Genomic DNA, 57,671 nt, shown 5'->3' on the forward strand with positions numbered 1-57,671 from the left:
AGCACGGCAACGTGTGGAGCTGACGAATACTAATCGGTCGAGGGCTTATCCATTACCCAAGAAAGTGAAGAAAAGCTTCGAAGCAGACTCTAGATACTTTCTCGGGGCCCGTAACAAACGGGAAACTAATTCACAAACTTTACGCATGCATTTCGTATCTAGTTTTCAGGGAACAATACAATTGTTCTTTAGTCTTGGAGAGATACCCAAGTGGCTATAAGGGGACCCTCTGCTAAGGGGTTAGACTGCGTAAGTGGTGCGAGGGTTCGAATCCCTCTCTCTCCGTTGTCCTATGGCGGCGTAGCTCAGCTGGCTAGAGCGTACGGTTCATACCCGTAAGGTCGGGGGTTCGATCCCCTCCGCCGCTACCATAAAAGTTCTTGATTTTTTATGACAAAGTATGATATGATTCGACTTGTGTCACATGGAGGCTTAGCTCAGCTGGGAGAGCATCTGCCTTACAAGCAGAGGGTCGGCGGTTCGATCCCGTCAGCCTCCACCATAGTAATACGCCGTTGTAGCTCAATTGGTAGAGCAACTGACTTGTAATCAGTAGGTTGGGGGTTCAAGTCCTCTCGACGGCACCATCTTTGTCTAATGCGGAGCCGTGGTGTAGAGGCCTAACATGCCTGCCTGTCACGCAGGAGACCGCGGGTTCGAATCCCGTCGGCTCCGCCATTTTTCAAAATAGAAATGCGTAAGATTGGACAAGATATTCTTATAAGGCTCGGTAGCTCAGTCGGTAGAGCAGAGGACTGAAAATCCTCGTGTCGGCGGTTCGATTCCGTCCCGAGCCACCATAGGCGTACTGCAATAGCAGGAAGCCGCATCATATGGAGGCTTAGCGAAGTGGCCAAACGCAGCAGACTGTAAATCTGTTCTCATTGAGTTCGGTGGTTCGAATCCATCAGCCTCCACCATTTCATGTGAGTCATTAGCTCAGTTGGTAGAGCACCTGACTTTTAATCAGGGTGTCGAAGGTTCGAGTCCTTCATGACTCATCTGAAGAGAGACCGTAAGGTCTCTTTTTTGTTTTATGAGCAACTAACAGCATACAACAACATGGAAAAAAGCGGAGCCGCTGGGCCTCGCTTTTTTTAGTATAGACTTCTATGCTATGGATGAAACATCCTTGATAAAGGAACATTTTGTTCATACCGCTACTATGGCCTTCTGTCGTTCTAAATGTCTGGGATCCCTGCAAAGAAAGTACCTGAACAGAATCCAAGACTCCGGTATGAACTCATTTCATCTTCTCTGCGACCGATTTTAGTTTTTGCTCCATAGATGCCTTTTTATCCCGCCGGTCATCGATTTTGATTGACGTAGATACGCGTTCAGCACCGTGGCCGAAAGGAACCTCATGAAGACGGCGGATAACGGTCATCAAATCGTCGAGCTCCCCTTCGATGATGGTGCTCATCGAGGTCATTTCGTAATGAATAGGCTCGTTGGCCTGCTCCAGAACCTTTTGAATATCCGCAACATATTGACTTAAGCTGGTCGTTGCAGTGCCTATGGGGATAATGGTTAATTCAACAATAGCCATGAAAGCTTCCTCCATTGATTGAAAATTAGGTTTGTCTCTCATTGTATCGCTTATGTCAAGAAGCATCAAATAAAAACCTCTTTCCCCCGGATGGAGGCAAGAGGCTTCTTACAGCTCCAAGCGGGCAGCTTGGTTGCGGATGTAATCTGCGGTTCGCGCCGCTAGAGCCATTACGGTATTCGTCGGGTTCCCCGCCCCGGAGGTAACGAATATGCTGGCGTCGCAGACAAACAGATTGGAAATATCATGAGTTTGGCCAAACGAATTCACAACCGATTCCTGCGGGTCATTGCCCATCCGGCAGCCTCCCATCAAATGGGCAGTATCGGAAACGGTCATTTCAGGTTGACCTCCAGCCGCTTCTAAAATATCCTTCATCTTCTGAACTGCGTGTTGGATGAGCCGTTGATCATTTTCGCCATAGCTGAAGGTGACCTTGGCTCTTGGGAGCCCGTAGGAGTCCAGCTCATCGCTTAAGGTTACACGGTTGTCCGGATGGGGAAGCACTTCGCCAACCATGGTGGCTCGACCGTAATAATTATAATCAAGCATGATTTGGCGCAGCCGTGATCCCCAAACCGGAGTGCTGGATGATTGAGTGACGCCTTGAGCGAAGCTGACCGGTCTCGCCCCGTGAGAGTGAAGCGTATAGCCTCTGACGAAGTCATGATCAGGCGATGTTTCATAAAAGTCCTGCGTACTGGCCAAGACGGGAGTTCCTTTGTACAGCCGGATATCCTCCTTGAACTTTGCATACACGTCATGGCTGCTATGGGTCATGATAGCTTTGCCCACCCAACCGCTGCTATTGGCCAGGCCATCGGGAAACCGGCTGTTTGCAGAATTCAGAAGAAGCCGCGGCGTCTCCACTACATAGGCCGAGAGGATGACCAGTTTCGCCTTTTGCTCATACGTTACCCCATTATGAATGAACGTAACGCCTGCCGCTTTTCCGTCGGGTTTCATCAGGACTTGGGTCACCATGCAATCGGCGAGCACCTCGGCGCCGGCACGGATCGCTTTGGGAATATGTACGATGAGAGTGCTGAATTTGGCGTTCGGCATACATCCTTGGTTGCAAAAGCCCCGATTGATGCAAGGCGGTCTGTCCTCAAACGGCGCTGAAAGAATAGCCAGAGGGGTAACCGTAGAACGGATGCCCAGCTTTTCGCACCCTTTTTGGAACATGAAAGCGTTGGGGCTTAATCTATCCCGTTCGGGATAAGGGTAAGGTCCGTGAAAATTCCCCCATGGAAAATGTCTGGGACCGGCCACTGCAATTTCCTTTTCGATCTTGTCGTAATAAGGCGCCAGATCTTCATAACGGATGGGCCAATCTTCCGCTACGCCGTCTCGCGTTCGGGCCAGGAAGTCTGTATCGTGGAACCTTAGGAACACACCTGTAAAATGGACGGTCCCCCCTCCGACCCCTCTGCCCGAGTTATTATGTCCCATCTGCAGCGGGTTATCGCCTGCGACGATTCGGGTATCCTGCCAGCCAAGCCGCTGCATGGACAGCTCGTCACTGGCAAAGTCATGCTGCGGATCAAGGAAAGGCCCGGCATCCAGCACGACTACACTCATTCCGGCTTCGCTGAGCTCCTTGGCCAGCACGCCTCCGGCAGCTCCGGCACCGACGATGACAACATCGACTTCTTGTCCTTCATATTTACGCTTCATTTTTGGGCTTCGCCTCCCATGGGTCCAGCTGCCCGGGATGCATACGTACATATCCCCGAGGATAAGCGGGTCCTCCATACCCAATATCCGACCAAACACGGGGGTGGGAATAATAGGCTTCCGTAGTCAAACGCAGCAGCTTCTGAAAAAAAACGCTTTGAGGAATAGTCTTCCATGTATCGTGCGGCAAGGCGTCATTTTCACTGATGGAGGTCATGATCTGAAGCTGCCGTTCGGTATCTAAATGAAAGAATCGTTCCGTATAAAGAATCTGGCAAGAGTTATCAAGCCCCTCCAGTCCCGCTCTAATGAGCGCCGCAGCGTGGGGAACGTCAGATTTACGTTCGCTTTCTATGCCTGCTGATAAGGTATGGTCGATATGCTCAATGACATACTGTATGATTTCTCCTCTTGCGTCATCCATAAGAAGGGAGCACCAGCTTCGGAGTATTTCCGCTTCAGTTACGGACAAAAACAGATAGTCCCCGCCGGTATGAAGCCTTTCATTGACAATGGTGCGGGTATGCTGATCCCATTCGTGCTGTGCGGACATGACGTCGTACGTAGGGTAACGGCTTAGGTTCGGGTTCATACAAGCTACCTCCAATACATGACTAGTAGGCCAAGAGCACACATGGCGATAAACAAAACGGGCAGAATGACGGGAGGACCGGCCAGGAAGTTGCGCATTTTATACCCTCCGACTCTGACACCGACACCGTGAAAATGAAAATAGAAGCCTACGGTACCGATGACAACACCCACCCACATCAGAAGGGTAAACAGGTAGAAAAGCCACTCCAGCCGGACAAGGGCAAGAACAATACCGGCGAGACTGAATATAGGGGCGGAGATAACAGGCAGCCACATGGATTTGTGATGGAAATTTTGCCGGTAATGGGACAGGGTTACTTGAGCGCCGATCGCTATAAAGGCAATCCCGACAAATAAAATGACCATGCGGTCCAATGTCCAGTAGGTCCAATGCTGCAATGGGGCTTCCTCCATTCGTCATACGGTTAGTTTTTTAGGGCAGTTGAGGGTAGGTTAGAGAGCCGTAAGGCATAAGAGCAATGGATTTGCCTTGTCCGGAAATCGATTCGGTAAAAGCGGCTTGTATATCGTCCACAGGCAAGAGGCCCAGCAGCTCTACAATAGGACGGGGCAGCGCCGAATAAAGGTAAACGCGCTGTTGGGTCAAAACCTCGTCCAAATGAAGGATTTTATGAGCGCCCAGCTGAAACTCCCGCTTCAGTTGATCTACCATGGTTTGGCGGTCCTTCATCGTCTCTACCCAGAATTGAAAGATGCCGTTCCCGAACATTTCCGGGCATTCCGCCGCCATAATAATCGTTCCGCCCGTTCTCGTTAGAGCCGATGCATTACGAAGCGCCTTGATGGCTTGATACAGCTGGAGATCTTTGGGATGCCCGCCTGGAGAAACCACCGTAAGGTCGTAGGTTTGCTTAACAGGGACCACGAAACGGGATGCAGCTTGGCTGATTAATGCTTGGTGTGCTGCCGTAATATGGCCTGCTGCGGCCTCCAGCACATGCTTCTCATGGTCGACAACGACATTAAGCATAAAATCGACCGTAATAAAGCGGAGTGCTTCCTCCATATCTTGATGAATCGGATTGTCAGGATGACCTGGAACTGCCTTGAATTGCTGCGATAAGCTATGGTTATGCTCAATGCATCTTCTGGAGGCGATTCCCGGTACGACGGCTTTGATTCCGCCCGATATTCCCGCCAAAGCGTGGGGCTCCATATTGCCGGTTGCGATTCGAAGATCGGCCTTGACGGCCAGCCGGTTGATTTCAATCGGCGTCCCGAAGGAGGTGGTTCCAAGCCGAATGCAGTCCTCGGCTGCGGCCGAGTGGTTGTGAACCCGGATCCGCTTGTAGACGGCCGGCCCTACGAGCTGCTCCATTTCTTCCCGCGTATGCTTCCGATGCATGCCCAGGGCAATGATAATATCAATCGATGGGTCCGGGATGCCCGCTTGGTTCAACTCCTCCAATAGCGGAGGAAGAAGCAGATGACTCGGACTAAGCCTGGTTCCGTCACTAATGATAATAACGGCGCTATGACGCCCTGCCGCAAGCTCGGAGAGCCTCGGTGACCGGATGGGCTGGGACAGTGCTTTAAGAATCCGGTTCCGGGACGAAAGTTGCTTCTCCTCGGTTTGGTCTGCCCGGTAAGTGATGATATCCACTGGCAGGCTTTCGGGTACTGAAAGAGGTATGGTCGTCTTGCCATAAGGTAAATGGAAAATTGCGGCGGCCCCCTAGTCGAGATTCGAACAGTTCAATTATTACCAAACCGATCGAAAATATCCTGCGAAGCCGTTACTATTTTCAGTCAACAGATCGGGTTGTGGCTTGCTCTGGAAGGGGGATAAGCAGGCTTCGCGGATGCCGGGGGTCGGCGAAGCATTTTTGGTTTTATGCTGTGCTTTTTTTTGCTATGATGAAGGTATATAGATAAATACACTTACGTTGGGAGTTCGGGTATGGACTGGGAACCGTTAAGGCAGCAGCTTGAACAAATATTTGATGCACCCGTAAGGTTGACGAGATGGACATGGGAGCAATGGCTCCGTGAGGCGGATACAGAGGCTCTCGGCAAAGGAGCGCCGCCCAAAAGCTTGCAGAAGGAGCAGCAGCTCATTTTTTTGCTGAATAAGGATCATGCGGATGCCATCGTGCTAAGCATTGAAGCGAACCGGGTGAATCAGGCGGAGCGCCGGCTGATCGAGCTGATGCTGGAATCCAACCGGATGCAGGAGAAGAAGCCGGTCCTTTCTATCAGCGAAGAAGAGCGCAGGGTTGGCATGGTCCGCGACTGGTTCAAGCAGCAGCAGGATTTGGGCTTAACCAATGCAGAGATGCCGGACACGCTGGTATCGCAATTATCTTTATACTCTACTAAAATTCCACTTCTGCTGTATGGAGACTATTCACAGTCCAGGAGAGTCAGCTACCAGGAGCTCAAGAAGCTGCTGGAGTCGTTCTTTGATTCGGAGATCGTGCTTATTCCGTTAATGGACAAGGAATGGCTTATTCTCGGTTCGGAAAAAATGCTGACGATGGATACCAGCGATGAACGGGATTATGGCGAGGAGGATAGTCTGGAGGATACGCTCGCCGCTATCGGTTACGGCCTCCATGAAATGCTCGAAAACGAATGGGTCGGCGACAGCCACCTGGCCATTCACTATCCGATTATGCCGTCCAAATCTCTTTACGCTACGGTGCTGCAGCTAAGAGAAACGATGATGCTCGGCCGTACTTACCACATGGGCAGTAATATGCATCTTCCATGGATGCTGCAGCTGGAGAAGTTGATTAACCTGATTCCCGAGGGGGAGAAGGCGAGCTTCCTCGAACGCGTGCTGAAGCGGCTGGATGCGGTTCTCGATGCGGAGACGATGACGACGCTGGAGCAGTTTTTTCAATTGGACTGTAATGTCAGTGAAACGGCCAAGAAGCTCTACATTCACCGGAATACGTTATTATATCGATTGGACAAGTTCAAGCAGGAGACTGGACTGGATGTCCGGACCTTTAACGACGCGGTTTTGGTCAAGATCGCATTGCTATTGTACAAAGTAACGAAAAGAAAGTGATTTTTTTGTGAAGATTGTGCATAGTCACAAAACCATTCCTACGGTAAGATAGCAATATAACTTGATACTAAAATTCGTAGGGGGAATAAACCATGGCAGGTGTACGTTTAAACCACATCGTTAAAAGATACGCAGGTGCTGAAGAAGCGACAGTGAAAGATTTCCATCTTGAAATCAAAGATAAAGAGTTCTTGGTTCTTGTAGGCGCATCCGGTTGCGGTAAGTCCACAACTCTTCGTATGATTGCAGGTTTGGAAGAGATCACTGAAGGCGAACTTTACATTGGCGACCGTTTGGTAAACGACGTTGCACCGAAAGACCGCGACATCGCGATGGTTTTCCAATCTTACGCTTTGTATCCGCACATGAACGTGTATCAAAACATGGCTTTTGGTTTGAAGCTTCGTAAGTTCAAAAAAGCCGACATCGAAGCTCGCGTACGCGAAGCTGCAAAAATTCTTGACATCGAGCATTTGCTGGATCGTAAGCCAAAAGCTCTTTCCGGTGGTCAACGTCAGCGGGTTGCCTTGGGCCGTGCGATCGTTCGTGAACCGCAAGTGTTCTTGATGGATGAGCCGTTGTCCAACCTGGATGCTAAATTGCGCGTACAGATGCGTGCTGAAATCGGCAAATTGCACAAACGTCTTGAAACAACTATTATCTACGTAACGCATGACCAGACAGAAGCTATGACCATGGGCGATCGTATCGTCGTTATGGATAAAGGGATCATTCAACAAGCGGCTACTCCGGAAGAAATTTACAACTTCCCGTTGAACATGTTCGTTGCAGGCTTCATCGGATCTCCATCCATGAACTTTGTTCCTGGTTCTTTGGCGGAGCAAGGCGGCAGCGTCTACTTCAAAGCTAACGGCGTTAGTGTCGAAATTCCAGAAGGCAAAGCAAAATTGCTTCGCGAAAAAGGCTACATCGGTAAAGAAGTGGTTATGGGTGTTCGTCCTGAGGATTTCCATGAAGAGCCGGTATTCCTGGAAGCTTCCCCTAACACTATCGTGAACGCTCACATCGAGGTTTCCGAGAATTTGGGTCACGAAATGCTATTGCACTTGAACGGCATTGGCAAAAACAGTGTCGTAGCTCGTGTTGACGGCCGTGCAAGCGTCAAAGAAGGCACAAACGTGAAGTTGGCGATCGATATGAACAAAGTTCACTTCTTCGATCCACAAACTACTTTGTCTATCCTTGTAAACAACTAATTGATATAAACTGAGGACCAGTCGTAATGGCTGGTCCTTTTTTGGTATTGCTTGTCGTTTGCCAGGACCCCCGCAAAGGATCGGCCGAAGGATGCAAAGGGCGCCCAAAAAAAAGCCCTCTTGCATAGCAAGAGGAGCTAGTTAGGGACCTTAAAGCGAAGGCTCATTCTCTAGGCTAGGTGGAGCAGATGCACCATCACAAAGCCTAATCCGGATAGCAATACGGAGCCGATAAGCCCTGCGGCGAAGGACTTCATGCCCAGTCGGCGGAATGCGGCAAGATCGACACCGAGACCGAGTCCGGCCATGGCCATTGCGATAAGCATATAAGCAGCCGTAACCAGAGCGCTTGCTGCAGCTTCCGGAACGATATTAAGCGAATGGATCCCGCTCACGACGAGGAACCCGAGAATAAACCAGGGAATCGGGATGGATTTCCATGATGCTGCAGCTGAACCCGTCCCTTCCTCGCGCTGGGAACGATTGGCCCAAATGCCGATGACAATGGCAACGGGAACAAGCAGTGCGACACGAGTGAGCTTAACGATAACCGCCATATCTACCGCATCGTTCCCTCCTGGCGCCGAGGCGGCAATAACGTGGGCAATTTCGTGAAGGGTAGCTCCTGAGAACACTCCGTAACCCAGAGGGGAAAGACCCATAACAGGGAACAGGAGCGTATAGAACAGAGTAAATATCGTTCCCAGAATAGCAACGATGGCAGCGCCTATGGCCGTTTCTTCATCTCTGGCTTTAATTTGAGGCGCTATGGCGACGACGGCGGCAGCCCCGCAAATGGCGGTTCCGCAGGCCGTCAAAATGCCCAGTCCTTTTTCTACCTTAAATAAACGGGTCAGTCCATAGACGACACTCAGCGTAAACACGATGACGATAACGGCCAGTACAAATACTTTCGGTCCGGCGTGAACAATATCCACCAGGTTGAGACGCATTCCCAGGAGGATTATGCCTAGCCTGAGCAGCTTTTTGCTGGAAAACTGGGTTCCTGCTGCAGCCCTGGCCGGCACGCCAATGGATGCCCTCCAAATGATGCCTAGTAATATGGCAATGACCAGCTGACCCATAATGCTCAGGAACGGAAAGCCGGACAAAAATTTCGCAGCCAATGCAATCAGCAAGGTTAAAGCGATGCCTATGAGGAAACCGACCCACGGTTTGCTTTGTTTTTGCGAGGAAAGCGCCTGTGCTTGACTCATGGTACTATCGACTCCTTTTTCTTTAACTTGCCTCTAACTATAAGATGAGCAGAAAGAAAAGTGAAATACCGATATGCTATGCGTAGGATTAGTTATTGTTATGCTTCAAGCGCGGATTATACGGGATTGTTCCGTTGGAATGAAAAGGATACAATGGGGATTACAGCAGGATGAGCTTTGCAGGCAGGGCAGACAGCGAAGGAGCAGGTTATGATTGTAGATACATTAAGAGTGTTCGTCATGGTAGTAGAACAGAGCCATTTCTCACGGGCCGCTGAAATGCTGAATCTTTCTCAGCCAGGGGTCAGTTTGCATATACGCAATTTGGAAAATGAATTCGGCGCCAAGCTTGTTCACCGCTCCTCCAAACAGGTAAAGGTTACGGAAGCGGGGGAGATATTGTATCAACAGGCAAAGCAAATGCTGGCCCTCTATGATTCGGCGAAGGAAGCCATACGCCTATTGCGCGATGAGGTGGCCGGAACATTGAAGATAGGGGCGAGCCTGACGATCGGGGAATATGTGCTGCCCCGGTTTTTGGCGGAATTCACAGCTCAGTACCCGCAAATCGATATTAGCGTGACGATCGGGAATACGGAGGAAATTGCCCAAGCGGTTCGTTCCCATGAACTGGATATTGGTCTGGTTGAAGGGAAAGTGGAGTATGCCGAAATTGAACTGCAGCCCCCTTTTATGGAAGATGAGTTGGTTCTTGTCGCTCCGGCGGACCACCCGTTATGTGCCGTGAAAAAAGCCGTCGATATCGGGATGCTCCAGGATCATGTATGGGTCTTGAGGGAACCCGGATCGGGAACAAGAGCGTTCAGCGATCAATTCATGGAGAAAACGGGCATCAGAATGAGGCGTTCCTACGTATTCAGCAGCAGTCAAGGGGTAAAGGAAGCCGTTGTCGCGGGTCTTGGGATTGCCATGCTGTCCAGGCTTGTCGTACGCAAGGAGCTGGAGACAGGGGAATTATGCAGCATTCCGGTGAAACAGACCCGGCTGCTCCGGGATTTCAGGCTTCTGCAGGACAAAAGATCGGCCGTAGAAACGATGGCAGCCAAAATGTTTATTCAAAAGCTTAGACAATTTCAAGGATAGCAGCGTTAAATCTTCCATAGATGAAATCCCAAAGCTTGTTGATTTATGCTTGTATTTTTTATACGATGGGATTATTGGGAAAACGAAGGAGACGGAACAAAGATGCCTAGAAAAGTAAAAGTATCTGACTTGGTTGAAGAGTTTCACCTCGAAGTGATTTGCGGTGAGGGCGGTCTTAAACGTCCCATTACTGTCGCTGACTTATATCGCCCCGGGCTGGTTATGGCGGGCTTTTACGAATTCCATCCGACAGAACGGGTGCAGATTCTCGGGAAAACGGAGCTGACCTTCTTTGACGGTTTAACTTCGGATGACCGAATGACCCGGATGAGAAAGCTGTGCGAGCCGGAGGAGACACCTTGTATTTTGATCAGCCGGGGGCTGGATGTTCCAATCGAGCTATTGGCCGCCGCCAATGATTGCAATATTCCGGTGCTTCGTACCAAAGTGTCGACCACCATCCTGGCGAGCCGCATTACGGGGTTTCTGGAAAATAAATTGGCCCCTTCTACAACGATTCACGGCGTTCTTGTAGACGTTTACGGTATCGGGATGCTGATTTCAGGCAGCAGCGGTATCGGTAAGAGCGAAACGGCTCTGGAGCTTGTTAAGCGGGGACATCGTTTGATTGCGGACGATGCGGTAGAAATTCGCCAGACGGCGGACCATGTACTTAACGGAAATGCGCCTGAGTTGATCCGCCATCTGCTTGAAATCCGCGGTGTCGGTATTATTAACGTTATGACCCTGTTCGGCGCAGGGGCGGTTCGTAACGTGAAGAAGATCTCCGTTGTTGTCAAGCTGGAGACTTGGCAGCAGGAGAAGCAATACGACCGTCTTGGTCTGGATGAGGAAACGACCCGCATTATTGACACCGACGTTCCTCTGGTTACCATTCCGGTTCGTCCGGGACGTAACCTGGCGGTCATTATTGAAGTGGCGGCGATGAACTTCCGTCTGAAACGGATGGGCTATAACGCGGCGCTTCAGTTCACGAACAAGCTGACCGAATCGTTGTCGGAAGATATCGACGATATGGAATAATTAGAATGCTGAGTCATTCTTATGAAGGAGGAGCAACATGCTGCTGGCAATTAATCCTATCGCGTTCGGCATAGGATCTCTGCAGGTACATTGGTACGGAATTATTCTGGGAACGGCGGCTCTCGTCGGACTTCTGTTGGCTATTCAGGAAGGCAAACGGTTCGGAATGAATCCGGATTTTTTCATGGATTTGGTGCTGATAGGCGTTCCTTCAGCCATTATCGGGGCCCGGATTTATTATGTAGCGTTCAAATGGGAAGATTACAGAGATAATTTATCGGAAATTATTAAAGTATGGCATGGCGGGATCGCCATATATGGTGCTCTGATAGGAGCGATCATAGCAGCTCTTATTTATGTCCGGAGAAAAGGATACTCGTTCTGGCGCATTGCCGATATTTGCGCTCCCGGGTTAATCGTCGGACAAGCGATCGGACGTTGGGGCAACTTTATGAACCAGGAAGCTCACGGCGGGCCTGTCAGCGAGACCTTCTTGAGGAACTCGCTTCATCTGCCGGATTTCATTGTGAATCAAATGTTCATCGACGGACAGTTCTACCATCCTACCTTCTTGTATGAGTCGCTGTGGAATATTGTAGGGCTGGTACTGCTCCTTATCCTGCGCAGAAGGCCTTTCCTGCGTGCAGGGGAGCTGTTTATGAGCTATTTCATCTGGTATTCCATCGGCCGTTTCTTCGTGGAAGGTCTGAGAACGGATAGTCTGGACTTCACGGGTCCGGAATGGCTGGCTTCCTTAATGAACGGTTTGTGGGCGCCGATGACATGGATGGGCTTCGAGCCCGGATACATGACGTACGGCGGCAATGTTAGAATTTCGCAGCTATTGGCCGTACTGATTGTTATTGCAGCCTTCATTCTGATGTTCGTTCGCAGAAAGACCGGGGCGGCATCGGCTCGCTATTCCGATCCGATCGAGCGAGTGAAGGGAAAGGATACACAAGAGCATCCGTCTGGCGGCCCTAAGGATACTGTGGAATCATCCGCTTCCGCTAAGCCGTCGGACCCTACTACGGATCATTAAGAGAAAGCCGTAAGGCTCTCTCTACCCGAACAGCATGATAAAGGAGCTTAATTCATGATTCATACGATGTTATTTGACCTCGATGGAACGATACTCGATACGAATGAGCTGATCATTCAATCGTTTTTGCATACGTTTGAAGGTGTAACGAAAGAGCCGGTTACCCGCGAGCATATTATTCCCAATATGGGAAGGCCGCTTGTGGAGCAAATGCAGTTCTTCTCCGGTAGAGATACGGTGGATGACCTGGTGCAGAAATACCGGAAGTTCAATGTCGAAAAGCATGACGAACTGGTAAAGGAATTCCCGCATGTTCGTGATACGCTTGCACGTCTGCATGCCGCGGGCATCAAACTGGGCGTCGTGACGAGCAAAGTAAGGCTGACTACGGAGATGGGCTTGAAGCTATGCGGCATTTACGATTATTTCGGTGCGATTGTAACAGTAGATGAAGTGCAGCGCGCGAAGCCGGATCCGGAAGGAATACGCAAGGCGCTGAAGGAGCTTGGCTCCGATACGTCGGGAGCGTTAATGGTCGGTGACAGCCACTATGATCTGGAGGCCGCCCATAATGCGGGAATCCCTGCTGTAGGCGTTGCCTGGTCCTTGAAGGGAATCCCTTATTTAAAGCAATACAATCCGACCTATATTATTGACGATATAAGAGAACTGCTTCCTATTGCAGGAATCGAGGAGAGTTCGCTTGAGACAAACAGATAGATTTTCGGTGGAAGGACCGAATTCATTATGGCAAATGTACAGGACCGTCAGCTTTTGGAAGGCGGTCCGCAATTTTATCTTTATCCAATTGACGCGGTATGCACCCTTCTTGTCCTTTAAGCGCTGGATTTACCGCCATGTGCTTGGGATGAAGGTGGGGGAGCATACCTCCTTTGCGTTAATGGTTATGGTGGATGTATTCTTCCCTGAACGAATCGAGGTCGGAAGCAATTCTATTATCGGATACAATACTACGATATTGACGCATGAATACTTGATTAAGGAATACCGGATAGGCACCGTGCGTATCGGGTCGAACGTAATGATCGGAGCGAACACGACAATACTGCCGGGGGTCACGATCGGTGACCATGCGGTGATTGGGGCGGGATCCGTCGTTCATAAGGATGTAGCGGCGTACAGCTTTGTCGCGGGAAATCCGCTGCGTGTTATCCGCGAAGATGTGAGAGAGGGACAATCTACAGAGGGGACGGGGAACAAGAATGAAGTTTAGACCATGTATTGATCTTCATCAGGGGAAAGTGAAGCAAATTGTAGGGGAAACGCTGAATGCAGGTCAGCAGGGAGTCGTTGAAAATTTCGTATCCGAGTATGATTCCGCTTACTATGCCGACATGTTCAAGCAGGATCGTCTGTTAGGCGGACATGTCATCATGCTGGGCGGCGGCAATGAAGAAGCGGCTGTGAAAGCGCTGCGCCAGTATGAAGGAGGGCTCCAGATCGGGGGCGGCATCACATCGGACAATGCGGCTTATTATTTGGAGCAGGGAGCATCGCATGTTATCGTCACCTCTTACATTTTCCGTGACGGAGAGCTGAATACCGGCAACCTGAACAGCATCGTGTCCGAGGTCGGGAAAGACCGGTTAGTGATCGATTTAAGCTGTAAGGAAAAAGACGGCAAATGGTACGTGGTCACCAACCAATGGAAGACGTTCAGCAATTTTGAAGTGAGTCCGGATAATATCCGTTATTTGGAGCAGTTTTGCGACGAGTTTCTCGTTCACGCAGTGGATGTGGAGGGCAAACAGTCCGGCATTCAGCAAAGTCTGGTCCGTCATCTAGCCGAATGTGTGTCGATCCCTACGACGTATGCGGGGGGAGCAAGGTCTATGGAGGATATGGAGCTGTTCCGGTCGCTTTGTGATGGAAAGCTGGATATTACGATAGGCAGCGCATTGGATATCTTCGGGGGGAAGCTGTCCTACAAAGATGTAGTGGCTTATTCCAATAATCAATAATTCATATCCCGCGTCCGGAGCAAGCCGGGTCCGCTGAATGACAGACAGTTGCGGTTTGGCATTGTCCCGCTTCATCATGTATAAGGTAGTTCGCCTTACGAGTAAGTGCTTCTGTAAAAGTGCGCTGACAGACGTGTTTTTCCATCAATTTTTGCCGTGTATTCATTGACGCCGCAGGTGTTCGGTGGTACACTTACGAATACATTCTTTATTTTGGTAGTATGGTAGCATATTAGCGAACTAAAGCGAATACGTTGAAAAAAGATGACTGTTACTATTAGGCGGGTGAAGATCGGTGTCGAAACCAAAAGTGTTTGAAAAACCGACCGGAGTTAAAGATTATCTTCCAGAGGCGGCAGCTAAACTCCGCTCTATTGAAACCAATGTTCTGCAATGCATGGAGCGCTGGGGTTATTCGGAAATTATTACGCCGACGCTGGAATTCTATGATACAGTAGGGGTAGCCAGCTCGACAGAGGATCGGAAGCTGTTCAAGCTGCTGGACCGTAACGGGACGACGCTGGTTATGCGTTCGGATGTAACGGCGCCGATCGCTCGGGTTGTATCCTCGTTATTGAAGGAGAAGCCTTTTCCGATCCGGCTATCCTATCATGCTAACGTATTTCGTGCTTTTGAAGCGGAAGCGGGGCGGGACGCAGAGTTTTTCCAGGCAGGCGTGGAGCTGGTAGGAGACGCTTCCTCGGAATCCGATGCGGAGGTTATTGCTCTTGCCATTGCGAGCTTACAGGCGGCGGGGGTAGAGCGCTTTAAAATCGCATTGGGTCATGTCGGCTTTTTGACCGGATTATTTAATGAAACGCTGAAAGAGAGAAGCGAAGCGCAGCAGGCATTAAAGGAATGCTTGCTCAATCGGGATTATGTAGGCTACCGGGATACGATTAAATCCCTGGGGCTTTCAGCTGACATGCAACAGGAGCTGGAAGGCATTCTGCGCTTGCGCGGGGGGCAGGAAATCTGCGCTCAAGCCAAGCAGGTGGCTCGCGATCCGATGGCGCAGCAATCCATCGAGCACTTGTGCGAGGTGTGGGATGTGCTGGAGGCTTACGGTGTTAGCGAGCATGTAGTCATCGATTTGACCATGATTGGAGACTTCTCCTATTATACGGGAATGACGTTCGAGGGCTACGCGGCAGATCTAGGATTTCCGGTTTGCAGTGGAGGCAGATACGACAACTTATTGACCCAATTCGGCCGTCCGGCTCCGGCAACGGGCTTTGCTCTTAAGACGAACCGGATTCTCGAGGCTGTGAGCAAACAGCCGATTATAACGCCTTCCAAGGTACTGATTGCATATACCGCGTCTAAACGCGGGGAAGCGTTCAAGAAAGCGCACGAAATGCGTCAGCAGGGCGGTACGATGGTAGAAACGCGGTTGATCCCGGACAGATTGAACGACTTCCAGCCGGTACGTAAAGATGATGGAACGTTCTTCGTTAACGGAGCTATCTACCAAGACGTCATCGAGTTTGGGTAAAGGAGCATGGATATGCAGGATGTATTGAAAGTGGCGATGCCCAAAGGGCGTATATATAAGCAGGCTTCCAAGCTGTTCCGAGAAGCGGGCTTTCCGATTCAGGACGATATGGACGATTCGCGCAAGCTCATCATTCCGGTGCCGGAAGCGGGGCTGGAATTTATTATGGCCAAGCCGGTCGATGTAGCGACGTACGTGGAATATGGCGTAGCGGATATCGGCGTTGTCGGTAAGGACGTTCTGATGGAAGAGAACCGCGATGTGTATGAGCTGCTGGATCTTGGCATTGCAAGGTGCCGGATGTCCGTCATCGGTCTTCCTGATTGGAAGCCGGTACTGAATCCGAGAGTCGCCACGAAATATCCAAATGTGGCTTCGCAGTATTTTCGCGAGCGCGGACAGCAGGTGGAAGTGATCAAGCTGAACGGTTCCATTGAGCTGGCCCCGCTGATCGGGCTCGCCGACCGTATCGTGGATATGGTGGAGACCGGACAGACGCTTAGAGAGAACGGACTGGTCGAGCAGGAGGAGATCTTCTCTATCACGAGCAGGCTGATTGCCAATCGTGTCAGCTACCGGATGAAGAATGAAGCGATTCAGGTTTTGTGCGATAAGCTGCAGCAAATGATGGCAGCCTCAGGAAAAGCGTAGAGAAAGAAAATAAAGAGCTTATCTATATCATAAATGGCAATTACAAGGGCAAGGGGGAAATCGTGATGAAAATCATGCCGGCCAGCGAATTTGCGCTTCAGCGTGAAGTGGAGTACGGCTCGGAAGAGCAGAACGAGCGGGTCAAAAGCATTATTGAGAGCGTGCGCAGGGAAGGCGACGCAGCGCTCAGACGGTTCGCACAGCAGTTCGATAAAATTACGGTCGATGAGCTGCGCGTGAGCGATGCGGAGATTGAGGCGGCCTACGCGAAGGTAGACGAGAGCTTCCTCACCGCGATCAGGGAAGCGGCGGATAATATTCGGCGGTTCCACGAGAAGCAGATGCGCACCTCCTGGATGGATTTGCAGCCGGATGGCAGCATCCTGGGGCAAGTGATCCGTCCGCTTCGCCGGGTAGGCCTGTATGTTCCGGGCGGAAAGGCGGCGTATCCGTCCTCCGTGCTGATGAACGCCATTCCCGCACAGGTAGCCGGAGTGCCCGAGATTGTAATGGTCACCCCACCGGCAACCGCCGGGGTCGAAGGCATCGACCCGCACATCCTGGTTGCAGCTGCGGAAGCGGGTGTCAAAGAGATTTACCGTGTCGGAGGAGCGCAGGCGGTAGCCGCTCTGGCCTACGGTACGGAGTCGATTCCGGCAGCGGATAAGATCGTTGGGCCGGGCAACATCTATGTAGCGCTGGCCAAGCGCTACGTGTTCGGTGCAGTGGACATCGACAGCATCGCCGGCCCGAGCGAGATCGTGGTGCTGGCCGATGAATCGGCCGACGCGGCCTACGTGGCGGCCGACCTGCTGTCGCAGGCGGAGCACGACGAGATGGCTTCGGCGATCCTCATCACGCCGTCCAAGCCGCTTGCCGAGGCGGTGCAGGCGGAGGTAGCCCGCCAGCTGGAGACGCTGCCGAAGAAGGACATCGCTTCTGCATCGATCCGCGATTATGGGGCGATCCTCACGGTAGACAGTCTCGAGGAGGGCGTGCGCGCCGTCAACCGGCTGGCGCCCGAGCATCTCGAGGTGCTCGTGAAGGAGCCGTTCCAGTATTTGAGCGCTATCGAAAATGCCGGCGCTATCTTCCTTGGACCTTACAGCTCAGAGCCAGTAGGCGATTATTTCGCCGGTCCAAACCATGTGCTGCCGACGAACGGCACGGCTCGTTTCTCTTCCCCATTGAATGTGGATGATTTCATGAAGAAATCGAGCGTCATCTATTACAGCAAGGATGCTCTCTTGAAGAACGGGGACAAAATTATCGCATTAGCCCGCCATGAAGGGCTCGAAGCCCACGCAAGGGCGATACAAATACGACTTGAGAAAGAAGGGATTTCCCGTGGCTGATCAACAAGCGACTCGCTCGGCAAGCATTGCCCGTAAAACAAATGAAACGGACATTCAACTGAACTTTAACGTGGACGGCTCCGGTGTCTCGGAAATCGAAACAGACGTGCCGTTCCTGAACCATATGCTTGACTTGTTTACGAAGCACGGCCAATTTGACTTGCAGGTTAAGGCCATCGGAGATATCGATATCGACGACCACCATACGGTGGAGGATATCGGGATTTGCTTAGGCTCAACACTGCGCGAAGCGCTGGGCGACAAGAAAGGGATCAAACGGTATGCCAACGTATTCATCCCTATGGATGAGGCACTGGCCCAAGTCGTGATCGACGTGAGCAACCGTCCGCACTTCGAATACCGTGCCCAGTACCCATCCAATCAGGTCGGCAGCTTCTCGACGGAGATGGTTCAAGAATTCCTCTGGAAATTCGCATTGGAAGCCCGCATTACTCTGCATGTCATTGTCCACTACGGCCAAAACACGCATCACATGATCGAAGCGATATTCAAAGCGCTCGGCCGTGCGCTGGACGAAGCGACGAGCATCGATCCGCGCGTGAAAGGCGTGCCATCCACGAAGGGAGTGCTGTAGCCATGATCGCCATTATCGACTATGGCATGGGCAATCTGCACAGCGTCAGCAAGGCCGTTGAGCGCCTAGGCTATGAGGCGGTGATCACCTCCGACGAGCAGCAGATTATGGCTGCGGACGGTGCCATCCTGCCGGGCGTAGGCGCCTTCGGCGATGCGATGGAGCATCTGCGCGAATCGCAGCTGGACGGTGTGGTAAAGCGTTATGCGGAATCCGGCAAGCCGCTTCTCGGCATCTGCCTCGGCATGCAGCTTTTGTTCAGCCGCAGTGAGGAGCACGGCTCGCACGAAGGCTTGAACCTGCTGCCGGGCAGCGTAGTCCGCTTCCGCGGCAGCTATAAGGTGCCGCACATGGGCTGGAACCGGCTGCAATTCGTGCAGTCGAGTCCGTTATTCAAGGGCATCGAGCAAGGGCATGTCTACTTCGTGCACTCCTATCATGTTCAACCGGAGCAGCCGTCGGATTTGCTTGCGACGACGGATTATTACCAGCAGGTAACAGCCATCGTCGGACGGAATCAAATATACGGGATGCAGTTCCATCCCGAAAAGAGCGGCAGCACCGGCATGAAGCTGCTAGGTAATTTTCTCGAGCTGTGCAGGGTCAGCTGTTAGTACCAGCTTCCGACGAATGGGATTGCGGCTGCACAGCCGAATCAATGAGTAAAGAAACGGGGGAGGACGAACCGATGCTTGCCAAACGTATTATTCCTTGTCTCGACGTTAAGGATGGGCGGGTTGTCAAAGGCGTAAACTTCGTCAATCTGCGCGATGCGGGTGATCCGGTCGAGCTGGCGGCGATTTACGACCGGGAGGGTGCAGACGAGCTTGTGTTTCTCGACATCTCCGCGTCCGTCGAAGGGCGGGCAACGATGATCGAGGTGGTTAAGAAAACCGCAGGCGAGATCACAATCCCGTTTACGGTAGGAGGCGGGATCTCCAGCGTGGATGACATGAAGCGGCTGCTCCGCGCAGGCGCAGACAAGATCGGCATCAACACGGCCGCCATCAAGAATCCGCAACTGATTTCCGACGGAGCGCGCCGTTACGGCTCTCAATGCATCGTTGTGGCGATCGACGCCCGGTTTAACGAGGCATGGGGAGAATGGGAAGTATTCACCCATGGCGGGCGCAATGGCACGGGGATCAAGGCGCTGGAATGGGCGAAGCAGGCGGAGCAGCTCGGCGCAGGAGAAATTCTCCTGACCAGTATGGACGCCGACGGTACGAAGGACGGTTTTGACATCCCGTTAACCCATGCCGTGTCCGAGCTGGTGAACATACCGGTTATCGCCTCCGGCGGTGCGGGGACGAAGGACCATTTTTACGATGTGTTTGCAGAAGGCAGAGCGGACGCGGGATTGGCCGCGACGATTTTTCATTATAAAGAGCTTACAATCGATGAGGTTAAGAGCAACCTCAGACATAAAGGGGTCGAAGTGCGATGAGTAACGTGGACAATGAACAACAAGCCGGGCTTTCCTGGGAGGAGCTCTCGGCAGCGATCAAGTGGGATGCTCAAGGTCTGGTACCGGCGATCGTGCAGGATGCGGTAAGCAAGGATGTCCTTATGATGGCGTACATGAATGAGGAGTCGCTGAAGTTGACGCTGGAATCGGGAGAAACCTGGTTCTGGAGCCGCTCTCGCAGCGAGTTGTGGCACAAAGGAGCAACCTCCGGACACACGCAGCAGGTTCGTGCTCTGAAGTATGATTGTGACGGCGATACGCTGCTCGTCCAAGTCATTCAGAACGGTCCTGCCTGCCATACGGGGCGCTACAGCTGCTTCTATAATGAAGTCCCTGTCAAGGGCCAGGCTTCCGCAGAGCCTGCAACGGCTGCAAACGATCGTTTTGCCATGCTGTCCAAGCTGGAGTCCGTCATCGCACAGCGCGAAGCGGAACGTCCGGAGGGCGCTTATACGACATACCTGTTCGAAAAAGGAATCGACAAAATATTGAAGAAAGTCGGCGAAGAAACCGCCGAGGTTATTATCGCAGCCAAAAACCGCGACAATGACGAGCTTCGTTATGAATCAAGCGACCTGATCTTCCACTTGATGGTTCTTCTTCGCGAAGCGAAGCTTCCGTTGGACGAAGTCATGAAAGAACTCGATAGAAGACATAAAAAATAACCGAAACCGCCGATAGGGCGCAGCGTACAACTAAGTAAGGCGATGTTTCCGCCTATGCCAGCTCGCTGCAGCCTCTTAACTGGTGCAATCCGCTATAGTACAAAAGGGCATGGAGCGCAAGACCGACCGTTCGACGAGAGGGCTTCCGTTTATGCCCTTGCTCTGTGTCTTGCGAGGGAAAGCTTGGCAAACGGAAATAATCAATGCCCAAAACGCCCCTTATAATGGTAAAAAGCCCGCTGTTATGCACTTTATCCCCTTTTTTTCACGGAAATGCCTTTTTATAATTCGTTTGTTTTCATGTATACTGGGGTTGTGGACATTTTTATTGTATAATGACTGTTGATGTTATAGATGCATCGGAAAACAACCCACGAAAATTTACGTAAACATTCCATAGCGGAGGTAACCTGTAACCATGTATAGCGACAAATTGAAAATCTTTTCCGGATCATCCAACCCTAAGCTAGCCGAACGGATAAGTAACGAGCTGGGTGTTCCATTAGGCCAAGTCAAGCTTTCCCGATTCAAGTGCGGGGAAATTTACTGCTGCTTCGAAGAAACGATTCGGAACTGCCACGTGTTTTTGGTACAAACATTTTCTCATCCCATCAACGAGAACTTCATGGAGCTCCTGGTTATGATGGATGCAGCCAAGCGCGCGTCGGCAAAAACTATCAATCTTGTCATTCCATACTATGGTTATTCCCGCCAAGAGCGTAAAGCGGCTCCACGCGAACCGATTTCTGCGAAATTGGTTGCGGACCTGTTGAATGCAGCCGGTGCGGACCGTGTTATCACGATCGATCTGCATGCGCCTGCCATCCAAGGATTTTTCAACATTCCTGTCGATCATTTGACGGCGTTGGACCTGCTGAGCGCTCATATCAAGAAGAAGGAAATCGACGATCTGATCGTCGTATCTCCGGATGCGGGCGGTGTGACTAGAGCGGAGAATCTGGCGAACGTGCTGGAAGCCCCTATCGCTATGATGTTTAAAAAGCGCTATGCGCACAATGAAGCGGTCGTTACTCACGTAATCGGGGACGTAAAAGGCAAAACGCCGGTGATCTTCGAGGACTTGATCGATACCGGAACGACCATTGTCAATGTTGTCGAGGGCTTGAAGGAACGGGGGGCCAACGATGTCTACATCTGTGCGACGCACCCGGTATTCTCGGGACCTGCCCTGCAGCGTCTGGATCACCCGAACATTAAGGAAGTCGTGATTACAGACTCTATTGCGATTCCTGAAGATCATTCATCCCGATTCCAGGTGCTTTCCGTAGCCGGATTATTATCCAATGCGATTCGAATTATAAAAGACGGCGGTTCCATCAGCTCCTTGTTCAAATACGGCGGGGTATAAGATGTAATCTACGTATGGGTATCATACTCTTTATGCTATACTTTTTGTATCAACTAACACTGGTTTCCTATGTGAATTCCAGTCGGAACCGGAGGTGCCTTATTTAATGGAAAAGAAAAAGCGTGCTAACCCGAGTCAGCATGAGAAAGTCATACCGATGAAAATGGATGCCACGTTCTTTTTCGAAAGAGCCGTTCAGTCCTTGGACCGATATCATTACGATAAGGCATTAAAGTATTTTCGTCGGGCTGCTGATTACGAACCGGAGAATCCGGTGAATCATTGCAATCTGGCGGGATTGCTTTCGGAGATGGGGAATTACGAGGAATCCAACCGCATTCTTCAGCACGTACTGGATCATATTGATCCGAGTATGACGGAATGTTACTTCTACATGGCCAACAATTATGCCAATATGGAGAATTATGAATCGGCGGAAAAGGCGATCATTCATTACCTCGAAAACGACCCTACAGGCCAGTTCCTTGAAGAGTCGGAGGAGATGATCGAGCTGCTCAGCTATGAGCTGGACCGTCCGACCAAGCTGACCTCGATCAAAAGCCGGGAAGGCATGTTCGAGCATGACCGGGCGCGCAGTATGCTGGAAGAGGGCAAATTTGCGGAAGCGGTTCGTATTTTAGAGAAAATTATCAAGAAGCATCCGGATTTCATGGCTGCACGCAATAATCTGGCCTTGGCCTATTATTACATGGGGCATTTTGAAAAATCCGTTGATATGATACGCCAGGTGCTCGAGCTGGATCCGGGCAATCTGCACGGGTTGTGCAATCTGGCCATTTTCTACCAGCATTTCGGAGATAAGGAGAACTTATCCGAGCTGCTCGGCGTTCTGCGCAAAACGTATCCGTTCCATCAGGATCATGTGTTTAAGCTGGCCACAACGATGGGGATCTTGAGCGAGCACGAGACGGCTTACCGTCTGTTCAAGCGCTTGCTGAAGACGGGGGAGGCAGGACTCGATCCGTGCCTGTTCCACTATACGGCGGTGGCAGCTTATAATACCCAACGGTACGACGAGGCGGAGCGTCAATGGCGTCAGGCGGATAAGTTCGATCCAGGCTCCGAAATTCCGAAGTTTTATTTGAGCCAGCTGGAGAAGGCCCGCACTGAGCAGGTGAAGCCTTCGGTCAGCTATCACTACCATCTTCCTTTTGAAGAGCAGTTCCGCGGGCTGGAAAAGTCTACGGAGGGCTTGCCCGACCACTTGAAGCGGGATCCTTTGGTCCGTTCGTCTTTCTTCTGGGCGCTGCGTCATGGAGATACCGAGACGAAGCTGCAGGTCATTCAAGCCTTTGGCCTGATTGGCGACAGCGAGGTCAAGGAGGCGCTTCTGGATTTTATCCAGGAGCCGAAAGAGGACGATTACCTGAAAAAGGTAGCCATCTTCGTGCTGCGCAATATCGGGCTGCGTGAACCGGTCACAGCAGTCATCGACGGGAATCGGCTGACGATTCCTGCTTCGCCGTTCTCGCCGAATTTGCCGGTTTGGGAGCGGAAATGGCAGGAGGTTATGGATCGTGCCATGCAGGAGATGAACCGCAGGTATGATATGGTACAGCAGTACGATTTGCAAACATTATGGGTAGAATATTTATCGAGAGTTTACCCGAATGTGCCGAAAATAACGAAGAGCGAGGGCTGGGCGGCAGCGCTGGAATATTTGACGGCCAAAATGCACCGCCGCTCCATCTCTTTTCACGAGCTGTCGACTCGTTACCAGGTTACTCCGGCGACGATCAGCAAGAATGTCAAAATGATTGATGAGGCTTGCGGCATTCGCGAGAAGATGGAAGCGATCTTCCCGACGTTCTCAAGCTTTGATAATAAGGTGAAGTAACAAGCAACACGGATGGCGATGAAGAGGGAAACTTTAAGGAGGAACTGAACATGTACAAAGCAATAGTAATCGGAACCGGTCCTGCCGGGCTTACGGCAGCCATTTACTTGGCTCGTGCGAATTTGAATCCTTTGGTCATTGAAGGTCCGGAGCCGGGCGGACAATTGACAACGACTACGGAGGTTGAGAACTTCCCTGGTTTTCCTCAAGGCATTATGGGTCCTGAATTAATGGATAACATGCGCAAGCAGGCGGAACGCTTCGGAGCGGAATTTAAAACCGGCTGGGTGAATCAAGTGGATCTTTCGAAGCGTCCGTTCAAGCTTTCGGTTGAAGGCTTGGGAGATATCGAATCGGAAACGCTGATCATTTCCACCGGAGCTTCGGCGAAGCTGCTTGGCATTGAGAATGAGAAGGAAAGCATCGGCCGCGGCGTAAGCACTTGCGCAACCTGTGACGGCTTCTTCTTCCGCGGCAAAAAAATTATTGTTGTCGGCGGAGGAGACTCGGCCATGGAGGAAGCGAACTTCCTGACAAGGTTTGCAACAGAGGTTCGTCTGGTGCATCGCCGCAGCGAGCTTCGCGCTTCCAAAATCATGCAGGACCGCGCTCGCGCGAACTCCAAAGTGACGTGGAGCCTGAACAAAACTCCGCTCGGCGTCGTTATGGGTGAGAAGGGCGTTACCGGCTTGAGAGTGAAGGATAACGCGACAGGTAACGAAGAAGTTCTCGAAACCGACGGTATTTTCGTTGCGATCGGCCATAAGCCGAATACGGATTTCCTGGGCGGACAGATTACAACCGACGATCATGGCTACATAGTAGTGAAGCCAGGCACGACGCAGACAAATGTGGAAGGCGTTTTTGCTTGCGGCGACGTACAGGACAGCAAGTATCGCCAAGCGATCACCGCTGCCGGAAGCGGATGTATGGCCGCTCTTGAGTGTGAGAAGTTCTTGGAAGGACATGCCGTTCACGACTGGAGTCAATCGCTGTAATAAGGGGGAAAACGTGGGACCGGGGTTCCGCGTTTTTTCATTTCGGCTTCTTGACCTGTGCAAGGGGTTGGCTTATAGTTGGAACAGGAAACAATACGCGATCAAAGTTTATGAGGTGACCAGGAAAATGGGAGAGAAAGTGTACGTTGGAGTCGATCTGGGAGGAACAGCCATTAAGGTAGGGCTTTGCGACGAGAATGGGAAGCTGCTGCAAACCTTTGAAGGACCGACAGGAACGGAACATGGTGTCGACGTCGTATTGGAGAACATCGCGCAATATGTGCGCAAGCTGGTGGCGGATTCTCCATATGAATGGGATCAGGTTGCCGGGATCGGAGCAGGCATCGCCGGATTTATGGATATCCCGGAAGGCTTTATTAAGCTATCCCCCAACTTGGGCTGGCGTAACGTACCTATCAAAACAATTCTTGAAGAGAAGCTCGGCAAAACCGTAAAAATCGACAATGACGCGAATGTAGCGGCATTGGGAGAAGCCTGGAGCGGCGCGGGAGCGGGCATTCCGAACCTCGTATGCTATACTCTTGGAACCGGTGTCGGCGGCGGCATCATCGTTAACGGCAGCATCGTCCAAGGGTTTAAGGGAATGGCCGGCGAATTGGGCCATATGATCGTCGTTCCCGATCTGGAAGCTATTCAATGCGGATGCGGGATGAAAGGCTGTTTGGAAACTGTATCTTCGGCGACGGGCATTATCCGTATGGCCAAAGAAGCGGTGGAACGCGGCGAGCATACCTCGCTTGCATTGGTAGAGAACATTATGGCGAAGGACGTCTTTGACGCGGCGAAATCCGGAGATGAGGTGTCACTGCGGATCATTAACCGTGCAGCCTATTATTTAGGCAAATCTATGGCGCTTGTGTCGGTCGTATTGAACCCGCAGAGGTTTATCGTCGGCGGCGGCGTATCGAAGGCCGGAGATATTCTGTTTGATGCTATTCGCAAGTATTTCAACGAATTTGCTCAGGAATCCGCCAAGGAGGGCGTCGAAATCGTCCCTGCAAGTCTGGGCAATGATGCCGGAGTGGTAGGAGCCGCCGGTTTGAATCTGCACTCCTAGTCGACGCGGTTTGATATAAATAGAGATGGAAGAGTTCTGCTTGTTTTAAGAGCTTGTTTCGTTAAAACAGCTCGGGTTTCAGGCGGCAAGCCGACGGGAATCCGGGCTCTGGAGGTGGAAAGTCCCATGGAAGAAATGCATACCTTAGGCAAACTCGTGATTATTACCGGAATGTCAGGTGCCGGCAAAACCATTGCTGTGCAAAGCTTGGAGGACTTGGGCTTTTTCTGCGTGGATAATCTTCCCCCCGTACTCATACCTAAATTTGCCGAATTGATTGAACAATCCAAAGGCCGTATCGGCAAAGTAGCTCTAGTTATTGACCTTCGGGGAAGGGAATTCTTCACTTCCCTGTCGGAATCGTTACGTTATATTAAGGAGAACCATACGCTGACGTATGAGATTCTGTTTCTCGATGCGACGGATTCCGTCCTGGTACAGCGGTATAAGGAAAGCCGGCGGAAGCATCCGCTGGCGCCTGCAGGCGCGCCTCTGGAAGGCATTGTGCAGGAGCGCAAGCTTCTGGAGGAGCTCAAGGGCATGGCGACCCAGGTGATCGATACGAGCAGTCTGAAGCCTGCGCAGCTGAAGGAGCGGATCGTGTCGCGGTTCACGAATCTGGAATCGAACGGTATCTCGATCAATGTGATTTCCTTCGGCTTCAAATACGGGGTTCCTATCGATGCGGACCTTATCTTCGACGTCAGGTTCCTTCCTAATCCGCATTATGTGGAGACACTCCGGCCTAATACAGGCCAAGATCCGGAAGTATACGACTATGTCATGAAATGGAACGAGACGCAGGAATTTCTCAGCAAGCTTCTCGATATGCTGAACTTTCTTGTTCCCCAGTACAAGAAGGAAGGCAAAAGTCAGGTTGTCGTAGGCATCGGTTGTACAGGGGGCAAGCACCGTTCCGTAGCCATTGCGGAATATCTGGGTAAAGTGATGGGGAACAGCGAGACGGAGACGGTACGGGTCAGCCACCGGGACTCCGAGCGTGACCGGGTTGAGGTGAAGAAATGACGGATACCCGTCTTGAGAGTGCGCGCCCTAAAATCGTTGTCATAGGGGGAGGCACTGGACTATCGGTAATGCTCCGCGGCTTGAAGGAGAAGCCGATGGATATTACGGCGATCGTGACCGTAGCGGATGACGGAGGGAGCTCCGGCATCCTCAGGTCCGAGCTGGAAATGGTGCCCCCAGGTGATATCCGCAACGTATTGACGGCATTGGCCGATGTAGAGCCCCTGCTCGGCAACATGCTGGAATACCGCTTTGAGAAAGGTCAAGGATTAGCCGGCCATAGTTTGGGCAATCTAATCTTGGCAGCGATGCGAGATATTACCGGTGATTTCGTTACCGGAGTACGGGAGCTAAGCCGTGTATTTGCCGTTCGCGGGCGCGTCCTTCCCGCTGCCAATGATCCCATTGTATTGAAGGCGGAGATGACCGATGGAACGGTCGTCGTGGGAGAGTCCAAGATCCCGAAGGCCGGCAAGGTGATCAAGCGCGTCTTTATCGAGCCTTCCGATGTGCCCCCGCTGGATGAAGCGGTTGATGCGCTCAAGCAAGCCGATGCCATTCTCGTCGGTCCCGGCAGCCTGTACACGAGCATTATGCCAAACCTGCTTGTACCAGAAATCACACGCACGATTGTAGAATCCAAGGCGCTGAAAATGTTTATTTGCAATGTTATGACCCAGCCCGGAGAAACCGATAATTATACGGTCAGCGACCATTTGAAAGCCGTATACCACCATGTCGGACATCACTTGTTCGATTATGTTATCGTCAATAACGGAGAAATCCCCGCCCAAGTACAAAGCAGATATGCCGAAAAGGGAGCCAAGGTCGTTCCGTTGGACCTCGAAGAGGTCACGAAAAACGGGTACAAGGTAATCGGCGACCAGCTTGTTCTATTCCGGACCTATCTGCGCCATGATGCCGTCAAATTAAGTCATCACATATATCAACTGGTGGAGAGCTGGATGCACAAGAAGAGGTGATTTGCCATGTCCTTCGCCGCACAAACGAAAAAAGAACTGACGATGATCCAGTCCGATGCCTGCTGTGAGACGGCTGAGCTGTCCGCGCTTATCCGAATGAACGGGTCCGTTCAGCTGACCAATCAGCGTATCGTTCTGGATGTTTCAACCGAGAATGCGGCTATTGCACGTCGTATGTACACGTTGTTGAAGAAGGAATTCAATGTTCATACCGAGCTGTTGGTACGTAAAAAAATGCGGTTGAAAAAAAATAACGTCTACATTGTCCGTGTACCGAATCAGGTGCAGGAGATTTTGTCCAGATTGCAGATCGTATCCGAAGGGTTTCTATTTACACCCGGTATCGCAGAGGATATTATCAAAGAGGATTGCTGCAAGCGCGCCTATTTGCGCGGAGCCTTCCTTGCCGGCGGATCGGTCAACAATCCCGAGGGTTCTTCCTATCACCTGGAGATTTCCTCCATGTATGAGGAGCACTGTCAAGCGTTGTGCCGGCTGGCCAACGAATTTGATTTGAACGCCCGCTGCATCGAGAGGAAGAAGGGCTTTGTATTTTACATTAAGGAAGGCGAGAAAATTATCGAGTTTCTCAATTTGATCGGCGCGCATCAGGCGCTGCTGCGGTTTGAGGATGTGCGTATTATGAAGGATATGCGCAATTCGGTCAATCGGCTGGTCAACTGCGAGACGGCGAATCTGAATAAAACGATCGGCGCGGCCGTAAGGCAAATCGATAATATTCGTCTGCTTCAAAAGGAAATCGGCCTGGAGAATCTGCCTGAGAAGCTTCGCGAGGTTGCGGAGATCCGTCTTATGCATCCGGACATGAATTTGAAAGAAGTCGGCGATCTGCTAAAAGGCAATGTCAGCAAGTCCGGCGTCAATCACCGTCTACGGAAAATTGATGAGCTAGCGGAAAAAATTCGTAAATCATAGCACTTTACGGAAAATATAGATTTTTTGTGTTATTTTACGATACGCCTAGTGTATCGGATGGATAAATGGTATAATATTTGAAAAATCGCTTTTTCATGGTCATTCATCTGGATGGTCATTTGTTATTAAGAAGTAGGGGGTATGGGTTGGAATGTCGAAACGCCCAGTAGTCGTAAAGTTGAAAACTGGCCTTCATGCCAGACCAGCGGCACTATTTGTGCAGGAAGCTAACAAGTTTTCTTCGGAGATCTTCGTCGAGAAGGACGAGAAGAAAGTCAATGCCAAGAGTATCATGGGCATAATGAGCTTGGCTATCAGCACAGGTACGGAAGTGTACATTAGTGCAGAAGGTTCGGACGCCGAGCAGGCTGTAAACGCTTTAGTTGCTTTGGTCAGCAAAGAGGAACTGGAGAATCAATAACAACCGCCACAGGCTTCCGTTAAGGAAGCTTTTTCACCACTTGGGAAGGTTTTAAGTGTTCGCTTAAGCGCCCGATCGGCGCAGCAAAGAGCATATCTTACTGGCGATAACCTGCTGCTGTACGCAGTCGCCCATGCTGAGAATTCGGGTAATGAGATTACGTTACCGGATGGAAGACAATGGGTGGTATGGGATGCACAGAAAAGCGCAACCTTTTCTTGAGCGGAGCGTCTATAATGACGTGTCTTCTGCAGAAAAGGTTTTTTGCTGTTCTTATTTTTATATTTTTATTTTTAGAAGGAGTAAGAGAGATGAAACAGATGAAAAGAGAAATGTCTCTGATGATGATCATCACCTTGTTGTTCACCGTCCTCTTCTCTCCGTTGGCTTCGGCACAGAGCGTAGCGTCGACTTCGACCTACATTCTGCTCTATGTCGATAAAGCGGAGGCGTTTTTGAACGGGAAACAGGTAACGTTAGACTCCCCAGCTACGATCATCAAAGACAAAATGTTTGTGCCTGCCAAGTTCCTGGGGGATGCAATGGGTCTGAAGGTGGAATGGAACGACAAGACACGTCAGATTGAAATGGCAACACCAGGCTTCAACATCGTGCTTGACAGCGACCGTAAAGCTGTATGGATCAATGGCGTGATGGAGCCGTTTGACTCCGTAGCCGCGATCAGTCCGGAAGGGCGTTTGCTGATCAAGCTGACTTGGCTGGCCGACTACATGGGTGCCCGCTATACGTACAATGACGAATTGAGACGTGTAGAGATCATCCATACGAAAACTCCGGCAGGGATTTATATTCCGAACTCGGGGAATTCGAAGCCTGTAGCGAAATTTGCCTTTGCAAAAGACACCTACCGGATCGGCGAACCGGTGAAATACGTGGATCTCAGCTATGATCCGGATGCAGAAGGAATCGCAAAATATGAATGGACCGGCAATAACGAAGCTTTCTTCACGCCGGGGACGTATCCGATTACTCTGACTGTATGGGATGCTCATGGGAACAAAAGTGAGCCTTATACCCGAAACATAACGATAAGCAGTGAAACGTACTTAAGTGCAGTGGAATACCCAATTTACACTAAGCCTCCGGGCGGCTTCATCAAAACGGATTGGAGCACGCTGTGGGGGAACTTCTGGAATTTGCCGCAGCTGCCTAAGCAGGTCACCGCGGATTCCACCAGAAAGCTTCTGGTGAGTGATAGTCCGGAGGAATTCACGGAAAAAGGTATTTTGTATCAAGACACCGTGAACGGAAAAGGAAGGCTGTACGCCGACCACGTGAATGGAACGAAGGAAAAGGTGACTATGGCTATTCTGGCCAAGAATATGTCGAACAAGCCGGTCACTATCAAGACGACCAACAAAGGCGAAGTATGGCCTTCTGTGTATGCAAATTTGATCGGTAACGAAGCGTCGGTGGAATTCTTGATGAAAGACCCCCGCAATGAAGAGATGGTCATTCCGGCCAATCAGACTTTGATTTATTCGCAGATGCCGGAATTTTATCCGGGTCAAGGCGTAAACTTGTTCTATGATGTTGAAACGGACGGAGAAATTCAATTCTCCTTTGTCGCGACAGACCGGATTGCGCAAAACACGTTGACACAGCTTCCGCTTCTGCCGTTCACCGGTCATGTACGGGGCTCGTTCCCGGTATCGGAAGTGACCTGGAATATTAACGCAAGCTCGTTCACTACGCCATCGCGGCTTATTATCGGTGACGGTGAGACGGATCCGTTCCAGCCGGGCTATGACCCGATGAGAAAGCAGAATGTGAAGAACGAAGGCAACTACGGGGTGGTCTACAAGATTCATTCCGATAAGCCGCGTAAAATGGCCATTATGATTCTGGCGTACGGCGGCGTATTCAAAGGCCCATTCAAAATTAACGGCGAGATGCAGCTCGTGCCGCAATCCGGCGTGTTGACTGCATTCGACGGCATGCAAATTCTGGCTAAGACGACAGGCAAGGAACCATCGCTGGATATTGAATTTACACCTCCGGCAGGCTCGGCATTCCCCATCGATCTCATCTTCTATCCTTTAGATGATAAAGAGTAATATAAGCACACAAAAAAGTTCCGGTACTGCCTGACGGCAGCGGCCGGAACTTTTTTGTGGTTATACGCGTTCGATTACTTTATCGATCAAGCCGTATGCTGCGGCTTCTTCAGCGTACATGAAGTTGTCGCGGTCGGTATCCTTCTCGATTTTCTCGAACGGCTGGCCCGTACGCTCAGCCAAGATGTGATTCAGCTTGTCGCGCATTTTCAAGATGCGCTTAGCACGAATCTCGATATCACTTGCTTGTCCTTCCGCTCCGCCCAGAGGCTGGTGAATCATCACTTCGCTGTTAGGCAGCGCAAAGCGTTTGCCCTTGGCGCCTGCCGCAAGCAGGAACGCTCCCATTGACGCGGCCATACCGACGCAGATCGTCGACACGTCCGGTTTAATAAACTGCATCGTATCGTAGATGGCCATCCCGGCTGTGATGGAACCGCCAGGGCTGTTAATGTACAAGTGAATGTCTTTATCCGGATCCTGCGCGGCCAAGAACAACAGTTGGGCAATAATCGCATTGGCCACAACGTCGTTTACCGGAGTTCCCAGAAAAATAATGCGATCCTTCAGCAAGCGGGAGTAAATGTCATAAGCGCGCTCTCCTCTTGCATCCGGTTCAACGACCATTGGAATGAAACTCATATGCTGCAGCCTCCTTAAGGATCATATATGGTAACACTATAACCATCATAGCGTAAAAACAAACAAAGGTCAAGAAAGGTCAAACAATACCTGCAAAAAAACCTCCAACCTGCATAGCTGCCAGGTATAGAGGCTTGATCTTCATAAAGTAAAGTGGCGCGCCCGTAAGGAATCGAACCTTAATCTCAGGCTCCGGAGGCCTACGTCATATCCATTGGACCACGGGCGCATAATAGATTGTCTAACAAAAAGTGAAGCAAGAGTTATTATATGATACCGGGCACAAAAAAGCAACCCTCTGAGTAAAATTGGCATTGGGTATATAGAGATGAAAAAAGATTCCCGGAGCAGAGGTCAGATGTTTCAACGATAGAACTATTTTTTGTCCATTTTGTGAGTTTTAGTTGAAAATGGTTTTCAGATTTTATATAATGAACTTAGCTAAGTGAAAGCTTAGTTGTTTTTTTGAAGTCTGTGGGACTTAAAATGTAGTACTGGGACGAAAAAAGTCCAATAGCCAGCGGGAGTGTGTTTTATGAGAGAGTTACTCGATATTCAAAAGCAGCTTCTGCCGGACTTGCTGGACACGTTGAAAGAACGGTATACCATCCTGCACCATATCATGGTATCCGGTATCGTAGGCCGCAGAACGCTTGCGGCGTCGCTGAACAAGACGGAGCGTATCCTTCGGGCCGAGGTCGATTTTCTGAAAGCGCAGGGATTGCTCAATGTCGATGCCTCGGGCATGAAAATCAGCGAAGCCGGAAGACAGCTTCTGGAGAAAATCGAGCCGCTCGTTAAAGATTTGTTCGGCTTAACGGAGCTTGAAGAACGAATTCGCGCACACTTCGGGCTGAAGCAGGTCGTTGTCGTGCCCGGAGATTCGGACACTTCTCCTCATACGAAGAAGGAGCTGGGGCGCGCCGGAGCTGCCGTACTCAGCAAGTACGTATCCAAGGATGAAGTGATTGCCGTAACCGGAGGCTCTACGATGGCAGAGGTCGCCTATCATTTGTCCTCCTCCACCTCGCTTAAGGGCAGCTGGTTCGTACCGGCTCGAGGCGGACTTGGAGAAAGCATGGATGTCCAGGCGAACACAATCGCTTCGACGATGGCCAAGAAGACGGGCGCCAAGTACCGGCTGCTTCATGTGCCTTATCATCTGGGCGAGGAAGCTTATCAAACCTTGATGCAGGACAGCAACATCCTGGAGATTATCCAGTTTATCCGCAAAGCCCGTATCGTTATTCATGGAATGGGTGACGCTATGGTGATGGCTAGACGGCGGAAGGTCGATGAGGCTACCACAGCAAGCTTGCGGAACGACGGCGCGTTGGCGGAGGCGTTCGGTTATTATTTTGACCGGGACGGCAAAATCCTGCACAATATGCCGACCGTCGGCTTGAGAATCGAAGATATTCAAGAAATGGACTGCGTGATCGGTGTAGCCGGGGGCAAGAGCAAGGGCGAAGCGATCGCGGCGGTGCTGCGGTTCGGCAGAGAAGATATTGTCGTCATTGACGAAGCGGCAGCCCAGGTCATAGTTCAGACATTGCCATCATGACAGGTTATCCTGTCTTGACATAAATCCAAATGACTAATAATTAGGAGGCTATCTCACATGGCAACTAAAGTAGGTATTAACGGTTTTGGACGTATTGGTCGTAACGTATTCCGCGCAGCATTCAACAACCCTGAAGTAGAAGTTGTAGCTATCAACGACTTGACTGATGTTAAAACATTGGCTCACCTGTTGAAGTATGACACGACTCACGGTAAATTCGCAGGCACTGTTGAAGCAACAGAAGGCGCTTTGATCGTTAACGGCAAAACAGTAAAAGTATTTGCTGAGCGTAACCCAGAGAACCTGCCTTGGGCTGCTAACGGCGTTGAGATCGTTGTTGAATCCACAGGTATTTTCACAGCGAAAGAAAAAGCTTCCCTTCACTTGAAAGGCGGCGCTAAGAAAGTTATCATCTCCGCTCCTGCAACAGACGAAGATATCACTATCGTTCTTGGCGTTAACGAAGATAAATACGATCCAGCTAGTCACACTATCATCTCCAACGCTTCTTGCACAACCAACTGCTTGGCTCCATTCGCTAAAGTGTTGAACGACAAATTCGGTATCGTTAAAGGTATGATGACAACGATCCACTCCTACACTAACGACCAATCCGTATTGGATCTTCCGCATAAAGATCTTCGTCGTGCTCGTGCAGCGGCTGAGAACATCATTCCTTCCACTACAGGTGCAGCTAAAGCCGTTTCCTTGGTGCTTCCTGAGTTGAAAGGCAAATTGAACGGTATGGCATTCCGCGTTCCTACTCCTAACGTTTCCGTAACTGACCTGGTTGCTGAATTGAAAGTGAACGTAACGGTTGACGAAGTAAACGCAGCATTGCAAGAAGCAGCTAACGGTCCTTTGAAAGGAATCTTGAACTACTCCGCTGAGCCGCTTGTATCGAGCGACTACAACGGTGACCCAGCTTCCTCCACCATCGACGCTTTGTCGACTATGGTAGTTGGCGACAACCTGGTTAAAGTGGTTTCCTGGTACGACAACGAGTGGGGCTACTCCAACCGTGTAGTTGACTTGGTATCCTTCATCGCAAAAAAAGGTCTGTAATTTAGATCAACCAACTGTGGTTATGAACTGAACGGGTTATAAAACGCTTCGCTCTATTATGCAAAGGGGATGTACTTTCAGGTGCTGTTGAGAGGGTATTCTTTTGATTGGACTTCATAGCGGTATGAATAGAATCTCAAAGGAACCACGCTGGCGCTCTGTAGTACATCCTCTATTGTTTTATAGGCGGGAACGTTTGTAACGGAGTCAGGCAGAACCACATTTTTTATGTTTGGATAGGTCCAGTCGCAATGGTAAAATATAGAGGAGGCGCGGGAGAACAATGAACAAAAAAAGCGTTCGTGACGTAGAAGTAAAAGGCAAAAAAGTATTTGTACGGGTAGATTTCAACGTGCCGTTGGAAAACGGAAAAATCACTGACGATACGCGGATTCGCGAAACGGTTCCTACGATTCAATATTTGACGGAAAGAGGCGCTAAAGTTATTTTGGCGAGCCACTTGGGCCGTCCGAAGGGACAAGTTGTGGAAGAGCTTCGCTTGACTCCGGCTGCTGTCCGTCTGGCTGAGCTGTTGGGCAAACCGGTTGCCAAAGCGGACGAAGCTATCGGCGATGCGGTAAAAGCACAAGTAGCAGCTTTGAACGAAGGCGATGTACTGCTGCTTGAGAACGTGCGTTTCTATGCTGGTGAAGAAAAGAACGATCCGGAATTGGCCAAAGCGTTCGCTGAGCTTGCAGACTTGTACGTGAACGATGCCTTCGGCGCAGCTCACCGTGCTCATGCTTCTACAGAAGGTATCGCGCATCATTTGCCTGCGGTTTCCGGTCTGTTGATGGAGAAAGAGCTGGATGTATTGGGTAAAGCGTTGAACAATCCGGAGCGTCCTTTCACAGCTATCGTTGGCGGCGCAAAGGTTAAAGATAAGATCGATGTTATCAACAACCTGCTGAACATTGCGGACAACATCATCATCGGCGGCGGCTTGTCCTACACGTTCTTGAAAGCTCTAGGTCATGAGATCGGCAAATCGTTGGTAGACAACGAGAAAATCGACCTTGCTCTCAGCTTCATTAACAAAGCGAAGGAAAAAGGCGTGAACTTCCTGCTTCCGGAAGACATCATCGTAACGGACGACTTCAGCCCTACGGCGAATACGAAGGCTGTTTCGATCAGCGGAATTCCTGCGGATTGGGAAGGTATCGACATCGGACCAAAAACCCGTGAGAAATATGCCAAAACGATTGCGGAATCCAAGCTGGTTGTTTGGAACGGACCTATGGGCGTATTCGAAATCGAGCCATTCTCCCACGGTACTCGTGCAGTTGCAGAAGCTTGTGCAGCTACTTCCGGCTATACGGTAATCGGCGGCGGCGACTCTGCAGCAGCAGTTGAGAAGTTCCATCTTGCCGACAAAATGGACCATATCTCCACAGGCGGCGGCGCTTCCCTGGAGTTCATGGAAGGAAAAGCTCTTCCAGGCGTTGTAGCTTTGAACGATAAATAAGACATTTCACATAGACCGGTGAATGACCGGCCTGCTTGAAGCAGGTCCGGTTACTCGCCGGAAATCTACCTACAAGGAGTGACGAAAATGCGTAAACCGATCATTGCCGGTAACTGGAAAATGTTCAAAACCGTAAGCGAAGCGGTAGCTTTCGTTAACGAAGTCAAAGGCAAAGCCGAAGTAGACGGCGTGGAGAGCGTCATCTGCGCTCCATTCACCAACCTGCCTGCCCTGGTTGAGGCTGTAAAAGGAACGACGCTGAAAGTCGGCGCCCAAAACCTTCATTTTGAAGACAGCGGCGCGTTCACAGGTGAAATCAGCGGTGTGATGCTGAAGGACCTTGGCGTAGACTACGTGATCATCGGACACTCTGAGCGCCGCGCTTATTTCGCGGAAACAGACGAGATCGTAAATAAAAAAGTACATGCGGCCTTCAAGCATGGCTTGACTCCAATCCTCTGCGTAGGCGAGAAGCTCGAAGAGCGCGAAGCAGGCCAAACGAAGGATGTTTGCAAAGTGCAAACGGAAGCGGCTTTTGCTGGCCTTAGCGCAGAGCAGGCAGCACAAGTTGTTATTGCATACGAGCCGATCTGGGCGATCGGAACGGGCAAATCCTCCACAGCTGCGGACGCTAATGAAGTTATCAGCTATATCCGCGAATTGGTGGCAGGCTTGTACGGCCAAGTGACAGCGGATGCGGTTCGTATTCAATACGGCGGCAGCGTGAAGCCTAACAACATCAGCGAATATATGCAAGAGTCCGACATCGACGGCGCTCTCGTAGGCGGAGCGAGCTTGGAGCCGGCTTCCTACATCGCACTCGTCGAGGGGGCGAAGTAAGATGTCCAGACCGAAACCGGTAGCACTGATTATACTTGACGGCTTCGGCCTTCGCGGCGAAGTGATGGGCAATGCCGTCGCTCAAGCGAAAAAGCCGAACTACGACCGTTACTGGGCGGAATACCCTCATACGACATTGACCGCTTGCGGCGAAGCCGTGGGTCTTCCGGAAGGACAAATGGGCAACTCCGAGGTTGGCCACTTGAACATCGGTGCAGGCCGTATTGTGTATCAGGATTTGACTCGGATCTCCAAATCGATTCGCGACGGCGAATTCTTCGATAACGAGACGATTCTAGGAGCCATTCGCAGCGCGAAGCAGAACGGCAAGAAGCTGCATCTGTACGGCTTGCTGTCTGATGGGGGCGTTCACAGCCACATCGATCACCTGTTCGCATTGCTCGAAGCCTGCAAAAAGGAACAATTCGACGAAGTGTACATTCATGCGTTCCTGGACGGCCGCGACGTGGCTCCGGACAGCGCTAAAATGTACATGGAGAAATTGCAGTCCAAAATCAGCGAGCTTGGCGTAGGTAAAATCGCTACGGTGCAAGGCCGTTACTATGCGATGGACCGCGACAAACGGTGGGAGCGTACGGAGAAATCCTACCGCGCGATGGTATACGGCGAAGGTCCAACCTATACGGATCCGATGAAAGCGATCGTCGAATCGTACGAGAAATCGGTATTCGACGAATTTGTGATGCCGACCGTTATTGTGAAGGCTGACGGAACTCCTGTTGGATTGGTTGAATCGGGCGATTCCGTTATCTTCTTCAACTTCCGTCCGGACCGCGCCATTCAGCTGTCTCAAGTGTTCACGAACAGCGATTTCCGCGGCTTCGATCGCGGGCCGAAATGCCCTTCGAATCTGCACTATGTCTGCTTGACGCTGTTCAGCGAGAGCGTAGACGGATTCGTTGCTTACAAGCCTAAGAACCTGGATAACACGCTAGGTGAGGTGTTGGCGCAAAACAACCTGAAGCAGCTGCGTACGGCAGAGACGGAGAAATACCCGCACGTAACGTTCTTCTTCAGCGGCGGACGCGATGTAGAGCTTCCAGGTGAAACCCGCGTCTTGATCAACTCTCCGAAAGTAGCGACTTATGACCTGCAGCCGGAGATGAGCGCTTATGAGCTGGCCGAGTCGACGGTGAAGGAGATCGAAGCCGGACGCCACGATGTCATCATCCTGAACTTCGCGAATCCGGACATGGTAGGTCACTCCGGTTTGCTTGAGCCGACGGTCAAAGCGATTGAAGCTACGGACGAGTGCTTGGGTAAAGTCGTTGAAGCGATCCTTGCACAAGGCGGGGTAGCCTTGATTACAGCGGACCACGGAAATGCCGATGTGGTGACGAATCCGGACGGCAGCCGCAACACAGCGCATACGACCAATCCGGTACCTTTTATTGTGACCGACAAACATGTTACACTAAGAAATGGTGGCATTTTGGCGGATATCGCCCCTACGGTGCTGAAGCTTCTCGGAGTACAGCAGCCTGAGGAAATGACCGGTCAAGCTTTAATTCAATAACCATCTTACAAAGAATAAGGAGTGTATCAAGTCATGACAATGATTACTAATGTTTATGCTCGTGAAGTGCTGGATTCCCGCGGTAATCCAACAGTAGAAGTAGAAGTATATCTGGAGTCCGGCGCAAAAGGACGCGCTATCGTTCCATCCGGCGCATCCACAGGCGCATACGAAGCAGTTGAGCTTCGCGACGGTGACAAATCCCGCTACTTGGGTAAAGGCGTTCTGAAAGCTGTTGAGAACGTAAATGATATCATCGCTCCTGAATTGATCGGTTTCGACGCTTTGGATCAAGTCGCAATCGACAACAAAATGATCGAGTTGGACGGTACTCCTAACAAAGCTAAATTGGGTGCTAACGCTATCTTGGCGGTTTCCATGGCTGTAGCTCGTGCAGCTGCTGAAGCTTTGGACATCCCTCTGTACGTATATTTGGGCGGATTCAACGCAAAACAGCTTCCAGTACCTATGATGAACATCATCAACGGTGGCGCTCACGCTGACAACAACGTGGACGTTCAAGAATTCATGGTTCTTCCTGTAGGCGCTCCTACATTTAAAGAAGCTCTTCGTACGGGTGCTGAGATCTTCCACAGCCTGAAATCCGTATTGAAAGAAAAAGGCTTGAACACAGCAGTTGGCGACGAGGGCGGCTTTGCTCCTAACTTCGCTTCCAACGAAGAAGCTATCACTTCCATCCTGACCGCTATCGAGCGTGCTGGCTACAAACCAGGCGTTGACGTATTCTTGGGTATGGACGTGGCTTCCACTGAGTTCTTCAAAGACGGCAAATACCACCTCGAAGGCGAAGGCAAATCCTTCACTTCCGCTGAGTTCGTAGACTTCTTGGCGAACTGGGTTGAAAAATATCCAATCATCACAATCGAAGACGGCTGCTCCGAAGACGATTGGGAAGGCTGGAAATTGCTCACTGAGAAATTGGGCGGCAAAGTACAATTGGTTGGCGACGACCTGTTCGTAACGAATACAGCTCGCTTGTCCCAAGGTATCGAGCAAGACATCGCAAACTCCATCTTGGTTAAAGTGAACCAAATCGGTACTTTGACTGAAACCTTCGATGCTATCGAAATGGCTAAGCGCGCTGGCTATACTGCAGTTATCTCCCACCGTTCCGGTGAGAGCGAAGACAGCACCATCGCCGATATCGCGGTTGCAACTAACGCGGGTCAAATCAAAACAGGTGCTCCTTCCCGTACAGACCGCGTAGCGAAGTACAACCAATTGCTTCGCATAGAAGACCAATTGGGCGGCACAGCTCAATACGCTGGTAAAAAAGCGTTCTACAACTTGAAGAACTTCAAATAAGATAGTAGTACTTGGTATAATCAAAAGACGGGTTCTAAATCCGTCTTTTGTGCTTATTTAATAATAAACGGGTTGTATGAACAGCTGTTTTCATCGAGGAATCGGCCGGAGAAAGAGACAGCTGCCGGAGAGTTTACGTGCGGCCTTTAAAAACGGGTTGTTACCGCAAGGGAAAGGATTAAAGAACCCGTTTTCAACAGACGCCGGAGGCAGTGTCTCATTCGCAGGCAGAAGCACAGGTTCGATAAGACTCTGCGCTGTTCATACAACCCGTTCCAGGGGGTCAATCATGGGTAACGGGTTAAAGACTGTATTATTTTTAATAGGGTCAGCCTTTCTGACACGGTTGATCCCCTTTTCATCTTTTTTCCGTAACTTGGACACGATGATTCACGAATTTGGCCATGCGGTGATGACGCTGGCGCTTTCGGGTAAGGTTATGTACATTGAGCTGTACGCCAATCACAGCGGGGTTACGTACTCCCAGATCGTGAATAATTGGAGTTCCATTCCGGTATCGCTCGCCGGCTATATGACAGCGTCCTTGTTCGCCGTCTTCTTATTCAAAATGCGGGCTGGGGGCAGACAGCGGCTCGGGCTTCAGGTCATTACCGTGATTGCTATCATCTCCCTCATTTTATTCGTTCGCAACGAGTTCGGCGTCATGTGGCTGGTCGGTTTCATCGCATTGAACATCATTATGCTGGCATTATCTCCACGCTGGCTGACGGATTTTTATTATTTGCTGCTCGCGTTCCTCACCTTGGAGGAATCGGTGGTCGGTCCGATCTCGCTGATCGTGTATGCCTTGGAGAATCCGGCATCGGCAGGCGATGCGGCCAACTTAAGCCGAATCACATTCATACCGGCCTTGGGCTGGGCGGTATTCTTCAGCCTATTCGGGTTATGGTGCGCCAAAAAAGCGATCACCGCCTTTCTGGAGCGCAGGAAACCGAGACCGGCACGGCAATCGGAACAGCCCCGTTATAACGAATACCGTTAAGAGGATATAGGGGGCTTATTTGCCACTAGGACAAGTCTGTGATATAATACAAATGCTGTCTATTTTAGGGTCTTATTGTGGCTATACCGTTAGCTTTTGTTTAATCCAGGAATGATTGCTCGCAGGAGGTGGAAACATGGAACTTGTTTTGAAAATCGTACTGGTCATCGCCTCTCTCGGCTTGATCGCGGTCGTACTGCTTCAGCCAGGGAAGAGCTCAGGGTTGTCCGGTGCCATCTCCGGAGGTGCGGAGCATCTGTTCGGAAAACAAAAGGCGCGCGGCTTGGAGTTGTTTTTATCGCGATTGACGATCGGATTGGCAGCAGCATTCTTCATTCTGTCGCTGGTCGCTGCTTACTTCGTAAAATTAGGGTAATAAAACACACGCAGCAGGGGAATGATACTCCTGCTGTTTTTTTGTTCAAGCACAGCTTTCGGAGGTCGGGTCATGAGCCGCAATGAGAAAACAACGGAACCTTTTTTTCTACAGGGTCACGGGGAACGTGCTTCGACTCATATAATGATGATACACGGGTTTACCAGTTCACCGGCGGAATTTCGCCGGCTCGGATATTATTTGCATGACATCGGCTACACGGTAGACGGAATCTTGCTTCCTGGTCATGGGACCTCGCCGGAGGATATGATGACAACAGGCTGGAAGGATTGGTCAGGCCATGTGGTGCAGCATTATGACGCGATTAAGAACCGGAACGGGAAACAGGTTATCGTGATTGGCCATTCCATGGGAGGCTTATTGGCGATGAAGCTGGCTATGGAACGCAGGCTGGAGGGCGTTATCTCCTTGTCCGCGCCGATATTTCTGAAAAGCAGGAAGACGATCATGGCTGTCCTTTTGAAATATGTGATGAATTATATGGAGGCAAAGCCTGCTGCTGCCGATTATATTATTGAGGAAGCGTGTACATATACCAAAATGCCGGTTCCCTGCATCGTCGATTTGAGAAAGCTGATGAAGCTGGTCAAATCCAGACTGGAGAAGGTGCATGTTCCGATTTTTATCGCCCAAGGGGAGCGTGACGGCGTGGTTCGTCCCAAAAGCGCTGCCTATATTTATCAGCACGTATCGTCCCAAATGAAGCAGCTTACGTATTATCCCGACTCTTCTCATGCCGTGCTGCTGGATAAAGAGCGGGAGAAGGTATATGAAGATATTCATCGTTTTGTGATGATGGTTCAGCATCATGCGGCGCTCGTGCGTGCATTAGGCTGGTCAAGTGACGGTGCGGTGTTATCTTAGCAGGGAAATGGGTAAAACTATATGAAAGAGAGAAGGAAGGTGAAATGTTGATTACAAGAGAAGCGATTTTGGACTTCATGAAGGAAACGGCCTACAAGCCGATGACATACCAGGAATTGGAGAAGCATTTTCAGATCGAAAGTGCCTTGGAGTTCAAAGATTTCCTTAAATTATTGAACGAGCTGGAAAATGAGGGCTTGATTCTGCGGACCAGAACGGAGCGCTACGGCGTGCCGGAAAGAATGAATTTGCTGCGAGGCAAGCTGCAGGCTCACCCCAAGGGCTTTGGATTCCTTATTCCTGAGGACAGGGATCATCCGGATGTATACATTCACGCCAATGACATGGCCGGTGCTATGAACGGAGATACGATTCTGGTTCGGATCACGACGAAAAGCACCCACGGCGGCAAGCTGGAGGGTGAGGTAGTCCGAGTCGTTACCCGGGCTAATACGCAAATGGTAGGCCTGTTTCAATCTCATGAGGGCGGCTACGCCTTTGTCATTCCGGACGATAAAAGAGTGATACGGGATATTTTTATTCCTAAGCATGCTTTTAATGGAGCGATGGACGGACATAAGGTTGTCGTCAACATCGTGTCGTACCCGGAAGGCCGTGCTGCAGCGGAAGGGGAAGTCGTTGAGATTTTGGGTCATAAAAATGATCCAGGAGTCGATATTATTTCCATCATCCGTAAACATATGCTGCCGGAAGCATTTCCGGATGAGGTTATGGAGCAAGCTCAGGAAGTGCCCGAGGTCATATCGGAGGAGGATCTGGCCGGCCGCCGTGATTTGCGGAATAAGCGGATTGTCACGATTGACGGAGAAGATGCCAAGGATCTGGACGATGCGGTTAACGTAGAGCGTCTGCCAAACGGAAACTACCTTCTGGGCGTTCATATCGCAGACGTAAGCTATTATGTCCGGGAGGGCACTCCGCTGGACAGAGAGGCGTATAATCGCGGCTGCAGCGTTTATCTGGTGGACCGGGTTATCCCGATGCTGCCGCATAGGTTGTCGAACGGGATTTGCTCGCTGAATCCGCAGGTTGACCGGTTGACGATGTCCTGTGAGATGGAGTTCGACGCCAGCTTGAATGTCGTTCGACATGATATTTTTACAAGCGTGATTAAGACCAGTGAGCGCATGACCTACACGAATGTGCGTAAGCTGCTGACAGGCGAGGCGGATGAAGAGCTTCAGGAGCGTTACGCTTACTTGATGGATGATTTCAAGCTGATGGAAGAGCTGGCAATGAAGCTTCGCGGCCGGAGGATGAATCGCGGAGCTATCGATTTCGACTTCCAGGAATCGAAGATTCTGGTCGATGAGAACGGCAAGCCGACGGACATTATCAAAAGGGACCGTACCATCGCCGAGATGATTATCGAGGAGTTCATGCTGGCAGCTAATGAAACGGTGGCGGAGCATTTTCACTGGTTGAAGGTTCCGTTCCTGTACCGGATTCACGAGGAGCCGGATTCGGAGAAGCTAATGCATTTCATGGAGTTCATTACGAACTTCGGCTATGTTGTTCGCGGCAAAGGCAATACGGTGCATCCTCGTGCGCTTCAGACACTGCTGGAGGAAATCAAGGGAACCAAGGAAGAGACGGTTATCAGCACGGTTATGCTTCGTTCTATGAAGCAGGCGCGGTATGACGCTCATAGCTTGGGGCACTTTGGCTTGGCGGCCGAGTTTTATTCTCACTTTACGTCCCCTATTCGACGTTATCCGGATTTGATTATTCATCGTGTGATTCGCGAGGTGCTGGAAAGCGGCACTCTGGATGATAAGCGTCTAGAGTACTTGGCAGGACGCATGGAAGATATCGCGAAGCAATCTTCGGAGCGCGAGCGTGCTTCTGTCGATGCGGAGCGGGAAACCGAGGCGCTGAAGAAGGCCGAATATATGATGGATAAGGTCGGCGAGGAATTCGAGGGCATTATTAGCAGTGTGACGAACTTCGGGATTTTCGTCGAGCTGGATAATACAGTCGAAGGACTTATTCGACTGAGTGATATGCATGATGATTATTACCATTATCATGAGGCGCAGCACGCGCTGATCGGAGAGCGGACGTCCCGAATTTACCGCCTCGGCGATGAAGTGAAGGTACGCGTCTCCCGCGTCAGCATGGATGAACACACCATCGATTTTGAGCTGGTGGATATGAAGCCGCGGAAGCAGAAGATGAGCTTGGTCGACGCGCTGAAGGGTGCGCGCCGCGGCAATAAGGCTCGCGGACGCCGTGGCGAAGCTGCCGGCGGACGCGCAGGGCGCGCTGGCCGCGGAGGCGATCGCGAGCGTACAGCAGCGGAGGCCGCGCGCGGCGGCAAGCGCAGCAAGTCCGGCGCCAGCGCGAGCAAAGGCGCAGCCGGCAGCAAGAGCGCGCGGACGCGCAAGGGCAGCGCCAGCGGCGGGGCGGCTCTGTCGGCCGGTACCTCGCGGGGCACCGGGGTCGAGGCCGCCAAGGCGCGCGCGCTGGAGGCGCATGGCTCCGGCAAGGGAGCAGTGGCCGAAGGCGGGCGTCCGGCGCCGCGCAAGCGCAAGAAAAAGCTGAAAAAGTAGCTTTTTCGCTTGCTTCGGGGGATTGGAGTTTGGTAAAATGAACTCCAATCCCTTTTTCGAGCGCTGTAGGGAAGGAGTTGGGGAACGATGACTACCAAAAAGGCCGATGGTAAGGTTCTTGCGCAGAACAAGAAAGCTTCCCATGATTATTTTATTGAGGATACTTACGAGTGCGGCATGGTGCTGACCGGCACGGAGATCAAGTCGCTAAGGCTGGGACGAGCTAATATCGGCGATGCTTTTGCCACCATACGGAACGGCGAGGCCTTCATTCATAATGTGCATATCAGCCCGTTCGAGCAGGGAAATCGGCATAATCCGTCCGATCCGACCCGTACCCGCAAGCTGCTGCTGAAAAAAGCGGAGATCCGGAAGCTGCTCGGTCAAGCCAAGCAGGAAGGGTATACACTCGTGCCGCTCAAGATTTATGTGCGGAACGGTTATGCGAAGCTGCTGCTCGGTCTCGGTCGAGGGAAGAAGCAGTACGATAAGCGCGAATCCGCGGCCAAACGCGATGCGCAGCGTGATATTCAACGGGCCCTTCGCGAGAAGCAGAAGATTGCCCGATAGCACCCATCGCCAATTTCAATGCGAAATTGGTTCGGCTTCCAGCAAGATAGGCTTCACTTTGTTCGGAAATATGGTATACTAAGTAAGCATCCCAAGCGGATGCATGCTTCATCTATTGCGGCTTTCCTGGCAGAAAGCCCACCTATGCGGGGACGTTCTTGGATTCGACGGGGATAGTTCGAGCATAGGTAGCGGGTAGTGGGGACGCGACCGCTTTATCAACGCTAAAGCCTATTAAATGGCAAACAACAACAACCTGCTCTTTTAGCAGCCTAAGAAACTGCTGGAGCGCTCCTACCTTCCATCGCCCATGTGGCGGGATAGGGGCTCAACCTTTAGTGGGATACGCTGTCTAGTCTCCGCCTGCGGCTAGCTGAAGAAGACAACCAGGCTGACCCAACGCAGAGCCGGTTACGGGGCGCTGCTCGGGTGACATCAAAACTGTGACTACACCCGTAGAAGCCTATGTGGCGTTATCTTCGGACAGGGGTTCGACTCCCCTCGTCTCCATACCCTGTCCGAGAAATCGGATAGAAAAAAAGGCACAATCTCACCAAAAAAGATGAGGTTGTGCCTTTTTCATTTAAAACACTTTTATTAAACTAACGGGCAGGATAACGCAACTTACTCGAATGGTATTTATATTAGCAATTTGTTTTACGGTTAGTATCTGATCCGTAAATTCCGCCGAAAAGCTGCGTAGAATCTTCTACTCCGGCTTCTTCTGCAACCATAGTTATTAATCCTGGAGGTCCCCCTATTACAGCGAAATAGCCATCCTTAGACGCCGGATCCAATCTGCGTCTTGTGTGCTATCAGCTTCCGCTAAAATGAGGGGACAGGCAGGGAGAATGACGGATAAATCGAGTCAGCATCATGGCAATTTCGTCCGGGGGAAGCGTTCGACCGGTTATGAACCAATGCTGAATCAACCCGAACTGGCCAGTGCCCAGATAAGCAATGATATAACCGGCTGGTTGATCAGACCAACTCGAATCGGGGTGATCTTTCTTAAGACTTTCGTACAATCGGGTTCCGACAAGGTACTGAAGCCGCTCTCTGAATTCGATGGGAGCGGAGGGATGAAAGACAGCCTTGAAAAAAGAAGCATGATGTTGCAAATATCGAAAGGCTTCGGCGATAGCCGGGAAAGGCGATCTCTCATCCGAATGCTTAAACAGATCACCCAGCTGAATGGGCTCGAATATATCCAGCAAGCCACGCATCCACTCCGTTTGCTCAATCAGGTCGTAAATATCTTTGTAATGCAAATAAAAGGTGCCGCGGTTGATACCAGCTTGTTGCGACAGATTCTTAACGGTTAACTCCTTGATCCCCTGATTTTTTAGGATGTCCAACAGTGCATGTTCGATGAGCTTGCGGCTACGAATCGCCCGCAGATCCGTATTTCCCTCCATTATCCATACTCCTTTCTAACGTAATGTACAGTATTTCTACAGTGTTCCTTATTGAACAGATCGGCTGTAATGTTGATTGTTCCGAACGATTGGGCTTATTATAATATACCCCATGACGCATATCAACACGTGTTCATTTGAAAGGAGAAGGGTACTTATGCAATATCGAGATTTAGCGCGTACGGGGATTAGCGTGAGTCAATTTGCCCTTGGAGGGGGCGTTTTCGGAGCGCTTGCCGGCAAAGAAGAGGGGAGCCGCATTATTGACGAAGCACTGGACGCCGGCATCAATATGATCGATACTTCCAACCGTTATGGAGACGGAGAATCGGAAAGAATCATCGGCGAAGCGATTAAGGGCAGGCGGGAAAAGGTGATTCTGGCAACGAAATTCGGGGCCGAACCGAATGACGAGCGGAATCAAAGCGGCGTTTCTCGCCGCTGGGTTCGGCAAGCGGTCGAACAAAGTCTGCTACGGCTGCAAACGGAATATATCGATCTTTATCAGTTGCACCGTCCGTTTGGGGACGTTGCTTTCGAAGAAATATTGGGCGTGTTAAGCGATCTTGTCCAAGAAGGCAAGGTCCATTATATCGGCACTTCCAACCATCAAGCTTGGCAGTTGTCAGAATCGCAGGCAGAGAGCGAGCGTCGCCGCTTGCAGCGGTTTGTCAGCGAACAATCTCCATACTCGATTCTTAACCGAAGCATAGAGATGGACATTGTCGAAGTCGCTCGGCGTCACGATTTTGCTTTGTTGACATACAGTCCGCTGGCAGGTGGTCTACTGACGGGCAAGTACGCGTCCGGTAGCGTGGCGGAGAGTGGGTCGCGAGCGGCACTATTAAAGGGAGCGGCCGGCCGCATGCTCGATCCCGAATTGCCTGAAAATGCGCAAAAGTTCGCGATCATCGAAAAGTTGAAGCATGTAGCCGACCAGGCAGGAATGCCGCTGGCCCATATGGCTGTAGCGTTTGCCCGGACCCATCCGGCTGTCACTTCAATTATTGTGGGGCCGCGCACATCAGAGCAATTGAGACAATATATAAACGGAGCGGATCTGACACTTAGCCCCGATCTACTGGACGCCATAGATGAGATTGTGCCCCCCGGGAGCAGAATGGACGGTCAAAATCCTGCTTGGACACCGGAATGGCTGGATACTTCCCGGCGAAGACCTTAAAGATGGTCTGATCATCAGCCCAGTCTAACGACTGGTGCTGCATCAGTCCTTATTCTAACAAGAGAGTAATAATACACAATGGCAGTCGGGCATGAAGCAAGGCTGCCGTTGTGTTGATTATTTCGAAAAGTATTGATTAAGCTATCGGGTAACGATAGTTCAACACCAAAACGGCTGCCGCGGGGCAGCCGTCATTGCGCTAACTGGCAGATTAGTTTTAATCGTTATAGTCAGTTATGCTATGATTGAAATAGTTTGCATGTATCGCCTGTAGTGGTGACTTATAAAAAGATAGGGAGAAATGGAATGAGAAAAATTGTGGTTGGATGCAGAAAGAGTGCACTTGCGTTGACACAAACGGAACAAGTAATTTCCGATTTGACACTGCTTAGCCAAGCGCACGGAATGGAATTTACGTTCGAGTTTAAAAAAAAGTCACCAAGGGTGACCTGATTTTGGATGTAACATTGTCTAAAGTGGGGGGTAAGGGTCTTTTCGTAAAAGAGATTGAACAGGCCATGCTTGACAAGGAAATCGACATGGCGGTGCACTGTCTAAAGGACATGCCCTTCGATCTTCCTAGAGGCCTTGTAAATGGTGCCGTTCCAAAACGTGAGGACCCGCGCGATTGTCTGATCTCTATCAGCGGCGCCGGACTTAAGGATTTATTGTTTGGTGCGCGTGTAGGTACCAGCAGTCTGCGGCGATCGAGCCAAATAGCGGCACTACGACCGGATCTTATCATTGAGCCGTTACGGGGGAATATTGACTCACGTCTTCGTAAGTTAGATAATGGTGAATTTGACGCGATCATCTTAGCAGTCGCGGGACTTAAAAGGATGGGCTGGGAAGACCGTATTACTGAAGTTCTATCTCCAGAAACGTTCTTGCCTGCTGTCGGGCAAGGTGCTCTTGGTATTGAATGCCGTGAAGATGATACTGAGTTAAGGAAGTTGCTGGACTTGTATAATGATCCACAAACAGCTCTGGAGGTAACTGCGGAGAGAGCATTTCTCGGGGTATTGAACGGTGGATGTCACGTGCCAATTGGTGCATTTGCAGTATTGAATCAAGCTCTAAAAAGAGATGCAGAAACAACTGAACATAGTCTACAGCAGATTTCGTTAACGGGAATGGTGGGAAAACCGGACGGCTCCATTATACTTAGAGAAACCTATACTGGGGAATCCCCTATACAAGTAGGTGAAGATGTAGCAAAATTACTGATCGGCAAGGGAGCTGAGAAAATCTTGGCTGAAACATCGTTAAGCTAACGGGTACGATAGTTCAATAACAATGAGGATATCAGCACAAATCTCTGGGCAGAATACGTAGATTAGCGCTAAGAACCAGCACAAAATTTGTTTGTATGGGGGAGCCTCATAATAAGTACTTTCTAGGTACCGACTCCCCTCGTCTCCATAAAGCACAAAAAGCATCGACCTTTCGAGGTCGGTGCTTTTTTCTTTATGGAGACCTTGAGGGGAGGAGATCCCCGCTAAGGGGTTCAGTCCGCGCGGACTGGAGCGAAGCGGAGGGAGCACGGCATCGAAATCCACCGCTAGGGTTGTCTTCGTCGAGTGTGCTTCGAGAGCAAGTTAAATAGGGATTTCGATACTCCCCTCGTCTCCATAAAAATGCGAAAAGCATCGACCATTCGGTCGGTGCTTTTTTGCATTTGGAGACGCAAGGAGGGAGGCGAAGCCCTGCAAGGGGTTCAGTCCGCGCGGACTGGAGCGAAGCGGAGGGAGCACGGCATCGAAATCTACCGCTAAGGTTGTCCTCGTCGAGTGGGCTTCGGGAGCAAGTTGAATAGGGAGTTCGATACTCCCCTCGTCTCGATGTATGTGGCGGGATAGGGGCTCAACCTATAATGGGATACGCTGTCTAGTCTCCGCTTGGGGCTAGCTGAAGAAGATAATATCAGGTTCAGCAGCTATTAGATCAAGCTGAATACTTTGAAACGCTGGAAGAATATTTCGGTCATTAAATTGACTTTGATCGAACGTTCGATTATACTGTGTTCATGAAAAATAAAGCCGATAACAAAATGGAACTCATCTATCAAACAACCATTGAGCTTCTCAATGAAATAGGTCTGTCCGATATCTCCATGTCCAAAATTGCGAAGAGGGCAGGCATCTCTTCATCATCTATTTACTTTTATTTTGAAAGTAAAGAAGACTTGCTGATTAAACTATATTTTAACCTCAAGGAACAAATGCATCAGATGATGTTTAAAGGTGTAACGGCAGATATGCCAGTCAAGGATGGTTTTGAGAAGATATTACGTAATTATTCCAATTATATTATGAACAATAAAGCTAACTTTCTGTTGATGGAACAGTTTCTTGACTCACCGTTTATACGCAAAAGCTGTAAAGATCAAAACGGTGGTGTATTCAAGCCGATGTATGCCTTATTCGAGAGGGGGGTCAGGGAAGGTTTATTCAAGGACTCGGAAACGAATCTTTTGGTTACTTACTCCTGTCTGCCATTTGTCCAAATGGGGAAAGAATATATAAATGGCGAATATGAATTCAGTTCTGCTAATATCGAGAAAATGGTTCAAATGAGCTGGAATGCTATTAAAGCATAGGCAGCACATTTTTTTGAAAAATATTGATCGAACGATCGATATATTTTTTTGATCTAAATTGATCGATCGTTCGATAAAATTTTAATCTAAATTGATCGATCGTTCGATAGAAAGGAGGTGAACGTTCGTATGCTTGCTACCAAAGGCCGCGGGCATCCTGATGTCTAGGAAAACCTGTTGAAGAATTGATTTTTTTATTCAGATTCAATATCAATATTCTTTAAGGAATACAGACGGGGAGACTAGCGTTCATGAAGAACTATAAGTTGATTATTTATTTTCTTGCACTAGGTGCGACCGTGGTCGGTACAGCCGAATCGATTATTACTGGAATTCTTGACATGCTTGCCTCAGATATAAATGTGTCGATAGGTCTTGCCGGACAATTGGTTACCATATATTCCATTGGCTACGCAGTGGGTACGCCGATTCTGATTGCGTTCACCTCAGGGCTCGATCGGAAAAAGTTACTATTGATGGTATTATGTATTTTCGTTATCGGTAATATCGTCGCTGTTTTGAGCCCTAATTTTGCATTACTTATGATTTCCCGGGCTGTCTTAGGAGTAAGCGCAGGCGTTTTCGCCGTAGTTGCCTTGGGTGTAGCCGCACAAATGGCTCCGCCGGAGAAAAGAGGAAGTGCGATCGGTACTGTCTTAATGGGAACAAGTCTTGCACTCGTCGTCGGTCTTCCTTTAGGAACTTTGATCGGGGAGTATATGGGATGGCGCTGGATCTTCGCTATTCTTGGCTTAATCACCTTGATAACGATTGTTGCCATCGCAAAAGCCGTTCCAAAGTTATCCGGTCAAGAAGCGATTCCGCTGTCTAAACAACTGGCCGTACTCAAAAAATTCAAAGTAATAAGCGGTTTGTTAACCTCTTTATTCTTTATTACAGGTTACTCTGTTGTTTCTACGTATTTAGCTCCGTTGCTGCGCGAAAACGCAGGTCTTAACACCAATACGATTAGCCTTGTCTTGTTAGGCATGGGACTAATGGCTGTTGTAGGAGCACGTGTAGGAGGCCACGGTGCCGATAAATGGGGAATTGCTCGTACTCTTATTGCAAGTCTGCTCCTTCATGTGATGGCCCTGTTCTTTCTTCCGATTGCTGCCGTTACCTTTGCAGGCGCCTTGTTTATACTCGCCCTTTGGATGCTTGGGGCTTGGACAACGGCCCCAGCACAGCAGTTTAATCTGGTTACTATGGCTCCTCAATCAACCGATATTATTTTGAGTTTGAATTCCTCTGCATTCCATCTTGGTGTCGCCGTGGGAGCAGCTCTAGGTGGAGTGGTTGTCGAACAACTCTCGCTATCATCAATTGGTTGGGTCGGAGGACTAATCGTATTGCTTGCAACTGTATTTGCATTGATTTCGATTGCTTTGAAAAATAAACAGAATGTAGCTGAACAGCTCAAAAGCGTATAAGAAATAGATATCGAATATGCAAAGCATACCGTATTGTGATTTCAACATTGAACATGAGGAGTGATTTTTATGGAAAAAAGAGCGCTTGGATCAAGCGGGTTGGAAGTATCTGCTCTGGGATTAGGCTGCATGACCATGTCCGACTTTTACGGTAGCGACCGGGATGAACAGGAATCCATACGGACGATTCATCGATCATTGGACCTTGGTGTGGGCTTCTTGGATACCTCAGATATGTATGGCGTCGGAGAAAATGAAAAACTGGTGGGTAAAGCGATTAAAGATCGGCGTGACGAGGTCGTTTTGGCTACCAAGTTCGGGGTAGTACGCGACAAATGGGGGAGTTCCTGGGGATATAACGGAAGAGCGGAATATGTTAAGGCTGCCGCCGAAGCAAGCTTGCGCAGATTAGGCGTTGACCACATCGACCTGTATTATCTGCATCGTATCGATCCCTATACACCAATTGAGGAGACTGTGGGGGCGATGGCTGATTTGGTGAAGGAAGGGAAGGTTCGTTATATCGGCCTTTCAGAAGCCTCGCCAGATATGATACGCAGAGCACATGCAGTTCATCCAATATCGGCAGTGCAAACGGAATATTCCTTATGGTCCCGAGACATTGAAGACGAAGTTCTTCCTACCCTCAGAGAGCTTGGCATCGGTTTTGTAGCCTACAGCCCGCTTGGACGCGGGTTCCTAACCGGTACAATTCAACGATACGAGGATTTGGGGTACGATGATATAAGACGGAACTTCCCTAGATTTCAAGTACAAAACTTACAGAAAAACCTTCAATTTGTTACACGGATTCAAGAGATGGCTGCTGAAAAGGGATGCACCGCACCTCAATTGGCGCTGAAATGGATATTGATGCAAGGCAGCGATATCGTACCTATTCCAGGAACGAAAAGAAGAAAGTATTTGGAGGAAAACATTGGATCTTTGCAGGTTGAGCTTACGGATTCGGATCTTAGACGTATTAATGAAGTAGCGCCGAAAAACGTTGCAGCAGGACATCGGTAATTACAGGAAATGAAGGAGGATCACTATGACTGAATCCACAGACTTTGAGATAGGCATCAATACCTTTCTAGAGACCTCGCCTGATCCTGTAACGGGCAAGAGGATCAGCCATCCCGAGCGGATTCGGAACGGGATCGAAGAGATCGTTATTGCCGATCAAGTCGGTCTTGATGTGTTTGGAATCGGAGAGCATCAACGGTTTGATTATGCCTCTGAATCGCCAGCCGTGGTGCTTGCTGCGGCGGCAGCTTTAACCAAGCGAATTCGGCTCACAAGTGCCGTTACCGTTCTTTCCTCGGACGATCCGGTTCGCATATACCAATCTTTTTCTACTCTTGACAGCATCAGTAATGGCCGGGCAGAAATTATGGTAGGTCGAGGATCCTTTATTGATTCGTTCCCGTTGTTTGGCTATAGCTTGAATGACTACAGCGAATTGTTTGAAGAACATCTTGAGTTGCTTCTAAAGATTAGAGCTTCGGAAAAAGTCACATGGCGAGGCGGTCATCGCCCAGCGATTGATAATCTCGGCGTCTATCCGCGATCCGTCCAAGACCCGCTTCCGGTGTGGGTTGGATCTGGAGGGCGCCCGGAATCGGCGATTCGGGCTGGAACGCTTGGATTACCCATCGTTTTTGCCATCATTGGCGGGATGCCGGAAAGATTTGCTCCGTTAGTTGAATTGTATAAAGAAGCTGCCGCCAGAGCTGGTCACGATATAAGTAAGCTTAGAATTGCGACACACTCGCACGGCTACGTTGGAGAAACAACAGAACAGGCTGTCCAGTTACACCAACCTTACACGGTAGTTCAAATGAACGAACTTGGCAAAGTGTTGGGATGGCCGCCATACAGCCGTGCATCCTACGATGCTGCACGCAAGATCGATGGTGCCCTCTATGTCGGTGATCCTGAATATGTCGCGGAGAAGATTCTTCTCGTCCGCAAAAATCTAGGAACAAACCGTTTCTTCTTACATCTCAATATCGGTACGTTGCCACATCGCGAAGTCTTACGCGCCATCGAGTTGTTTGGCACCCGCGTTGCACCGATCGTTCGAAAAGAGGTTGCACGTGAGAGCAAGCAAACAACCATTTAAAATATCCTTCCCCACGGGGGAGTCATGTATAAGGGAGTTTAGATGCGTATGACACTAAAGTCAGCGATTGACGAAAATGATGCTACATCCAAGGAGCCTGGAGTCGCCTTGATGTTAAATCATCATGTTGAATTTTCTCTTCCTCCTGTTAGAGCCGGATTTTCAGATGATGGTCGTCTTGCTGTGCGAATAGGGTCTGATTTTCTGGTAGGCGATATGTTTCTTGCGGATATTCTGGAAACGATTATTGCAAATGAAAGTTTCGTATATATGTATTTGAACGAGGATGTGTTATCTCTATGTGATTTGTTGCTGAAGTCAGAACTGATATTATTATCTGAACGACTTAAAGAACATTTTGCTAAAACGATCAACCATCCAGTTGACCCTTTCCAGCCCGAAGGGATTGTCAGATTATTGGGTCTTGACGCCGCTTCATTAAGTAATGAAGCTAATAAAGATCTTTTGCTTGAGAATTTAAATGATTTATTGGTGAGACGATTCGGTATAATTTCCGACACAGGCAAGTATAGAGAGTCCTTTGGCTTTAACAGAGCTTTAGAGATTGTTAATGAAGGAACTGCACACTCGACACTGAAAATTACATTGAATAAGAATGAGGGCGCACTTATGTTCCTTGACTCTCATTTTAAAGCAGAAGTCGTTTCTACGTACGGAATTTCAGCGATAGGTGCATCCGAGACGGTTACAGCCATTGCCAAAACGATAACGGCATTTGAACGTATCATTCCTCAGCTTGGAATGTACTATGCTTTATCTCAAGCTCAGATCGCTTTGCTTCGTTTAGGATGGGGATCAGAGGACTTGAAAGTAAGCGATAGCGTATTAAAAAACTGGATTAGCGATGTTACCGCAAAGCTGGTACCTACAAGGAGAATGCCTAGCGAAACCACGATTTTATATTTCATGAAGGCGACTTTAGCGGATGGTTCCGAGGTTAATGGGATGTGGCCCAATACATTATCAGCCGATTTATTTTACAACCTCGAAAGCGGTCGTGTAGAAAAATATGTTTCCGAGCATGAACATTACTTGGAACTGAAGGATGGAAAAAGATTCACCATTGCTAACATTGCGGATGGTGGAGTATCCGTCAGAGCCGTTTCGGACAATACTGCTGATACGCATCATATCCTTCATTTCTATAACGATACCGAAAGTTTGGATAAAGGTTTACTATTAGCAGGTGCAGACCGTACAGTTTCTTTACTTGGAAAAATAAGCGATACAGACAGCCCTTTTAAAACAGTGCATTTGAGAGCCCCTCGAGGCAAGGAATTTAAATTTGTCATGTGGGGATCAAATAATTTTGATGTTTATTTAGTAGAAGAGGGTCAAGGCGGAGTTTATACCATTAATGATACTTTGAGCAGTTAAATCTAACATATTAAGAAATCTCCGTTGCGTGAGCGCGGGGAGGCGAACCCACCGCAACTTGGTGACGGCATCGTCTTGCGAATCAATTTGCTGGTCCGTTTGGTACGGATAGGTCCGTTGTTCCTTTCAGATCTGCTTACGGCCTGAGGGTACTATCGCAGGCGTCTTCGGTTTTATTGGCTCATAGGTCCGCATATTAGGCGAGACGTCTGGTCGGACAAGATGCGATAAGTTGTTCTTCGTTTCTTCTTATCGGTTCGGATGCCCTTACCCAAGGCGTCCTTTACGGGGGCTCCCTTTTTTATCTATTTGACCCGCAGGCAAATCAAGTGAGTAACAGAGGTTTAGAGTGAAAAATACGCCCGTTATTCAACAGGTAGATCAGGTAAGGGCTACTCCGAATTGCCTGCTACGTACATGACTCATATGGCAGATCGAGCTCGCCATAGTTCGTTCTATTTGCTTGGGTTGGCGATCCTTTGGAGAACCGTTGCTCCTTCGAAGAGGGTGACGGGTACAGTACCTTATGATTTTAAGTTTCTCGGAAGAGGTCTTCATAATAATATCCCTCCGATTTTTAGAGACCCGACGTTATCGGATCTTTAGAATTAGAGGGATATTTTTTTGGTAATTATACCAATTGTAGTTACCTTTTTACCGCTAATTTCCGATGGGAGACTCAACGAAGAATGCAAGCAACAATTGCATATCCTTACACAACATATTGCAAGAGTACATAATGATAATGATAGGGAAATCTACGAGATTGCTCTTGATTTGTGGAATAAAAAGAGATAGCGTTTAAAGGCTTAAGTCTCCTCACGAGAAAGCCCAATTTCTAATTAAACGAGATATGATCGACACGGATCGTTTGCTTGCTTGAACGAAATCTACCAGGGGATACCCCCGTTGACTTGCGGAACACTTTATTAAAGTAGTTCTCGTCCGAATACCCCGTAAGCCGTGCGATTTCACTCAAATTGAGCTTGGTTTGACGAAGCAGCTCCATTGCTTTTTCCATGCGGATTTTTGTTAAATACTGCATAGCGGTTACGCCGCATGTGGCGTGAAACAGCCTCGAAAATTTGTACTTGGAGATGCCAAGAGACCGGCTTAGTTCTTCGATGCTGTTGATGACTGCGTAATTTTCATGAATCAGCTTTAACGCTTTGACAACCACTTCGGGCCAAGTATCCGGCGAAGCTTGATTATATTTCAGGGACTGGTAAACCTCCATGACAAACTGGGCGGCCAAGCCCGATGCCTTGTAGCCGTTGGTGATGGACTTTTTGCTCGCTTCCAGATAAATGCGTTCCAATGTGCGAATCACCGGCGTGTCAGGGACGAAACGAATGACGGGACCCGAATGATTGTGGACCGCGGACCAGCACTCCAAAGCTTCCGGCCCCATCAAGGTAATAAAGATAAACTCCCAAAGCTCACTGTCTTCTGGAAGATAGTATCGGTGGTCGGTTCCGGTTACGACTAGAAAGGCGGAATGTTGTTCGAGCGGGTAGGTTTGGGTTCCGATGCGAATTTCCCCTCTCCCGGCAAGCGTGTATTGGAAAATGCATTGATGGTTGGTAGCCCTCTGCAATCCATCCCAATAGTAATTCTGATTCCTCTTTTCCCAGCCTACGTAAACGATTTCAGCAAATGGCGTCGTTGGACCATCCTTGAATTGAAAACCGAAAACACTCATAGCGCATCCCCTTGCAATTTTTTACCCTTTTATGATAATTCATTACCATTGAGGTCCAGTTAAATCTATTATAATATTCAACTTGTGCAAGGCAATACATAATGTAAATATTCAAATTTTGCTGCAATTTTTTCCACTTTATTAAGGTTTTGTAAAACTGGAATGAAGGGATTGAAGCCAATGAAAGCGAAGTTGAACATGGGATTTGCATTAGTTGTCGTTTTTTTGACGAGTCTGTTGGCGGGCTGCAGTTCGGGCAGTACGGATTCAGGGTCATCTCCGGCCGCAGGTACGGGGAAAAACGAAGTACATCACGAGCCTGTGACGTTAATGCTGCACCCCGGCCAAATGATCACACCGGAAGACTTGGAGCTTATGATTAATGAACCGCTCCATCGTAAATATCCCTATATTACCGTGCAGGTGATAGACAGGACCAAAAATAATTTGGAGAATCATGTAGCTTCAGGAAGTCAATTGGATCTCATTACTACCTGGAACGGCAGCATGTCTGCGGCTATGGAT

The 57,671-nt window shown here is 49.9% G+C and carries 51 protein-coding genes, 9 tRNA genes, 1 other RNA gene and 1 pseudogene (1 of these 62 running past the window's edge); 52 read left to right on the plus strand and 10 right to left on the minus strand.

Annotated features, from left to right (window positions below):
• The first annotated feature begins 196 nt into the window (after window positions 1–196).
• The 8 genes from ABEA66_RS24780 (at window position 197) to ABEA66_RS24815 (ending at window position 1,001) form a co-directional block, all read left to right on the plus strand.
• Window positions 197–285: transfer RNA gene (locus ABEA66_RS24780), tRNA-Ser, on the plus strand.
• A gap of 9 nt (window positions 286–294) precedes the next feature.
• A tRNA-Met gene (locus ABEA66_RS24785) sits at window positions 295–371 on the plus strand.
• A gap of 55 nt (window positions 372–426) precedes the next feature.
• Window positions 427–502: transfer RNA gene (locus ABEA66_RS24790), tRNA-Val, on the plus strand.
• Window positions 503–511: 9 nt separating this feature from the next.
• Window positions 512–587: transfer RNA gene (locus tag ABEA66_RS24795), tRNA-Thr, on the plus strand.
• 14 nt (window positions 588–601) lie between these two features.
• Window positions 602–678: transfer RNA gene (locus tag ABEA66_RS24800), tRNA-Asp, on the plus strand.
• A gap of 46 nt (window positions 679–724) precedes the next feature.
• Window positions 725–800 (plus strand) — tRNA-Phe (locus ABEA66_RS24805).
• A 35-nt stretch (window positions 801–835) separates the two neighbouring features.
• Window positions 836–920: transfer RNA gene (locus ABEA66_RS24810), tRNA-Tyr, on the plus strand.
• A gap of 8 nt (window positions 921–928) precedes the next feature.
• Window positions 929–1,001 (plus strand) — tRNA-Lys (locus ABEA66_RS24815).
• Window positions 1,002–1,243: 242 nt separating this feature from the next.
• On the opposite strand, the gene ABEA66_RS24820 is transcribed toward ABEA66_RS24815, so the two are convergent.
• The 5 genes from ABEA66_RS24820 to ABEA66_RS24840 form a co-directional block, all read right to left on the minus strand.
• A complete protein-coding gene (locus tag ABEA66_RS24820; protein ID WP_345591758.1) occupies window positions 1,244–1,549 on the minus strand; it encodes an MTH1187 family thiamine-binding protein in 306 nt (101 codons plus the stop codon).
• A gap of 108 nt (window positions 1,550–1,657) precedes the next feature.
• A complete protein-coding gene (locus ABEA66_RS24825) occupies window positions 1,658–3,229 on the minus strand; it encodes a GMC family oxidoreductase (RefSeq protein ID WP_345591760.1) in 1,572 nt (523 codons plus the stop codon).
• Entirely contained in the window at window positions 3,219–3,821 is a 603-nt protein-coding gene (locus ABEA66_RS24830; RefSeq protein WP_345591762.1) for a gluconate 2-dehydrogenase subunit 3 family protein, read from the minus strand. The genes ABEA66_RS24825 and ABEA66_RS24830 overlap by 11 nt, the downstream gene beginning before the upstream one ends.
• 5 nt (window positions 3,822–3,826) lie before the next feature.
• On the minus strand, window positions 3,827–4,222 hold the full coding sequence (locus tag ABEA66_RS24835) for a hypothetical protein (protein ID WP_377739706.1): 396 nt from the start codon (window positions 4,220–4,222) through the stop codon (window positions 3,827–3,829).
• Window positions 4,223–4,256: 34 nt separating this feature from the next.
• Window positions 4,257–5,507: a nickel-dependent lactate racemase family protein gene (locus ABEA66_RS24840; RefSeq protein WP_345592299.1), complete on the minus strand. Its 1,251-nt coding sequence runs from the start codon at window positions 5,505–5,507 to the stop codon at window positions 4,257–4,259.
• A gap of 237 nt (window positions 5,508–5,744) precedes the next feature.
• Between ABEA66_RS24840 and ABEA66_RS24845 the strand changes: the two genes are divergently transcribed.
• Together ABEA66_RS24845 and ABEA66_RS24850 are read left to right on the plus strand one after the other, a co-directional pair.
• The gene (locus tag ABEA66_RS24845; RefSeq protein WP_345591764.1) at window positions 5,745–6,860 is read left to right on the plus strand and encodes a PucR family transcriptional regulator; all 1,116 of its coding nucleotides are present in this window, start codon (window positions 5,745–5,747) and stop codon (window positions 6,858–6,860) included.
• A 92-nt stretch (window positions 6,861–6,952) separates the two neighbouring features.
• Entirely contained in the window at window positions 6,953–8,077 is a 1,125-nt protein-coding gene (locus ABEA66_RS24850; RefSeq protein ID WP_079914625.1) for an ABC transporter ATP-binding protein, read from the plus strand.
• A gap of 170 nt (window positions 8,078–8,247) precedes the next feature.
• On the opposite strand, the gene ABEA66_RS24855 is transcribed toward ABEA66_RS24850, so the two are convergent.
• Window positions 8,248–9,294 carry a YeiH family protein gene (locus ABEA66_RS24855; RefSeq protein ID WP_345591767.1) on the minus strand — a complete coding sequence of 349 codons (1,047 nt, stop codon included), beginning with the start codon at window positions 9,292–9,294 and terminating at the stop codon, window positions 8,248–8,250.
• Window positions 9,295–9,504: 210 nt separating this feature from the next.
• On the opposite strand from ABEA66_RS24855, the gene ABEA66_RS24860 reads away from it, so the two are divergent.
• The 22 genes from ABEA66_RS24860 to ABEA66_RS24965 all read left to right on the plus strand — a co-directional run bounded on the left by ABEA66_RS24860 (window position 9,505) and on the right by ABEA66_RS24965 (window position 31,442).
• On the plus strand, window positions 9,505–10,398 hold the full coding sequence (locus ABEA66_RS24860; RefSeq protein ID WP_345592301.1) for a LysR family transcriptional regulator: 894 nt from the start codon (window positions 9,505–9,507) through the stop codon (window positions 10,396–10,398).
• Window positions 10,399–10,500: 102 nt separating this feature from the next.
• Window positions 10,501–11,442, plus strand: coding sequence for an HPr(Ser) kinase/phosphatase (gene hprK, locus ABEA66_RS24865; RefSeq protein WP_345591769.1), 942 nt, complete (start codon window positions 10,501–10,503; stop codon window positions 11,440–11,442).
• Window positions 11,443–11,479: 37 nt separating this feature from the next.
• On the plus strand, window positions 11,480–12,484 hold the full coding sequence (gene lgt, locus ABEA66_RS24870) for a prolipoprotein diacylglyceryl transferase (RefSeq protein ID WP_079914628.1): 1,005 nt from the start codon (window positions 11,480–11,482) through the stop codon (window positions 12,482–12,484).
• 54 nt (window positions 12,485–12,538) lie between these two features.
• Complete coding sequence (gene ppaX, locus ABEA66_RS24875; RefSeq protein WP_079914629.1) at window positions 12,539–13,204, plus strand: pyrophosphatase PpaX; 666 nt, start codon at window positions 12,539–12,541, stop codon at window positions 13,202–13,204.
• Window positions 13,188–13,718, plus strand: coding sequence for an acyltransferase (locus tag ABEA66_RS24880; protein WP_079914630.1), 531 nt, complete (start codon window positions 13,188–13,190; stop codon window positions 13,716–13,718). The genes ppaX and ABEA66_RS24880 overlap by 17 nt, the downstream gene beginning before the upstream one ends.
• Window positions 13,708–14,466: a phosphoribosylformimino-5-aminoimidazole carboxamide ribotide isomerase gene (hisA, locus tag ABEA66_RS24885; protein ID WP_345591774.1), complete on the plus strand. Its 759-nt coding sequence runs from the start codon at window positions 13,708–13,710 to the stop codon at window positions 14,464–14,466. Before ABEA66_RS24880 ends, hisA begins: the two co-directional genes overlap by 11 nt.
• Window positions 14,467–14,761: 295 nt before the next feature.
• Window positions 14,762–15,961 carry an ATP phosphoribosyltransferase regulatory subunit gene (locus ABEA66_RS24890; RefSeq protein ID WP_345591776.1) on the plus strand — a complete coding sequence of 400 codons (1,200 nt, stop codon included), beginning with the start codon at window positions 14,762–14,764 and terminating at the stop codon, window positions 15,959–15,961.
• Window positions 15,962–15,973: 12 nt separating this feature from the next.
• Window positions 15,974–16,612, plus strand: coding sequence for an ATP phosphoribosyltransferase (gene hisG, locus ABEA66_RS24895; protein WP_079914633.1), 639 nt, complete (start codon window positions 15,974–15,976; stop codon window positions 16,610–16,612).
• 65 nt (window positions 16,613–16,677) lie between these two features.
• A complete protein-coding gene (gene hisD / locus ABEA66_RS24900; protein ID WP_345591782.1) occupies window positions 16,678–17,967 on the plus strand; it encodes a histidinol dehydrogenase in 1,290 nt (429 codons plus the stop codon).
• Window positions 17,960–18,562: an imidazoleglycerol-phosphate dehydratase HisB gene (gene hisB / locus ABEA66_RS24905; RefSeq protein ID WP_256865607.1), complete on the plus strand. Its 603-nt coding sequence runs from the start codon at window positions 17,960–17,962 to the stop codon at window positions 18,560–18,562. Before hisD ends, hisB begins: the two co-directional genes overlap by 8 nt.
• Before the next feature lie 2 nt (window positions 18,563–18,564).
• Window positions 18,565–19,176, plus strand: coding sequence for an imidazole glycerol phosphate synthase subunit HisH (hisH, locus tag ABEA66_RS24910; protein WP_345591786.1), 612 nt, complete (start codon window positions 18,565–18,567; stop codon window positions 19,174–19,176).
• Between the two features lie 74 nt (window positions 19,177–19,250).
• Window positions 19,251–20,009: an imidazole glycerol phosphate synthase subunit HisF gene (hisF, locus tag ABEA66_RS24915; RefSeq protein ID WP_345591788.1), complete on the plus strand. Its 759-nt coding sequence runs from the start codon at window positions 19,251–19,253 to the stop codon at window positions 20,007–20,009.
• The gene (gene hisIE / locus ABEA66_RS24920) at window positions 20,006–20,695 is read left to right on the plus strand and encodes a bifunctional phosphoribosyl-AMP cyclohydrolase/phosphoribosyl-ATP diphosphatase HisIE (RefSeq protein ID WP_345591790.1); all 690 of its coding nucleotides are present in this window, start codon (window positions 20,006–20,008) and stop codon (window positions 20,693–20,695) included. Before hisF ends, hisIE begins: the two co-directional genes overlap by 4 nt.
• 418 nt (window positions 20,696–21,113) lie before the next feature.
• On the plus strand, window positions 21,114–22,064 hold the full coding sequence (locus ABEA66_RS24925; protein ID WP_192703460.1) for a ribose-phosphate diphosphokinase: 951 nt from the start codon (window positions 21,114–21,116) through the stop codon (window positions 22,062–22,064).
• 106 nt (window positions 22,065–22,170) lie between these two features.
• A complete protein-coding gene (locus ABEA66_RS24930) occupies window positions 22,171–23,922 on the plus strand; it encodes a tetratricopeptide repeat protein (RefSeq protein WP_079914640.1) in 1,752 nt (583 codons plus the stop codon).
• A gap of 50 nt (window positions 23,923–23,972) precedes the next feature.
• A complete protein-coding gene (gene trxB / locus ABEA66_RS24935) occupies window positions 23,973–24,920 on the plus strand; it encodes a thioredoxin-disulfide reductase (protein ID WP_192703459.1) in 948 nt (315 codons plus the stop codon).
• A gap of 127 nt (window positions 24,921–25,047) precedes the next feature.
• On the plus strand, window positions 25,048–25,998 hold the full coding sequence (locus ABEA66_RS24940) for an ROK family glucokinase (RefSeq protein ID WP_192703458.1): 951 nt from the start codon (window positions 25,048–25,050) through the stop codon (window positions 25,996–25,998).
• Between the two features lie 126 nt (window positions 25,999–26,124).
• A complete protein-coding gene (rapZ, locus tag ABEA66_RS24945; RefSeq protein ID WP_079914643.1) occupies window positions 26,125–27,024 on the plus strand; it encodes an RNase adapter RapZ in 900 nt (299 codons plus the stop codon).
• Entirely contained in the window at window positions 27,021–28,007 is a 987-nt protein-coding gene (locus ABEA66_RS24950; protein WP_192703457.1) for a gluconeogenesis factor YvcK family protein, read from the plus strand. The genes rapZ and ABEA66_RS24950 overlap by 4 nt, the downstream gene beginning before the upstream one ends.
• A 6-nt stretch (window positions 28,008–28,013) precedes the next feature.
• On the plus strand, window positions 28,014–28,943 hold the full coding sequence (whiA, locus tag ABEA66_RS24955) for a DNA-binding protein WhiA (protein WP_079914645.1): 930 nt from the start codon (window positions 28,014–28,016) through the stop codon (window positions 28,941–28,943).
• 151 nt (window positions 28,944–29,094) lie between these two features.
• Window positions 29,095–29,364, plus strand: a complete 270-nt coding sequence (locus tag ABEA66_RS24960) for an HPr family phosphocarrier protein (protein WP_028548982.1) — start codon at window positions 29,095–29,097, stop codon at window positions 29,362–29,364.
• Between the two features lie 311 nt (window positions 29,365–29,675).
• Complete coding sequence (locus ABEA66_RS24965) at window positions 29,676–31,442, plus strand: stalk domain-containing protein (RefSeq protein WP_345591804.1); 1,767 nt, start codon at window positions 29,676–29,678, stop codon at window positions 31,440–31,442.
• Between the two features lie 60 nt (window positions 31,443–31,502).
• On the opposite strand, the gene clpP is transcribed toward ABEA66_RS24965, so the two are convergent.
• Window positions 31,503–32,084, minus strand: coding sequence for an ATP-dependent Clp endopeptidase proteolytic subunit ClpP (gene clpP / locus ABEA66_RS24970; RefSeq protein ID WP_079914648.1), 582 nt, complete (start codon window positions 32,082–32,084; stop codon window positions 31,503–31,505).
• A 154-nt stretch (window positions 32,085–32,238) separates the two neighbouring features.
• Window positions 32,239–32,313, minus strand: a tRNA-Arg gene (locus tag ABEA66_RS24975).
• A 306-nt stretch (window positions 32,314–32,619) separates the two neighbouring features.
• Between ABEA66_RS24975 and ABEA66_RS24980 the strand changes: the two genes are divergently transcribed.
• The 12 genes from ABEA66_RS24980 (at window position 32,620) to ssrA (ending at window position 45,801) form a co-directional block, all read left to right on the plus strand.
• On the plus strand, window positions 32,620–33,648 hold the full coding sequence (locus tag ABEA66_RS24980; protein ID WP_079914649.1) for a sugar-binding transcriptional regulator: 1,029 nt from the start codon (window positions 32,620–32,622) through the stop codon (window positions 33,646–33,648).
• Between the two features lie 57 nt (window positions 33,649–33,705).
• The gene (gene gap / locus ABEA66_RS24985; protein WP_079914650.1) at window positions 33,706–34,713 is read left to right on the plus strand and encodes a type I glyceraldehyde-3-phosphate dehydrogenase; all 1,008 of its coding nucleotides are present in this window, start codon (window positions 33,706–33,708) and stop codon (window positions 34,711–34,713) included.
• A gap of 283 nt (window positions 34,714–34,996) precedes the next feature.
• A complete protein-coding gene (locus ABEA66_RS24990) occupies window positions 34,997–36,178 on the plus strand; it encodes a phosphoglycerate kinase (protein WP_345591807.1) in 1,182 nt (393 codons plus the stop codon).
• A gap of 87 nt (window positions 36,179–36,265) precedes the next feature.
• Window positions 36,266–37,018 (plus strand): triose-phosphate isomerase, encoded by a 753-nt coding sequence (gene tpiA / locus ABEA66_RS24995; protein ID WP_345591809.1) that lies wholly within the window; start codon window positions 36,266–36,268, stop codon window positions 37,016–37,018.
• Between the two features lies 1 nt (window position 37,019).
• Window positions 37,020–38,555: a 2,3-bisphosphoglycerate-independent phosphoglycerate mutase gene (gpmI, locus tag ABEA66_RS25000; RefSeq protein WP_079914653.1), complete on the plus strand. Its 1,536-nt coding sequence runs from the start codon at window positions 37,020–37,022 to the stop codon at window positions 38,553–38,555.
• A 33-nt stretch (window positions 38,556–38,588) separates the two neighbouring features.
• Window positions 38,589–39,881, plus strand: a complete 1,293-nt coding sequence (eno, locus tag ABEA66_RS25005) for a phosphopyruvate hydratase (RefSeq protein ID WP_192703452.1) — start codon at window positions 38,589–38,591, stop codon at window positions 39,879–39,881.
• Between the two features lie 289 nt (window positions 39,882–40,170).
• Entirely contained in the window at window positions 40,171–40,884 is a 714-nt protein-coding gene (locus ABEA66_RS25010; protein ID WP_345591815.1) for a M50 family metallopeptidase, read from the plus strand.
• A 136-nt stretch (window positions 40,885–41,020) separates the two neighbouring features.
• Window positions 41,021–41,260, plus strand: coding sequence for a preprotein translocase subunit SecG (gene secG, locus ABEA66_RS25015; RefSeq protein ID WP_028548996.1), 240 nt, complete (start codon window positions 41,021–41,023; stop codon window positions 41,258–41,260).
• 72 nt (window positions 41,261–41,332) lie between these two features.
• Window positions 41,333–42,145, plus strand: coding sequence for an alpha/beta hydrolase (locus ABEA66_RS25020; RefSeq protein ID WP_345591818.1), 813 nt, complete (start codon window positions 41,333–41,335; stop codon window positions 42,143–42,145).
• Between the two features lie 47 nt (window positions 42,146–42,192).
• Window positions 42,193–44,718, plus strand: coding sequence for a ribonuclease R (gene rnr / locus ABEA66_RS25025; protein WP_345592303.1), 2,526 nt, complete (start codon window positions 42,193–42,195; stop codon window positions 44,716–44,718).
• A gap of 87 nt (window positions 44,719–44,805) precedes the next feature.
• Window positions 44,806–45,288, plus strand: coding sequence for an SsrA-binding protein SmpB (smpB, locus tag ABEA66_RS25030; protein ID WP_079914657.1), 483 nt, complete (start codon window positions 44,806–44,808; stop codon window positions 45,286–45,288).
• A 148-nt stretch (window positions 45,289–45,436) separates the two neighbouring features.
• Window positions 45,437–45,801, plus strand: a transfer-messenger RNA (tmRNA) gene (gene ssrA / locus ABEA66_RS25035).
• A gap of 302 nt (window positions 45,802–46,103) precedes the next feature.
• Here ssrA and ABEA66_RS25040 read toward each other — a convergent pair.
• The gene (locus ABEA66_RS25040) at window positions 46,104–46,706 is read right to left on the minus strand and encodes a TetR/AcrR family transcriptional regulator (protein ID WP_079914663.1); all 603 of its coding nucleotides are present in this window, start codon (window positions 46,704–46,706) and stop codon (window positions 46,104–46,106) included.
• Between the two features lie 157 nt (window positions 46,707–46,863).
• Here ABEA66_RS25040 and ABEA66_RS25045 point away from each other — a divergent pair, with 157 nt between their 5' ends.
• The 7 genes and pseudogenes from ABEA66_RS25045 (at window position 46,864) to ABEA66_RS25075 (ending at window position 55,444) form a co-directional block, all read left to right on the plus strand.
• Entirely contained in the window at window positions 46,864–47,889 is a 1,026-nt protein-coding gene (locus ABEA66_RS25045; RefSeq protein ID WP_345591821.1) for an aldo/keto reductase, read from the plus strand.
• Window positions 47,890–48,195: 306 nt separating this feature from the next.
• Window positions 48,196–49,163: pseudogene (gene hemC / locus ABEA66_RS25050) on the plus strand (hydroxymethylbilane synthase).
• A 752-nt stretch (window positions 49,164–49,915) separates the two neighbouring features.
• On the plus strand, window positions 49,916–50,488 hold the full coding sequence (locus ABEA66_RS25055) for a TetR/AcrR family transcriptional regulator (RefSeq protein ID WP_345591824.1): 573 nt from the start codon (window positions 49,916–49,918) through the stop codon (window positions 50,486–50,488).
• A gap of 251 nt (window positions 50,489–50,739) precedes the next feature.
• The gene (locus ABEA66_RS25060) at window positions 50,740–51,921 is read left to right on the plus strand and encodes an MFS transporter (protein ID WP_345591826.1); all 1,182 of its coding nucleotides are present in this window, start codon (window positions 50,740–50,742) and stop codon (window positions 51,919–51,921) included.
• Between the two features lie 69 nt (window positions 51,922–51,990).
• Window positions 51,991–52,947, plus strand: coding sequence for an aldo/keto reductase (locus tag ABEA66_RS25065; RefSeq protein WP_079914668.1), 957 nt, complete (start codon window positions 51,991–51,993; stop codon window positions 52,945–52,947).
• 25 nt (window positions 52,948–52,972) lie between these two features.
• The gene (locus tag ABEA66_RS25070; protein ID WP_345591830.1) at window positions 52,973–54,046 is read left to right on the plus strand and encodes an Atu2307/SP_0267 family LLM class monooxygenase; all 1,074 of its coding nucleotides are present in this window, start codon (window positions 52,973–52,975) and stop codon (window positions 54,044–54,046) included.
• Window positions 54,047–54,094: 48 nt separating this feature from the next.
• A complete protein-coding gene (locus tag ABEA66_RS25075) occupies window positions 54,095–55,444 on the plus strand; it encodes a hypothetical protein (RefSeq protein WP_345591831.1) in 1,350 nt (449 codons plus the stop codon).
• Window positions 55,445–56,282: 838 nt separating this feature from the next.
• On the opposite strand, the gene ABEA66_RS25080 is transcribed toward ABEA66_RS25075, so the two are convergent.
• Window positions 56,283–57,146 (minus strand): helix-turn-helix domain-containing protein, encoded by an 864-nt coding sequence (locus ABEA66_RS25080; protein WP_345591832.1) that lies wholly within the window; start codon window positions 57,144–57,146, stop codon window positions 56,283–56,285.
• 180 nt (window positions 57,147–57,326) lie between these two features.
• Between ABEA66_RS25080 and ABEA66_RS25085 the strand changes: the two genes are divergently transcribed.
• Window positions 57,327–57,671, plus strand: partial view of an ABC transporter substrate-binding protein gene (locus ABEA66_RS25085; protein ID WP_345591833.1) — the start only. The gene runs 972 nt beyond the window's last position; the window shows 345 of its 1,317 coding nt (coding positions 1–345); the start codon lies at window positions 57,327–57,329; its stop codon lies beyond the right edge, outside the window.

The organism is Paenibacillus vulneris, assembly GCF_039543185.1.
Lineage (GTDB): Bacteria > Bacillota > Bacilli > Paenibacillales > NBRC-103111 > Paenibacillus_S > Paenibacillus_S vulneris.

Coding starts and splice junctions, on each gene's coding strand:
- ABEA66_RS24820 (WP_345591758.1), bottom strand. CDS start 1,549: ATGGCTATTGTTGAATTAACCATTATCCCCATAGGCACTGCAACGACC.
- ABEA66_RS24825 (WP_345591760.1), bottom strand. CDS start 3,229: ATGAAGCGTAAATATGAAGGACAAGAAGTCGATGTTGTCATCGTCGGT.
- ABEA66_RS24830 (WP_345591762.1), bottom strand. CDS start 3,821: ATGAACCCGAACCTAAGCCGTTACCCTACGTACGACGTCATGTCCGCA.
- ABEA66_RS24845 (WP_345591764.1), top strand. CDS start 5,745: ATGGACTGGGAACCGTTAAGGCAGCAGCTTGAACAAATATTTGATGCA.
- ABEA66_RS24850 (WP_079914625.1), top strand. CDS start 6,953: ATGGCAGGTGTACGTTTAAACCACATCGTTAAAAGATACGCAGGTGCT.
- ABEA66_RS24855 (WP_345591767.1), bottom strand. CDS start 9,294: ATGAGTCAAGCACAGGCGCTTTCCTCGCAAAAACAAAGCAAACCGTGG.
- ABEA66_RS24860 (WP_345592301.1), top strand. CDS start 9,505: ATGATTGTAGATACATTAAGAGTGTTCGTCATGGTAGTAGAACAGAGC.
- hprK (WP_345591769.1), top strand. CDS start 10,501: ATGCCTAGAAAAGTAAAAGTATCTGACTTGGTTGAAGAGTTTCACCTC.
- lgt (WP_079914628.1), top strand. CDS start 11,480: ATGCTGCTGGCAATTAATCCTATCGCGTTCGGCATAGGATCTCTGCAG.
- ppaX (WP_079914629.1), top strand. CDS start 12,539: ATGATTCATACGATGTTATTTGACCTCGATGGAACGATACTCGATACG.
- hisA (WP_345591774.1), top strand. CDS start 13,708: ATGAAGTTTAGACCATGTATTGATCTTCATCAGGGGAAAGTGAAGCAA.
- hisG (WP_079914633.1), top strand. CDS start 15,974: ATGCAGGATGTATTGAAAGTGGCGATGCCCAAAGGGCGTATATATAAG.
- hisD (WP_345591782.1), top strand. CDS start 16,678: ATGAAAATCATGCCGGCCAGCGAATTTGCGCTTCAGCGTGAAGTGGAG.
- hisH (WP_345591786.1), top strand. CDS start 18,565: ATGATCGCCATTATCGACTATGGCATGGGCAATCTGCACAGCGTCAGC.
- hisF (WP_345591788.1), top strand. CDS start 19,251: ATGCTTGCCAAACGTATTATTCCTTGTCTCGACGTTAAGGATGGGCGG.
- hisIE (WP_345591790.1), top strand. CDS start 20,006: ATGAGTAACGTGGACAATGAACAACAAGCCGGGCTTTCCTGGGAGGAG.
- ABEA66_RS24925 (WP_192703460.1), top strand. CDS start 21,114: ATGTATAGCGACAAATTGAAAATCTTTTCCGGATCATCCAACCCTAAG.
- ABEA66_RS24930 (WP_079914640.1), top strand. CDS start 22,171: ATGGAAAAGAAAAAGCGTGCTAACCCGAGTCAGCATGAGAAAGTCATA.
- trxB (WP_192703459.1), top strand. CDS start 23,973: ATGTACAAAGCAATAGTAATCGGAACCGGTCCTGCCGGGCTTACGGCA.
- ABEA66_RS24940 (WP_192703458.1), top strand. CDS start 25,048: ATGGGAGAGAAAGTGTACGTTGGAGTCGATCTGGGAGGAACAGCCATT.
- rapZ (WP_079914643.1), top strand. CDS start 26,125: ATGGAAGAAATGCATACCTTAGGCAAACTCGTGATTATTACCGGAATG.
- ABEA66_RS24950 (WP_192703457.1), top strand. CDS start 27,021: ATGACGGATACCCGTCTTGAGAGTGCGCGCCCTAAAATCGTTGTCATA.
- whiA (WP_079914645.1), top strand. CDS start 28,014: ATGTCCTTCGCCGCACAAACGAAAAAAGAACTGACGATGATCCAGTCC.
- ABEA66_RS24960 (WP_028548982.1), top strand. CDS start 29,095: ATGTCGAAACGCCCAGTAGTCGTAAAGTTGAAAACTGGCCTTCATGCC.
- ABEA66_RS24965 (WP_345591804.1), top strand. CDS start 29,676: ATGAAACAGATGAAAAGAGAAATGTCTCTGATGATGATCATCACCTTG.
- clpP (WP_079914648.1), bottom strand. CDS start 32,084: ATGAGTTTCATTCCAATGGTCGTTGAACCGGATGCAAGAGGAGAGCGC.
- ABEA66_RS24980 (WP_079914649.1), top strand. CDS start 32,620: ATGAGAGAGTTACTCGATATTCAAAAGCAGCTTCTGCCGGACTTGCTG.
- gap (WP_079914650.1), top strand. CDS start 33,706: ATGGCAACTAAAGTAGGTATTAACGGTTTTGGACGTATTGGTCGTAAC.
- ABEA66_RS24990 (WP_345591807.1), top strand. CDS start 34,997: ATGAACAAAAAAAGCGTTCGTGACGTAGAAGTAAAAGGCAAAAAAGTA.
- tpiA (WP_345591809.1), top strand. CDS start 36,266: ATGCGTAAACCGATCATTGCCGGTAACTGGAAAATGTTCAAAACCGTA.
- gpmI (WP_079914653.1), top strand. CDS start 37,020: ATGTCCAGACCGAAACCGGTAGCACTGATTATACTTGACGGCTTCGGC.
- eno (WP_192703452.1), top strand. CDS start 38,589: ATGACAATGATTACTAATGTTTATGCTCGTGAAGTGCTGGATTCCCGC.
- ABEA66_RS25010 (WP_345591815.1), top strand. CDS start 40,171: ATGGGTAACGGGTTAAAGACTGTATTATTTTTAATAGGGTCAGCCTTT.
- secG (WP_028548996.1), top strand. CDS start 41,021: ATGGAACTTGTTTTGAAAATCGTACTGGTCATCGCCTCTCTCGGCTTG.
- ABEA66_RS25020 (WP_345591818.1), top strand. CDS start 41,333: ATGAGCCGCAATGAGAAAACAACGGAACCTTTTTTTCTACAGGGTCAC.
- smpB (WP_079914657.1), top strand. CDS start 44,806: ATGACTACCAAAAAGGCCGATGGTAAGGTTCTTGCGCAGAACAAGAAA.
- ABEA66_RS25040 (WP_079914663.1), bottom strand. CDS start 46,706: ATGGAGGGAAATACGGATCTGCGGGCGATTCGTAGCCGCAAGCTCATC.
- ABEA66_RS25045 (WP_345591821.1), top strand. CDS start 46,864: ATGCAATATCGAGATTTAGCGCGTACGGGGATTAGCGTGAGTCAATTT.
- ABEA66_RS25055 (WP_345591824.1), top strand. CDS start 49,916: ATGAAAAATAAAGCCGATAACAAAATGGAACTCATCTATCAAACAACC.
- ABEA66_RS25060 (WP_345591826.1), top strand. CDS start 50,740: ATGAAGAACTATAAGTTGATTATTTATTTTCTTGCACTAGGTGCGACC.
- ABEA66_RS25065 (WP_079914668.1), top strand. CDS start 51,991: ATGGAAAAAAGAGCGCTTGGATCAAGCGGGTTGGAAGTATCTGCTCTG.
- ABEA66_RS25070 (WP_345591830.1), top strand. CDS start 52,973: ATGACTGAATCCACAGACTTTGAGATAGGCATCAATACCTTTCTAGAG.
- ABEA66_RS25075 (WP_345591831.1), top strand. CDS start 54,095: ATGACACTAAAGTCAGCGATTGACGAAAATGATGCTACATCCAAGGAG.
- ABEA66_RS25080 (WP_345591832.1), bottom strand. CDS start 57,146: ATGAGTGTTTTCGGTTTTCAATTCAAGGATGGTCCAACGACGCCATTT.